Here is a 55,706-nt window from a genome sequence, read left to right as displayed (position 1 = left end):
CGGATTCTTAATTAAAGATCCGGCCATGATGTCTGCCCCGACTTCCAGCGGTTCTTTATTCTCGGTGAATTCCCCATAACAGTTGTCCACAAAAACAACCAGATCTGAACGGATGCTTTTTACAAATGAAACCATTTCTTTTATTTTCTCGATCGTAAAGGAGGGACGGTCCGCATAGCCGCGCGAACGCTGAATCCCGATAACTTTCGTGTTCGTATGTATAGACCGCCTGATTTCTTCCTTATCAATTTCGCCGCCTGCTGTAAGGGGCACTGCGTTATAGCCAATTCCGTACTCTTTTAAGGATCCTTTGCCGTGACCGCGTATGCCCACAATCTCCTCTAACGTATCGTACGGAGCGCCGGTAATGTAAAGCAGTTCGTCACCGGGCCGAAGCAGGCCGAATAAGCAGATCGCAATCGCATGGGTTCCGCTCAAAATATGCTGGCGCACGAGCGCGGCCTCGCCGCCAAAGACGCCGGCGTAAATGTTGGCGAGCGTTTCCCTTCCTACATCGTCATATCCGTATCCGGTGGATAAAGACAGATGAAAGTCGCTCACCTGGTGCTGTTGAAAGGATCGAAGCACCTTAAATTGGTTTAGATCCGCCATTCGTTCAATTTCGCGCAGACGCGGCTGGATCATTTCTTCCACTTCATGAACATAAGGGGCCAATTGGGCCCCGTGCGTTAAATATGAAAACACGTGATTCCTTCTCTCCTCTAAACAATGTATTCCTTTAACTCAGTTGAGATTTGGTCAAGGTTTCTCCCTTTTACCTCCATCTCATACTGTGTGCCGTCCTCGCTTATTTCTTCCCTTTGGATATGCATCTTCCGGTGGATAAGCGCATGCAAGTCCCCCCGGGCAGCCGGAATGCGCAGCACATAGCGCTGGTACTGGCGTCCGATATAGTCTTCAATCATGTATAGAAGCTTTTTCATATCCGCTTCATTGTAGGCGGACATATAGATTAAATCGCCCGAAACAGGAGCTACCGGCTTCTCCGGGGCTAAATCCATCTTATTAAAAGCAATCAGCCGGGGAATCGACAACGCTTCAAGCTCTTCAAGAACTTCATCCACGACTTCCATATGAATCTGATATTCCGGATGGGACGCATCGACCACCTGAAGAATTAAATCCGCTTCAGTTGCTTCCTCCAGCGTGGAGCGGAAGGCAGCAATGAGCTGATGGGGCAAATCCTGAATAAAGCCAACCGTGTCTGTAATAATAATCTCCTGCCCGCCCGGAAGTATGACCTGGCGTGACGTCGGATCGAGTGTAGCAAAAAGCTGATTCTCTTCCAGAATTCCAGCATTGGTAAGGCGGTTCAAAATCGTAGACTTCCCTGCATTCGTATAGCCGACAATGGCCACCTGGAATGCTTCGTTTTTCTTTCGCCGCTCCCGGTGAAGCTGGCGGTGCCGTTTCACTTCAGCCAGGTGCTCATTAATTTCCCCGATGCGGCGGCGAATGTGGCGGCGGTCGCTTTCCAGCTTCGTTTCCCCCGGCCCTCTTGTCCCGATGCCTGCCCCAAGGCGGGATAGTTCCGCTCCCTTTCCGGTCAGGCGGGGCAGCCTGTATTGCAGCTGGGCAAGCTCAACCTGCAGCTTCCCTTCCCTCGATTGTGCCCGCTGGGAAAAAATATCAAGAATAAGCTGGGTTCGGTCAATTACCTTGCATTCAATCGCGTGTTCCAGGTTCCGGACCTGCATTGGCGTCAATTCATCGTTAAAAACAACGACATCAGCGTCCAATTGCTGAACGAGCTGATTAATTTCTTCCACTTTCCCTTTTCCCACGTACAGGCGCGCATCCACCTGCTCCCGGCCCTGGGTAAGCACGGCCGCCACTTCAGCGCGGGCCGTTTCCGTTAATTCAGCCAGCTCTTCCATTGATAAATCAAAGTGGCGCTGGGCGCTGTTCTTTTTATAATACCCGACCAGAATGGCCCGTTCCGTTTTTTGTTCATCAATCGTATGAATAAGTAACGCCTCCTTTATCTTTTATTATCTTACCAAATCTATACCCCAAACACGAACGGAGAATACAAAGCGAAAACTCCCCGCAGACAAAAAACCATGGGGAGTTTTCCTTTGCAGCACAGTTTATTTCACGGTAGGGGGCGCTTGCAGCACGGCCTTTCCCCCGCGGTAGCCGCGGCTATTCAAGAAAAAGAACCGCGTGTGGAGCGGGGAGGAACGGATAAGCCGCTTCGCCACGTCCTGCACCATCGGCTGGCGGGTCACCTTCCCGTCCGAAAGATAAAGCCCGAGCAGCCCGTCAATGATCATCTCATGAAACTTCCAATCAGGCAGCACACTGATTTTCTCCTTCGCTTTCCGGGCGATGAAGGAAAGCCGTTCGTAAATTTCAGCTTTACTGGAATAGGAGGCGATAAAATTAAGGTCGCCACCGAGTTGATCCTCTTCTAAATCGATTAAATAGTCCAACAGAATATGTAAAGAACAAATCCAGGGAAAATAAACCTCCATAATGCTATTTATTCGTTCCTGTGAGATTTGCAGGTCAGAAGCCGCCTGAAACAAACAAAACACGCCTAGCGTCGAACCGGTTGCCGCCGCGAATTCGTTCCACGAAAGGCCCGGTGCCATTCCTTTATTATTTTCCCACCAGGCAAGGAGGCGTTCCTCCCTCTTCCCGTGCGGTAAATGTTTATACGTTTGCAACTCGCAATAGAGCGTGGCGAGACGATGCACCTCTTCCTTAACAGCTGGGTACCGGGCCAGCTTTCTTATTTCCTGCTGGCAGGTTAGAACAAGCTCTCTCAAGTACCCTCCGTCATCCTTCTCGTCATTGAAGGCATAATAATCAAGCATAGGCGGCGCCAGCGACACAGCGTCCTGCATCGCCTGGTGCAGCCTCTTGAAATTCTCCAGGCTGCATGATGTAGAACGATCACACAGGTTGTCCAGGTAGTCGCTTATGGTTTGATAAGCGACTATTAACCGGATTAATGCATCCTTGAAAACCATGTTTCCCGCCGCATACACAGAGCCGCCTTCACAGTGGAAGGTTTTATTCTCAATGCTGTCCAGTGCCTGCTTGCGCAGTTCCGGATCGGGAATGCTGAGAGCACGCTCTTTCCACCTGGTAAGCTCTTCCCTAACAGCAGGGAAAATGTGTCGATATATCCGGTACATCAAACGAAGGGGTCCCTTCGGATACATGGAGTTCACCACCTTTACGTACGTTATTCTCTCTCAAAGTCCTGGGCTCTAAGTTCCATCAGCATATTTTTGCTCACTTCGCGGACCGCAGGATCGGTAACAATACGAATGGCCTGCTGGCGGATGGCCTTTTCAATCATATTCCGCACATATCTTGCATTGCTAAAGTGGTCAGTTCCCTCTTCCTGCTCCTTATTTAGAAGCTTACGAATAAGAAAACGGGCTTCCTGTGACAGGTGGTAGGCCTGTTCGTTACACATTGAATCCGCAATTTCAATTAACTGGTTAATGGGGTAATCAGGGAAGTCCAGCTTAATTGGAAAGCGGGAAGGGAGCCCTGGATTACAGGAAAGAAAATAATCCATTTCTTCATTATAACCGGCAAGAATGACGATGAGCTGTTTCCGATCATCCTCAAGGCTTTTAATCAGCGTGTCAATGCATTCTTTACCAAAATCCTTTTCCCCGCCCCGTACAAGGGAATACGCTTCATCAATGAAAAGCACACCGCCGAGTGCCTTCTTTATAATATCCCTCGTTTTCGACGCTGTGTGACCAATATATTCGCCGACGAGATCCGCTCTTTCAACTTCTATAAGATGCCCTTTTTCCAAAATCCCCATATCTTTAAACAGCTTTCCTAAAATACGGGCCACTGTTGTTTTACCCGTTCCAGGATTTCCTTTAAACACCATATGAAACATATGAGGAGAGTTATATAACCCCTGTTCTTCCCTTAACTTACGAATCGTCAAAAAGGCGTAAATTTCATATACGAGTTTTTTGACTTCATCAAGGCCTACGAGACTTTCCAGTTCTTTAAGCGCGCCCGATTCATTGTCCAGTGCTTTCATGCGAGAACTAATGATCTTATCGCGATTAACGGGAGCCAGCTCCTCGTTTCGAAAGACGACTTTAATTTGATTGCCGGTTGTTTTTCCATTCGTCCCCATCTTCTCACCTCGAATCGTCTCAGCGTTTCGTACCTTTCCCATCGTGTCACCTCTCTCTTCTGAAGCAGTATATGACAAACGCCCAGAAGAAGTGAATCCCGATGAATGCTGCTTATACTACTGTATGATTCTGTCGGACGAATTAGGAGTAAACGGAACGTCTTTTCCCCGAGTCTATTGATTTGCAAACATTACCAACTAATTTACTATGAATTGTATGTTACTATGGTAGAGGTTGTCCAACAGCCAATCTACTATAAAGGAATGATTTGATGAAGAGAGTACTAGCTGCATCATTGATTTGTGCATCCATTTTTACCCTCAACACAACAGGAGTACAAGCAGCCAGCGAATGCCCGGCATCTGCAGGGTACAAAACCGTTTATCAAACACCTTCTACTTCATGGGGTGATTTTCAAAGCCTACTGGACAAATATAGTAAACAATATAGCATGATTCCAGTAGAAACGGTAGGAAATAATGCACCAGCCGCCCCTGCGAAGGTAACCCGGCCAGCCCAGCCTGCACCTCAACCGGTAAAGCAACCGGCAGCGCCAGCTGCTCCTGCACCAGCTGCTTCAGCTACTCAAGGCCTGACTGCTGATGAACAGAAAATGGTAAGCCTTGTGAACCAGGAACGTGCAAAACAAGGACTGGCACCACTGAAGGTAAATATGGAATTACAAAAGCTAGCTCGATTAAAAGCACAGGACATGATTAACAAAAACTATTTCAGCCACCAATCTCCAACCTACGGCTCACCGTTTGATATGATGAGAACCTACGGCGTAACATACCGCACAGCCGGTGAAAACATCGCTGGAAATGCAACCGTTCAGGCTGCGCATACGTCTCTGATGAATTCACCCGGTCACCGTGCGAACATCTTGAACAGCGCCTTTACGGAAGCTGGAATTGGGATTGTAAACGGCGGACCGTACGGCAAAATGTTTGTGCAAATGTTCAAAGGATAAATTTATTTGATGGAGGTATTTCTCTTAATGAGATTTACCTCTTTTTTTGCATATCAACAGGACAGCACGTGCTGTCGCTGGCTTTAGTGTAAACATCTGCATCTTCTTTTGTACAAAGGAGTTCCCATCCGTTTCCATTAATATCAAAAAATTGATTTATAGAGTAAAAAAATTTAATTTCCCTTACCGGACAGAAAAACGCAGCAAAGTTGGTTTGAAAGAAGACCACTCAACTCTTTTTCGCTCAATTGATAATAGCTCCAGGTTCCTATTGTCTCTTTCTCAATGAGGTTCGCATCAAGGAGAATTTTCAGATGATAAGACAACTTTGACTGCTGCATATCTACAATCTCTGTAAGATCGCAAACACATGTTTTTCCCCGCTGGCATAATTCATACATAATATGAAGACGTTTTTTGTCTGCCAGAGCTTTGAATTTTGCTTCGTACTGTTCAAACGTGTTATCAAGGGAATTATGTAGTAACGGCAATTCTTTCTTCATGTGTATTCTCCCTCATTTCTTCAAAAGCAGTAATAAAGTTACATCAATATTATTTGATTTAATTGTAGTATATGCAAGTTCGACCAATTATGCAATGCATTTATCAAAAAAAATTGATTTATTTTTTATAGGAAATAAAAAGGCGACTCCGGATTCGACTTGTTTCGTCGATCCGGAATCGCTCATAAACTGGTTTTTTATTTTACCGTTATTTCAAATTCGATTTTCGTCCCTGAATACGGTTTGTTGCTGTTTTGTGCCAGTTCAACCGCAAACCTATGAACCCCTGGAACAAGGGCCGGGATTTCTTTCTTACCCTCATATACGGAAGACTTCTTTCCATCAACCCAAACATTTATATGCCCTTCCCCCTGCCTGTTCGGCGCACGCACACCTTCCGGAGTATAGGAGAAGTTCCGGGTGAGAAAGGACAGATACACCGTATCCCCTTCAATGGAATGAGAGACGGCAAGACTCGGGGATTGGGCAATTACTTCTTTACTTTGCGTACCCTGATCCCCGGAAGATAACGACCGCTGAGAGGAGTCGCCCCTTTCCTGGCAGCCCGCCGCGCCAAATGCCATTAGCAATACCGTCACACACGCAAGCAGTTTCTTCATTCGTTGATCCCTCCTGTGTTAGGTTCTCCTTCACAGGATGTACAACAGGAGGTGAAACTAAACTATTTTTTTATTGATATTTTTACGTCCCCATTAAGGAGAGACTGCCCTTTGGTAATTACTTTCTGGCCTGCGCTAAGCCCGGTAACAATCGCCCGGTCGCTGTTTTCCTCAACAATCGTGATGGGTTTGCGGACCGGTTTATCTCCCTGAGCAATGAAGACATACGGTTTTCCATCCTCACTTAAGACGGCAGCTGTCGGAATGACAATGCCTCTCTTTGCACCCGGGGAAGCGACATTCACTTGAATGACCATGCCGGCTTTTAACTCTCCGCCCGCGTTAGGAACTTCGATCGTGATCGGATATCCTTTGGACTGCAGATTTAACGGGCTGATGCTCGCCACCGTTCCGTTTGTCGTCATCCCTGTAGAAGGCACCTGAACGTCTACGGTTTGACCCATCGCAAAAAGATGGACAAGGTTTTCCGGTGTGTTCACAATCACCTTCATCGGATTCAGATTTGCCAGGACCATAAACGGGCTCTGCGGCGAAGCAAAATCACCAATCTCACCGTTGATGGTCCCGATCATGCCTGAAATCGGCGCCACGACCGTCGCGTTCGCAAGGTTGTCGCGGGCGATTTTCAGCGCGACTTCCGCCTGCTTCACCTGCTGGCGCGAGACTTCGATCCCGTCCCCTTTACGCGCATTGCTCACTTGCTTTTGTGCCGTTTGCAGGGAGGCCGCCGCATTTTTCTTCGTCGCCTCCGCGCTGCCCTTCGCTGTCTCGGCATTCTTCAGGGCCGCTGCCGCATTTTTCTTTCCTACCTGCGCATCCCGTATCGCAATCTGGGCGTTCGTCAGCTGTGTTTGCGCTTGTTCCAGCTGCTGTTTGCTGGCCGCTCCCTGATCGAAGAGCATCTGCATGCGATCCGCGTTCGTTTTGGCATCATTATATGCCTGCTGTGCCCGGTCCAATCCATTGTTTGCCTGTTCAAGCCCATTCGCTGCTGTCGCAAGGCCATTCACGGCCTGATTCAAGGCCGTATTTGCCTGAATGAGACCGCTGTTTGCCTGGTTAATGCCACCCTGAGCGCTATCAACCCCGCTCTGCTGCTGCGATTGGGCTTGTGCCAGCGTCGCCCTGGAAAGGGCGAGGCTTTGCTGCGCCTGCTCAACAGCGTGGCGTAAATCCTGGCCGTCCAAACGGAAAAGCACGTCCCCTGCACTCACTTCCTGGCCGACCTTTACGTTAATGGAGGTCACCCGCGCGCTCGTTTTCGGCACAACATTGACAAGCTGCAGCGCCTGCGTCGTGCCTGCTAACGCCCGGCCCTTATCAAGCGAACCGGTTACGGCTGATGCTGTCTCAACAGAAATTGTCTTTATCGCTGCCGGGGCTGCAGCCTCCTTGCTCCCGCCTGCTCCGCATCCTGCGGCAAGCACGCTGCTCACCACAAGACCGGCAATCGTCATCCCCATTACTATTTTACGCATGGAATGGTTTCCCTCCTGTTTCCTGATCTCTCCGCTGTCTTTTTTTCTCCCGACGCTCCATCCGGCGACGCCTGCGTTTTTCAATCATATCGTCAAACAACGTGTAGACGACAGGAATAAGCACAAGCGTAATCATGGTGGAGAAGGTAAGCCCGAATACGACAACAACGGCGAGCGGGGCCATGCCCTCGCTTCCTTCCCCTCCGCCGAATGCCAGCGGCAGAATGGCAAGCACCGTTGCCAGTGTGGTCATGATAATAGGGCGCAAACGTATAGGACCTGCTTTTTTAATGGCTTCATCCCGTTCCATCCCCTCTTTCCGGAGGGTGTTTACATAGTCGATGAGCACGATGGCGTTATTCACAACAATCCCGATAAGCAGGATGTAGCCCATGAGCGCCGGTACCCCGAGTGACTGTCTCGTCACAAGCAAACCGATAACGACACCAATAAGTGTCGGTGGAATCGAGAACATAATAACGAACGGATAAAAAAGCGACTCAAACTGGCTGGCCATAACCATGTAGACGAGAACAATCGACAATACAATAGCGAGGCCGAGACTACTAAAGGAATCTGCCATATCCTTTGATTGGCCGCCCGTTTCGATGAAATACCCGTCAGGCAGCTTTAATCCTGCCAGCTTAGCATCAACGTCCTGTGTGACTGCATTTAATGGACGCCCGCTAATATCCCCGGTAATATTCACTTCACGCGTCTGGTTTTTACGCGTAATTTGCTGTGGAACGACTTCCTTTGTAATCGTTGCGACCTGGCCAACGGCTACCTTGGCGCCGCCTGGCGTTGAAATCATAACACCTTCAATATTGTTCATTTCAGACTTGAAATTTTCCGGGAATTTCAAACGAACATCAATTTCATCATCGCCCGTCCGGTACTGTGTTGCGACCTGGCCGTCAAAAGCGGTGCGTACAGCTGACAGAATTTGACTCGTGGTCACACCGTACTGCGCGGCGACATTGCTGTTTACTTTAAGCTGGAACTGTTCATTCTCGGCATCCAGTGAGGAGGCTACATTACGCGTGCCTTCTACCTCTTTCACCAAACCGGCAATCGACTTACTCAAATCAGCCAGCACTTTTAAATCGTCCCCGCGCACTGAAATATCAACAGCCGATCCCTGAGGGGCCCCGCCCGGAGAGGCAAGATCAACCGTAAATTCAGCACCGGCAATGGTGTTCATTTTCTTGCGCAGCTCTTCGACTACTTGTTCCGTTGAACGGCTGCGTTTGTCTTTTGGCACAAGCTTCAACTGAATCGAAGCAAGATTGGCTGTATCTACCTGGACGACACCCGGGATCCCGCCGCGCCCTATGGAAGTATATACCCTTTCCTTCTCAGGAACTTTGTTCACAATTTCTTCGGCCTGGCTAACAATCTTCTCTGTTTCCTCCAGCTTGGAGCCTGGCTGCAGCTTAACCTGTACCGCTACTTCGCCCTGGTCAAAAGCCGCCATGAACTCTTTTCCGATGAGCGGTGTAACAAAAATAACAACCGAAGCGATAAAGGCGCCAAGCGTAAAGAAGATAACCGTTTTCCGGTGGGTGAGCGCCCAGGCAATCAAGCTTGCATACCGCTCGCTCGTGCGGTGAAATCCTCTCTGAAATAACGCCATAGGGGTTTTGCTGCTGGAATGAATATATTCTTGCGGCTCACGCGGCGGTTTTTTTAGCAGCTTGGATGACATCATCGGTACGAGTGTAACCGACACGGCAAGGGCCGCAATATGAGAAAACACAACCGTCAGCGCGAGCGGCCCGAACAACTGTGAAGCAAGCCCCTCAACAAATACGATCGGGATAAACACAGAAATCTGAGCCAGGGCAGACGCCATGACTGCCGTTCCGACTTCCTTCGTACCAAGAATCGAAGCGGCCGTGATTTCCAGTCCCTGCTGGCGCTTGCGGTATATACTCTCCAGTACAACGACGGCAAAGTCGACAAGCGACCCAAGACCCAGCGTTAATCCCCCTAATGAAATAAGGTTAATCGTTTGCCCGGAGAAATACATAAGGCAAAACGTCGCGATTAAAGAAATCGGAATAACAACTGCAACGACAATCGTTGAACGGAAGCTGTTCAGGAAGAGGTACAGGATGATAACCGCGAAAATACCGCCTTCCAATGTATGGCTAATGACCGTGTTAATGGAGTCCTTAATAAAAGTAGATGTATCGAGAATAGTTACAAGCTGGACGCCCTTCGGCAGTTGTTTCTTTATTACCTCCAGCTCTTTCGCCACCGCGTCGGCCACGTTTACGGTGTTGGCACCCGATGCTTTCATTACATCAAGCCCCAGGCCGGTCTGGCCGTTTACCTTCGTTTTCTGGGCTACTTTTTTATAACCGTCTGTAACGGTCAGAAGATCCGCCAGCTGAATGGTGCCGCCGGAAGGTAAGGCTACCGGAGTTTCCCCGATATTCTGCACGCTGTCAAATTCACCTGTTACCTTGATACTGACGTTCCGGTCGCCTTCCGCTACGCTCCCTGCCGTCCCGGACAAGTTGCGTGCACCGAGGCTCTGGGTAATCTGTTCTACCGTTAACCCGTATGTATTTAAAGCATCCGGATTGATTGTCAATTGAATTTCCCGCTCTTTCCCTCCGGAAATAGAGACCGAGGCAACACCGTCTACCCGCTCCAGCCTTGGCTGGATTACATCTTTCGCGATTCTATTTAGTTCGGTCACATCCGTCTTCCCATACATCGCAAGCGATACAATCGCCGTGCTGTTCGGGTCGATTTTAATGACGCGCGGTGCGTTGGCGCCGTCAGGGAGCCTGTCACGCACAAGATCGATCTTCTCCCTCATATCGAGCGCAGCCTGATCCATGTCGGTTCCCCAGTTAAACTGGGCGATAACCTGGGAGGCACCGTTGATGGAGACAGAATTTATCGTTTTAATTTTACTTACGGTTCCGATTGCTTCTTCAAGCGGTTTGGAAACGAGATTTTCCACTTCGCCCGGCGCCGCACCCGGATAACTTGTAGCGACGACCGCTACGGGAACATTCAGTTCCGGGTATAAATCTACCTTTAGCAACGGCAAAGAGATCATTCCGAATAGCACGACCGCAATGCATAGCATGACGATCGTTACAGGACGCTTTACCGATAATTCAGCTATTTTCAACCTCTATCTCCCCTTTTTTACTCCCTGTAGAATGGTTTCTTTCTCAGCCTATCGATACTTACGCTATATATAGCCGAAAAGTTTCACTCCCCTATCCTTCCTTTCGGGCTCATTTCGTCTATGAATCAATGTTCATTGTAACTGATTCGTCCCAAAAAACAAAGTAGTAACTTTTCATTTTTAACGAGAAAATGCGGCGGATTGAAGTTGCGTTTTCCCGCATACACATATAGTACCGCTCGTCCTATAACAAAGGAGGCTTAAAGATACGTCTATGAACCGCTATATTTCGAAACGAAGGACCTTTTATAACATGCTGGCGTTATTTATCCTGTATATAAATATCACGCTTGCTTTTTCTGTTCTGTACTGTGCACTGGAGCTTACCGGTTTTGGAAACATCACCGATCATTACGCCGCCCCTTCCCATCAGAGTCAGCCATTCGATTTGGTTACGCGGTCCTTCTACTTCAGTTCCATTACGCTTCTTTCTGTGGGGTACGGAGATATCACGCCGTTTGGCTGGGCACGTGCCGCCGCTATTGTGGAAGCGATGATTGGCTACATTCTTCCTGCCGCTCTTGTCATTAAATATTTTCAGCTGCCCCAATACGACGCCATGCGGGCGTCCGATAAAAAGCGGACGCACTCTGATAATGCCTCCCTTTGAATACAAAAGAACCTCAAAAGGATTTACCTTTTGAGGTTTTTTGCTTTGCCGTGCATCTGTTTAATCCGGTTAAAAACCGTTTCAACATTCCGCATGAAGTTCTGGACATCCCGCATCGATTCAGCAATCTGGTGTGCCATCATCTTGTGCTCTTCAGGCAGCGGCTGCCTGCTTCTTTCCCACTCCTGCACAATTTCTTTGTACTTTCGCTGCTTTGCGTACGGTTTGAGTTTCGAGGCGTGCCGGTTAGCCCAATCCCCAAACTCCGGATGCTCTCTGGCAAACCTCTTTATATCACGCTTGTTCATTTTTCTCACCCTCTCCGCTTCGGCATCTACTATATACTACGCATGTGCCATGGGAGAAGGAAGAGGGACAAATACCCAATGAAGCGAACGCTGCCGAATTAGACGGTAAGGCTGCTGTGAGAGTCTTCCGCTCGGTCTTCCAGCGTTTTTATATCTCGCTCAATCTGTTGAATGTCGTCCTCAAGCAGCTCACAAAGCCGTTTCTTTTCCTTTAAGAGCTTCCTCATTTGATCCAGCCGCTCTTTCATATCAAATACACCCAGGTACATGAAAATCCCTCCAGTTCTTACATTCACACCTTTATATGTATATGCAGGAAGAGGAGAGATAGAACACGGCGCTGCTTAGCGTACCCAGTTTCCGACGAGCGGATAGTGGAACTCTTCCCCCTTCAGCGCCCGAATAAATCCTTTAATCGGGTACCACAAATAAATCAGGGCAAAGATGGGAAGCAGGACAAACCCGATTAACAAAATCATTAAAAATGCTGCTACTGCAAAACAAATTGACATCACAATGTGAAACAAAAGCGCTTCAACCGCCAGATTTCTCACATAGCGATCTTCGGCAAGAAAAACAAACAGCAAAGGCACAAGAATCGGAGCAAAAAACGTACTTCCGTGTATGATTAAACAGGCTGGTTTTCGGTCCATTTAGTTATCCTCCCATTATTTTCGTCACCTTACCATACGATAAACTTGTGAATTCGTTTCACTTTTTGTATAGTCATAGTAAAAGAGAAATAAACTAGTTATAAAACCCTCAGGAGGGATTATAATGATTACATGTGAAACCTGCGGAAAGCTAAGTCCGGGGAACGATATCGGAAACCATTGGGTGTGTGGAGATTGTAACATTGAAGTAAACACGGAACAAACGGAAAAAGAGCAGGATGAGAAAAAGCTCCACTAATTTGGAAATAAAAAAAGCAGCTATCCTTCACTGTCGGGATAGCTGCTTTTTTTTGCATTTTGATTCCCTTTAAAAATTAACCTTTAGATTCTTTTTAATGTATTGAACAATTTTGCGCAGGTCGATTACAGACGGACGGCCGAATGGACCCGTTTGCTTTTGTTGGTAGAGCAGGCGGCCATTTTCGTCAACGAGGAAATAGGCCGGTTCTCCGTGTGCACCATGGTCTTCATAGGGAGCATCATCGCCATGATAAAACACACCATAAGCCTCTACTGCCTCTACGTTTTCATCGCATAGCACCGGAAAAGACAACTTCTTATCATCAACCAGCTTTTTTAAATTATCACGGTTGTCAGTGGATATCGTCGTAATATAGACGTTTTTGTCTTCAAAAAACCCTTTGCCTTCCTCCAAACCTTGGAGGTCTTCGACACAGACAGGTCACCAGGCTCCCCTGAAAAAAACAAGCAAATGCCAGCCCTTATGATTCCTTTGGTAAGATTCAAATGAATACGGTTCACCAGACGCAGTTAAAAGCGAAAAGTCCGGTGCCTTATCTCCTAAAGCTAATGTAGCCAATGCCATCCCTCCTAAACGCTTCTCTCATTATTCTTTCCTAACGGTTAACATTTAATTAAAAAAGACCGAGGCGACCGATTCTTTCCGCCGCCTCTTCCAGGCGTTTTTTCGTCCACGAGCAAGCCTGTTCTTACATATCCTTCACCGTGCTCACCAAACCCAATGCCCGGCGCCACAACAACGTGTGCTTTTTCCAGCAGCAAATCAGAGAAGGAAGCAGACGTATAAGGCTGAGGGACAGGCAGCCAGGAAAAGAAGGAGCCTTTGATCGGTTCGGCCTTCCAGCCGATGCGGTGGATAGCGCCATAAAACGTGTTGCGGCGTGACTCATACACGCTAACAAGCTCTTTCACACAGTCCTGGGAAGCTGTTAAGGCTTCAACAGCCGCCATCTGCACGGCGCCAAACAGGCTGACAAAATAATGATCCTGGTACAGGTTAATCAACCGGACGACTTCCTGGTTGCCAATCGCAAAGCCTACCCTCCATCCGGCCATGTTGTATGTTTTCGAAAGGGTATAAATTTCCACCCCTGCCTCTTTCGCTTGCGGATGAGAAAGGAAGCTGGGCGGGGTCACACCGTCAAATCCGATGGCACCGTATGCATAGTCATGGATTAACAGAATTTTGTTATCCAGACAGAAGCGGACCGCCTCTTCGATAAAAGCAGGCGTTGCCACCGCCCCGGTCGGATTGTTCGGGTAGTTTAAAAACATCATTTTTGCCTTGCGTGCTGTTTCTTTGGGAATCGCAGAGAAGTCGGGCAAAAAATCATTTTCCGCGCGAAGCGGCATCATCACCATCTGGCCCCCGGCCATCGCTACACCGGACCAATAATCCGGATACCCCGGATCCGGCACAAGGCAAATATCGCCCGGGTTGAGGAAAATGTTGCTCATTTCGACGAGCCCTGCTTTTCCGCCAAACAGAATGGCCACCTCGGTTGCCGGGTCGACAGAAACCCCGCGTTCCTGCTTATACCAGTGGGCAATCGCTTCTTTTAGTTCGAGCCGCCCCTGAAAGGGCGGGTATTTGTGGTGGAGCGGGTTTTCCGCTTCCCGCTTTAATGCCTCTACAATGTGGGAGGGCGTTGGACGGTCGGGATTTCCCTGTCCAAGGTTGATGACATCATGCCCCTGCTCCACTACCCGGTTTACTTTGGCTACTAAGCTTGAAAAAAATTGCGAAGGCAGCCGCTTCATCCCTTCTGATGCTTCAAACTTCACGGGTGTTCTCCCCTTTATCTCTAGTCTTTACGCATTGCGCGCGCAATCCGATTTCCAAGCGTTTGGAAAATCTGAACAAGGATAATTAAAATGATAACCGTAAAAATCATAACAAGCGTTTCCCAGCGCTGGAATCCGTATCGGTAGGCAAGGTTCCCGAGCCCGCCGGCCCCGATAATGCCTGCCATCGCGGTCGCATCAATCAAGCCAATGAGTGCAATCGTAAGCGATAAAATGAGCGCAGGGCGCGCTTCCTTCAGCATGACATTGAAAATAATCTGGCGCCGCGTCGCCCCCATCGCTTGAAAGGCTTCAATCAGGCCTGCATCCACTTCCAGAAGGGCTGATTCCATCAGCCGTGCAATATACGGGGAAGCATAGACGACAAGAGGAACAATGGCACCCTCCACACCAATAAACGTTCCGGACACGAGCTTTGTAAACGGGATAAGCGCGAACAGCAAAATAATGAACGGCACAGAACGAATAATATTGATGATGGTGTTGGCAATCTGGTAAATAAACCGTTGTTCAAAAATGTGCCCCGGCCGCGTAATGACAAGAAGAACACCGAGCGGAATTCCAATCAGGGTAGCAATGACGATTGAAAACCCGACCATGTACAATGTTTCCTGCAACGCCGGGATGTATAAATCCCAGTGCGGATCCATTCCGTTAAACATGATGAATCACCTCCGCCTTTACTCCCTTTTCATCCACATACTGCAATGCCTCATCGAGTACGGCCGATTCCCCGCTGAGCGAGATGACAAGATACCCGAATGTTGTTTCCTTGACCTGTGTAATATGCCCGAAAAGAATGTTCGGTTTTAAATGATAACGCTCGGTTAATTCGGCCAGTACTGGATCCTCTGTGTTATCCCCGATAAACGTCAGGCGAACGATCCGGCTGCCGGGCGCATGCTGCACGCGCTCCAACAATCCTTCCGGCAGGGAGTCGTCAAAAATACTGCGGATAAAGTTCCGGGTCGTTGCTGTCTGGGGACGTGAGAAAATATCAAGCACGGTTCCCATTTCCACAATGTCCCCTTCCTCCATCACCGCAACCCGGTCACAGATTTTCTTAACAACGTGCATCTCATGTGTAATGAGCATAATCGTAAGGTTGTATTTCTTATTAATATCAAGCAGCAAATCGAGAATCGAGTCCGTTGTTTGCGGATCAAGAGCAGACGTTGCTTCATCGCAAAGCAGGATTTCAGGGTCATTGGCAAGCGCCCGGGCAATAGCTACCCTCTGCTTCTGGCCGCCGGAGAGCTGGGATGGATATGCACTCGCACGCCCGGCGAGACCTACGATTTCAAGGAGCTCGTTTACCTTTTTCTGAATAACGCTTTTAGGTGCATTGCTCAGTCGGAGCGGTGCCGCGACATTGTCAAACACCGTGCTGGAAGACAGCAGATTAAAGTGCTGGAAAATCATCCCGATTTTGCGGCGGGCCATCCTCAGTTCATTTGTGGATAGCTTCGTTAAATCCGTTCCGTTAATAACAACCGAACCTGAAGTAGGGCGTTCCAGCAGGTTGACACAGCGGATAAGCGAGCTTTTGCCGGCACCGCTGAAACCAATAACACCGAAAATCTCACCCTTTTGCACTTCAAGGTTTGCGCCCTTAATGGCATGGACCGCTGTACTGCCCGTCCCGTACGTTTTTACAACATTTTGAATGGAAATCAATCGGATCTCCCTCCTTACCTATATAATTGTATATGAGCGTTTGCACGGCAATTCTTTGTGCATATAAAGAAAACTTGGCTAGCACCTTAGTTGCCCTTATGTAGATAAGAAAGTTATACTTTCTTATCTACTAAAGAAACACAATACATAATGTACTGCATTTATATAAGTTTAGTCAATTTCTATCCGAATTTAAAACGAGAAAGACCGCCCTTTCCAAGGCGGTTCCCCATCATTTAACCTGCATATCGTTTTGCTTAACAAATTGCTCCGGATAGCCGGCATAGAAGTCAATCATTTCCTCTGTTATGTTCCACTTAAATACCTGCGCAAATGTTTCATTCGTAAAAAACGACTGTGCGAGTTCCTTATTTAGCCGGCGTTCATAATCGACAACGCGTTCCTGTATATTTTCCGCTGCACGGCAATGGACAGGCAGCGCCTTTGCCGTTTTCCCATCAGAAAAATCAAAATGCCGGAGTTGAATTTTCTTTCTTTCCTTTTCACGGTTTGTGAAGAAGTGAATTTCCAGGTTGGCAATATCATACACAATCGACCAAACCGTATCCTGCCGTTTAACAACTTGCAGTAGTTCAAAAGCTTCGTTTGCAGACACCGGGGTACCTGCTTTGCGTGATTGAATGAGCCTTGCTGCACCGGTAAAGCGCTCCAGGGAATTTTGTTTATATTCATCTAAACCATTTTCTGCAAGAATGGCAGGTTGGTCTGCATATTCCAGCGATTGTTTATATGTGCTGTTCGAAAGGACGGGGACGGGTAATTCTTCTCCCGTATAGACCGCCAGGTTTCCCTCCACAAACTCGATCACAGCAGTATCTCCCTGTCTATCGCATACAAGATAATGAAGAGGAGGCGTGCCCTGGCCGATTCTGATCCGAGATGCAGCTTCAATTACTTCACGAACCGTACGGCATGTGTCCAGCATGTATTGGATCCATTGAAGTTCACTGATGGCAGGCCGACCATCGTCCATACTATATTCAGTCTCCCACAGCGTCATCTGCTCAACGACAAGCCCTGTTTCATTCATTCCCCCCACCGGAAATTCCTTCCCACTCTGGTGAAAGGTAAGGCTGCCATATTGGGACACCCACACTGCCGGTTTCCCGGGCGGCAGAACAAACGCGGTCTTGGCGAGATTCCGCTGGTTGCTAAATAAATACCCGTCATCATAAAAAACGTCCATATTTTTTCCAACGATTCGCCCTGCGGCATCCCCGATTACAAAACTTGTGCACATTTCATTTCCCCCTCTTTTGTTCGCTAATGATATCGTTTAGCCTGGCTGTGTTTCCCGATTCAATCTGTTCCAGCACGGCGTCAATCATCGTATCGATTTCTTCATTTTCCTGATGGAGGATAGCAGCCAGCCGCCCGATTCTTATTTGTTTTGCTTTTTCTTTCTCCAGTTTTTCCAGTTTCTCTTTGTAGGGACTGATATCTTCCTCGCCTTTCTCCATGATCTTCTTAACTAACAGCATCTGGATGTCGATTTTCGTAACCTCTGTTAAATTTCTTGCAAAATTCTTTTCATCAACCAAACATCTCTCCCCAACCTGAAAATATTCACTTAATGCCAGGAGCCTTTCCTTAGGAATCGGTCTGCGTTTCTTAATCCAATCCGAAAATTGCTGCGGTGTGATATGTAGCTCTCTTCCAATTTGTGAATACGACTGCTCATTTACTAAAACTAAATACTCCAGCGTTGTTTTTGCATGTAACGCTTCTTTTCCATTCATGCTCATCACCTCCGACATAATTTACGTCAATTATAACCAATGACATATTTTATGTCAATGGTTTTGACGTAAAATATGTCGATATATTCTCTATACTTTTGGCTGGTGAGCGACACACAAAATCCCCACTGTTTTAATTAAATAGACTATAATGATTAGAGGATAGATAGTTCAGTATGAATCTATTTATCCTCTTCTTTTTTCATATTAAATTAATTTTTCTTGCAAAGGTATCCATAGCACCCTCTTTGACGCATTTATTCCTATTCAGACACAAAAAAACCATCGGGCATGAACAAACTCCCAATGGTTTAGGGCACCTAACGGTGCCTATTCTATTTAGTTTCTCAACATCCTGAAGAAAGACATGATAAACGTGTCTTTCTCCCTTAATCTGTTATATTAGCCTCACTCAACTTCAAAAATCTTCCCGGGATTCAATATGCCTTTCGGGTCCAGTGAATTCTTTATTATTTTCATCACATCTAACGCAGCTCCATGTTCCTTGCGTTGATACCCGGCCTTGCCAATGCCTACGCCATGCTCACCGGTGCAGGAACCGCCGCGGCTTAGTGCGTAACTTACCAGATGGTCATTTAACCTTTTGGCTCTCTCCACTTCTTCTGGATTATTTAGGTCCAGCATTAAAAGAACATGGTAGTTCCCGTCCCCGACATGGCCGAGTATAGCCCCATCTAAACCGGCCTCATTAACAGCCGTCCGCGCATCCCGGACCGCCCCTACCAATTCAGAAATAGGGACACACACATCTGTCACCATCATTTTCTTGCCCGGTGATTTATGAATAAAGGCGTAAGCCAGATTATGACGAACTTCCCATAGCTGGGCCCTTGCCTTTGAATCTGTTTCAAATACAAAGTCCTCGCAGCCGTTTTCCCTTACCAGTTTTTTTGCAAAATCAACATCATACTGAAGCCCAGCTTCATTTCCATGAAATTCAATAAACAAAGTCGGCTTGCCGGGGTAAGCTGTGTTATTATATAAATTTACTTGTTCAACGGAGCGTTCATCCACCAGTTCGATACGGGCTACCGGAATGCCCGCTGATAGAATATCAACAACCGACGTGACAGCATCTTCTACCGTCTGAAACACAGCACGCGCTGCAGTAATGGCTTCCGGGATGCCAAACACGCGCAAAGTCAGTTCCGTGAATACACCTAATGTTCCTTCTGAGCCGACAAACAGCCCCGTAATATGGTAACCAGATGACGACTTAGCTGTCATGCTGCCTGTATGAATAATCTGTCCATCGGCCAGGACTACTTCTAAATCACGTACCTGATCCCGCATAATTCCATACCGTACAGAGGTCGTACCGCTTGCATTCGTTGCTGCCATTCCCCCAAGTGTCGCATCCGCCCCTGGATCGACCGTGAAAAACAGTCCGTGTTTTTTCAATTCCTTATTTAGCTGGGTTCGGGTAATCCCTGGTTGTACCCGTACCAAAAAATCATCCGGGCGAACCTCGAGGATTTGATTCATCAATTGGAAATCTAACGAGATGCCTCCATGATACGGAATAGCGTGCCCCTCCAGGCTTGTCCCTAAGCCAAATGCGGTAACAGGAATTCCATTTTCACAGGCGAATTTCATAATTTTGCTTACTTCTTCCGTGTTCTGCGGAAATACAACAACATCCGGCAAATGCGGTGTATGATATGATTCATCCCTGCTATGCTGTTCTAATACGGTCGGATTCACTGTCACCTGGTTCTCAGAAATCATTTTTCTTAGTTCAACCAGCAATGTTTCTTTCACCATATTCATTATTACCCCTCCACAGATATAGAATAGAAACCGGAATATATAAAGTAAAAATTATACTAAATATAAAGAAAATATTAATGATTGAGAAATTTATTCGCTAAGATAATTATTCCATTCAATATCATTAATTCCTTCTGAACTTCTACAGATAATGAAAAGGGTGGGGATTTTAGTAGGCTCTGCAGCCGGGTCTTTATAATTAGAAATCTTTCTTTTCAACCGAATATCCTTCCTGTTTAAGAGCATAGCGAATTCCCTGCGGAAAAGAAGAAAATGTTTTTACCTTCGTCTCAATGCCGGAAAGAACAATATAGCGGGCCATAACCGGCGTCAGCCCAACATAAATCGTTTCTGTTCTTCTTTCTTCTGCGCCTCCTCCTTCGTTACATCCTGCCAGATTAAGATGTACCCTTTCACTTCTTTTTCTTTATTTCTATATTCGGTTACAATAATTCTAGCTGTATATTTCCCGAGTTTAATCTGAGCCCGGTGAGGAAAAGGGCCGTTCCGCAAAATGCGTGCCTGATGCTGTGGATCACGGTGAAAGCGGCCAATATTATGGCCTATTAAGTCCTGATGCCCGCCGATATGCAAATCAGCCGCAATATCATCAATCAAGTTTTGCGCGTATTGGTTCATCCATACGAGACGGTGTTCTTTATCCGCAATAAAAATATTTTCCCCGACACTGTCCAGGGCATAAACCGTTTCATCTTCTTCAAAAACACTGCGATATGTCAAGCAGCAAACCACCTTTCTAGAACACAACTTGTCCTCTATGTACATCATACCCACAAAAAAACCAGACAGCATACAAACTGTCTGGTACGGTGCCCCAAAAGCAAAGATTACTCGCTGTCAGGCATCAAGGAAACCGGTCGTTGTGGTAAGAAGGTAGAAATGGCATGCTTGTATACCAGCTGCTGCTTTCCTTCTGTATCAATTACAACGGTAAAGTTGTCGAATGCTTTAATCAAACCGCGAAGCTGGAACCCATTTACAAGGTAAATGGTTACAGGCACGTTCTCCTTTCTCAGGTGATTGAGAAACGTGTCCTGAATGTTGATGGTATTTGCCATGGGAATACCTCCTATTTATCTTTATTTATTTTTATATATTCGCCGCTTATCTAAACTTTCCTGCCACTTTCTCATAAATTCCTTGCCTGATTGAGGACTCAGTTCCCAGTCCGGGTGTTACATCGAACCAGACAATGTCTTTCATGGCACGGAACCAGGTAAGCTGGCGTTTGGCAAAATTACGTGTGCGCTTCTTTACAAGTTCAACGGCTGCTTCTTTCGTTGTTAATCCCTGTAAATAGGCGATGATTTCTTTATAACCGAGCGCCTGCATCGAGCGCAAAGAAGCGTCATATCCCTTCCGCAAAAGCCCCTCTACCTCTTCAATAAGGCCCGCCTCTATCATTTGGTCGACACGGGTGTTAATTCGCTCATAAAGCAAAGCGCGGTCCATCGTCAAACCAAGAAGCAATAGGTTGTAAGGCGACTCCTCACTTCTCTGCTGATACTCTGCCATCGTTTTGCCCGTCAGGTGATAAATTTCAAGGGCACGAATGACACGTTTGACATCATTGGGATGAAGGCGGGCCGCGGTGAGCGGATCAACAGCACTCAGCTTAGCATGCAGAGCTTCATTCCCGTCTGTTTCCGCAAGCGAGGAAAGGGAAGCGCGGTATGCTTCATCTTCGCCCGCTTGTGAAAAACGGTAGCCGTATAGCACAGATTGTATATAAAGGCCTGTACCACCAACGATGATGGGCAGGATTTGACGGCTGTTCATGTCAGAAATCAGCGCAGCCGTTCTGCGCTGAAAATCAGCGACCGTAAACTCCTCATCCGGGTCGCAAATGTCGATAAGATGGTGCGGAATGGCCGCCCGTTCTTCCGGGCTCGCTTTCGCCGTCCCTATATCCATACCCCGGTAAAACTGCATGGAATCGCCTGAAATGATTTCTCCGGAGAATCGTGCTGCCAGTTCAAGGCTTAACGCGGTCTTCCCGACAGAAGTAGGCCCGATGATAGCCAGGACGTTCTCTTTTTCTATGCTCATCGCTGCGCTCCCCCGGTTTCTATAATTCCATATGTAAATGCTCTTTCCGCTCTCTTAATGCGCTTGAATCCGAGGCGGTCAAAATCGGGACTCTGATCGTGGTTTTTCATGACGACCCGCTTCACAGCGACCCGCTTCGCTTCCTCGATCGCTTCCGTCGCAAGCGATTCATAGTTCGCAAACGGCCGAAGAATAGAAATGCTCTCCGAGGAGGGAACCGCTTCAAAAAACATCGGATCAAAATACACAACATCAAAACTATTATTTTCACATTGCCGCAAAAAAGTCAAATGATGGACGGCGATGACTTCAATGCGGGCCATGGCCTCCCGCATCTGGGGAAGGTCCGTTTCATAGCGCTGCAGTCCGTCCGCGACAATACAGGCGGGAATGGCCTGCGACTCCAAACCGACTACTTTTCCGCTCTGTCCGGCCACATAAGACGCGACAATCGCGTCCGCCGCCAGGCCGAGCGTACAGTCCAGGAAAGAATCTCCCGGAGTTAATCCGCATGCCCGGACCATTAGATCATTATCGCCGCTGAGCAGCCTTTTTATACGGAGCATGGCCATTCCCGGATGGAAAAAGAACGGCGCCTCCCGCCCGGCACTGTATGCCCGCAGCCCGTCCTTTGTGACGACAACGATTTCCGGGTCGAGTTTATGCAGCCGGGCAATGGAAGCCTTTCTTCTTTCCACATACGCTGCGCCGAGCTGACCGGAAAGCAGCCTGGCTGCAGCAATTAATTGTCCGTTCGGTTCATGGGGAGTGGTGATTATCATTGTTCTCTTCACTCGCTTTACTGGATTCAGGTTTCTATTGTAGCACAGCGGACACAAAGAAACACCTCTTCACAGCACGGCAAGTGCATGGAGGTGTTCCCTGCATCGTTATACGTTTAGTACTTCCTGGGCGATTTTAATGTTTTGCGAGCCTTCTCTTTTCTTTCCTTCCGCGAACGCTTTCGCTTCCGCCAGCGTTTTAAACGTCTCTACCTTCTTGTGCAGAAAGCCAAAGTCAGTCATTGCGTCATAAATGACAATATACATATTTCATCAACCCCTCCCCTTGTATAAGCAGCACGAATCGTTCTTTGTATGCTAATTCTATGCTTCTACAGCCGCTCTTTATATTCCTCTTTAAAAATTAGCTTTTGCCGCCAAAAAGCGCCGATGCGTGCCACCGGCGCTTCTAATATATAGCGGGACTTGCACAATCAAAGGTTACGGAATTCCCCGACAACCTCACCGTTCTCATAGCTTTTAAGGGTATTCCTGTAAAGAATCAAATTGTTGTCCTTTAAAAAGCCGTCAAACTCTTCTTCCGTCACTTCACCAACAAGGTGTTCCTGCTGGGCAGCAAACTGGGTGCGGCCGTCCCTCACCGCGTCAAAAAACAACTGATTTATATGGTTAGCAGATAGTTCCAGTTCAATCACAGTATCACCCCTGTACTTTTCCTGTATTTTCTCCACTTACCGGTTCCCTATACAGGCAGGGGTGCTTACCCCCCCAGCTTTTCGTTCACGGACTCCAATTTCTGCTTCATGGAAGCGGCTTTATCTCTGCGCTCATCGATTTTTATCGAGGTTGACACACGGAGCGCTCCCTTCTCAAACGGCCGCTCGTGCATGCGGCGGATAACAGCGAGGATGTCATCGAGGTCTCCTTCAATGATTGTGCTCATCGGTGTCATTTGGTATGAAACAGGCTCAGCTGCCTGTTCAAGTATTCGGTGCACGTCTGCGACATATTCACTTACCCCTGGTGAGCCTGTACCGATGGGAACGATGGTTACTTCAACAATAGCCATGTTTATCACTCCTATATTGAATGTTACTCTTCTATTGCTTGTTTTTTTCACATCTTACCATATTGAACATGTTTTTAGGTACCCGCGCATAAAAAAATCCTTCTGCTGTTATCATAGCAAAAGGATGAAAGATCTGTTCGTTTACCCAACCTGTTTCTTTTGTTCAGGAATGAGCGCAAGAATATTGCGCACGGAAAAATAACGGGTCGCCTTTCGTGTAAAGCAATACCCCCGCACGTATCCATCCGCTACAGAAATAAGACGGATTCTGCGCTGGGTCAGCTTCCCGTTTCGATCTATATAAATAATTTCAACAACACGGCCCAGATAGGAGAGAAAATTCAACACCAGTCCGCCTCCCGCCTTCAAAATCTGTTACCATCAAACGAAAATAAGCGATTTAACAAACGTTTGTTCTTATTTTTATTATACCAGAATGTGTGTTCGTATACAAACAGAAATAATATGCGGGAGAAAGCAAGCAACACGCTGGCCCCCTCCCGCTATTGGGTTATCTGTTCATTTTATCCCGCCGGCTTTTATTATTCCGAAGGGCGGTTTGGGCCTTCTAGCTTCTTATCGCCAAAGCCAGGGGCCGGCTCCATTTCTGGCTGCTTATCGCGTTCCTTCCGATTCTGTTCCAAATTGCTGATCTTCTTGTCTTCCTTCTTCACTTCTATCCCCCCTTTTCGGGACTAGTATTTGCAGAAAAAATCCATTACAAACAAGGGAATGATTACCGCTAAAGTTAAGCCCAGCAAACCGGGCATCGGAGAGGTATACTTGGTCGTAAAATCAACAACAAACGATAACAGAACTAATTTGAAAAAGAAAAAAGGCTGATTCACAGCCCTCTGTTTTTTATATTTTTATTATGGGAGTTTGTTTCCTCTCGAAGATACATAAAGGGAATACCATTCCTCTCGTGTCATTAATTCAGACTGACGGATAGCATCCTGACAGTTCTTTATACGTTCGGGGTTTGTCGTGCCAATCACTGGTTGAATCTTTGCTGGATGACGCATTAACCAGCCAAGAACAAGGGCTTCCTTCGTTGTGTCTTTTTCGGAAGCCATTTTCTCCACTAATTCCTTCGTTTTCATTTCAGCCTCCGAAGGACGTTCAATCTCTTTTCCTGAATATATCCCTTTAGCCAATGGAGACCATGCTTGAATCTGTATATCATTTACCATGCTATATTCAAGTAAGCCATCGGCAAAATGAGTGGAAGTTCCTGCTTCTTGATTGACTAATACACCTTGGTCAACCCAGTCAAGTTTGTTTAAACTCATTTCCATCTGATTCACAATGATTGGGTCTTCGCAATATGTTTGAAGAAGTTTTATTTGCCCCTTATTCATATTTGAGACACCAAAATGACGCACTTTCCCTGACATTTTTAGTTGTCGAAACACTTCTGCAACTTCTTCTGGTTCCATTAAAGGGTCAGGTCGGTGTAACAGTAAGACATCTAAGTATTCTACTGCCAGCCTTTGTAAAGTTCCATTTACAGAGTTTAAGATATGCTCTTTAGAAAAATCATATCTGCCAGGTCCAATCTCATCTGTAAAACGAATCCCGCACTTACTCTGAATAACTATATTCTTTCTCAAGCTTGGCTGAGCTTTTAAAACCCTGCCAAAGACTTCTTCTGCTTTTCCCATCTTGTATATATCAGCATGGTCAAACATTGTGATTCCTAAAGAAAGTGCTGTATCTATCGCTTGTTCAGTCTTTAAAATTTCTTCATTTGATATTGGATTATAATCCCAATTGCCTCCGAACCCCATACATCCTAATACTAAACGACTTGTGGTAACACTTCGCTTTTCCAAAGGCATCATACGCATGAAATAAACCTCTTTCTTAATTTAGTTAGACATTTAAGCTAAATCCAATTGTAAGGAAGGCTTATATATCATGCAACTTTTCCCTTTTTTTAAGAGACAGGATAACGATCGTAGCGATAATGCAGGCGGCGCCGAGCCACTCGATAACCCCAAATGGCACGTGCAGCCAGATAACCGAAAGAAAAGCCGCCGATAGCGGCTCAGCGCAGGCAAGTAAACTCGCTTCTGCAGCCTGGATGTACTTTAAGCTTTCCAAATAGCAGTAAAACGCGATAAGGGTCCCAAACAATACGACAAACAGGACCGCCAATATAGAAGGGTATGACCACTGCCCGCGAAAATTCCAGGGCGGATAGAGAAAGCTAAATCCTATCCCCCCTACCAGCATTCCCCATCCCACGATGAGGGTCGAACCCCACCTGTCCAGCAGCTTATAGGGCTGCAGTGTATAGAAGGCTAGAGCAACAGCGGAAGCAATGCCCCAGAAGAGCGCCCATTTTGAAATGGACAAGGTCTGGACATCCCCATTTGTTACGAGAAAGAAAGTACCGGCCAGCGCCAGTATAATGGCGATAAATTCGTATAGAGTAGGAAGGCGTTTGGATCGAAAGGCAATATAGCACGTAATAAATACGGGACCAAGGTATTGCAGCAAGGTCGCGGTTGCGGCGTTCCCTGATTTAATCGCAGCGAAATATGTATACTGGACACCGAGCATACCGATAATTCCAAACAAAAGGAGGCTCCAGCGGTAAGTGTTGGACTTCCAAACCTCCCACATCTGTTTGTCTCCTTTGGCAAAAGAGAACAACAACAAAATAAACCCTGAGAGCAATAAGCGCACCGATACAAGCCACTCCGGGCTGAAGTCTTTCTTTTGAAATAAATACTGGGCAACAGTGCCTGAGATTCCCCATAGCGTAGCGCCTATGAGTACAAGCACAATCCCTTTAGCTCTGGATTGGACCGTCATTACACTTTCAGAAGCCATCTATCTATCCCCACTCCTCTAAATAAATATTCTATTAAAATCAAAACTTTCAGAAGTGCCTCGACATCTATCATACGCTTCCCATCGCAAATGCAATCAACCTTAAAAAGCAGCTACCCTGGCTTGAGCCAGAGTAGCTGCTTTCGTTTACAAAATCAATGTTCCCAATGTTCCCGGCGCTCTTCCTTTATTCCTTTATAACCGCAAAGTACTCAAGCGCCTGACTTAGCTGAGTGAAGAACCTACTATCTGCAAAATACTCCTCCATATCAGCCATAGCTGATGCCACATTGGGCCGTACACCTGTGAACACGGCTTCGACTCCTACCAATCGGAGACAATTTGTCAGGCGTTGTAAAAAAGCAATAAACATTTCATTCGCATCAACAACCGCCGTTAAGTCAACCGCCAGGTATTCTATTTTTATTTCCAGGCAGCTCGTTAATGCTTTTTCGAGAAAAACGGTATACTCATCATTATAAGCCATTCCAGAGAGAGGCTGTAAGGGGAGAACTCCCAGTTTAGACATGACCGGGACAATATTGGCGGCCATGTCCCGGATAGCCTGGCTTAATTTACGCTGCTCCAGGACGTATTCCGTTACATCGGTAGTTTCGCCTATTGCTCCAATCATTTCACCGTTTCTAATTAACGGTTTCATCACAACATCATAATATTTGCCTCCGAAAGGAACCGCGCTTCTACTAATCTCTTTTTTGGTTGACAAAACAGTAAGCAAATCGGGTTTATGATTAAGTTTAGCCTGAAAATAATCCCCCATATTTTCATGTAACGCTTCTTCTCTTTTGATACCGAGATATTTTTCGCTCAATGTATTAACAAAAACGATCGTGCCATTCGTATCAATGACGAGAACACCTACGTCAAGCTGATCCAACGTCGCATCAAGCATCTTTCTACTCCCCTTAATCGCATAATCAATCCGCCTCTATCATAGCATGGTTTTACTTTTCTGCAAAAAAATAAGGAAATAAAAAACCACCTGACATCGGAGGGGCCGCACATGCGGCGGACCCTTCTAATTCAGGTGGTTTGTTTTCTTTCTCAAAGCCGGTTTATTGCGGCATGTTCTGGCCGCCGTACATCGAAGAGGAGCCTGTCTGATTCTGGCCAGCAGAACCACTGCGTCCAGTCATTCCAGCCTGCCCGGAAGCCGACGCGTATGGGGAACGTCCATACCCCTGCCCCTGCATGCCGCCATACAAGGCGCTTTCCGGGGAACCAGCAGACAAGTTGGCCATCGTTTGTCCGGCGTACCCCGTGTTTTGCCCGGAGTACTGGGCCTCCAGGGACGGGCCTGCCGGCTGGTAGCTATGAAGCAGCGTTTTAGCCGTATGGCTTTTCAATGTAGGGACCTGGTACATACCCTGCTGATTCATGAACAGGAACACCTCGTACGCCTGATTCGCGCAGTTGGCAGCAGAGTTCAGCAGCAACTGGCGCAGGTTCGGATCGGCGCATTCGAGGGTGGCCCATGTGGAGTTCCGAGCCGCGTTTTTATGGCAAAGCAGCATAGCGGTTGCGACTTCCCAATCGCTCAGCACGGCGTCGGATTGCGGCACGAACTGGGGCGGTTTGTTGAGGCCATATTGAATCTGCTCAGGGTTAATCCCTCTTATATTCGTATTAGGGGGAACCGGAGTAAAACGATTGTAGTCATGCGTATACGCTACGATTTCATTGTACGCCCGGATTTCCTCCTGCTGGTGGCGTGCGATCATATCCAGCAGCTGCGGGTTCTTCGCTTCTCTCGCGTAAAGGTTAAAGTGGGTAATCATGTTGATTTTTTCTAATAAGATTTCATGCACTTCCATCGTTTCGTGAGCGCCGTATGGCATAGGGATCACTCCTTTGACTTTTTTTACTGCCCAAGAGTACTATCTCCCACTGCCTGCTGATTATGCACCGGATTCTGTTCATCAGCGCGATTCCATTTTTCAGTTCGCTGCTTTACACAGAAAGTTAGTTTCCGGTTGTGGATAAGCACCTAAAAGTTTAACAAACTAACCCTTGAGGGGGTGAATATGTTGGCGGATGTATTGGGAGATATGTTAAAGGCTGCTATAAATACGCTAAAAACACTTGTTGATGACAAGCCAAAACCACTGTCCCATGACGAGCCAAAATCACCGTTGCATGTTGGAGAGGTAATGGATTGCTGGACCTACCTCATCATACTCCAGGAAGCTATTGATTTTGCAAAAATTGGAATAAATACAACAATGGACGATGAAGTACGAAATATGCTCCGGGAAGCGATAGACATGTGTGAATCACAAGTTGCAAGACTGAAAGATTTTATGCGAAATGAGGGAATTCCACTCCCGTCTCTGTCTCCACCAAAGCCAAAATCTGAACCAGACGCCGTTCCACTGGGGGTAAAGATGGCCGATGGTGAGCTTGCAAACAATATAGCCTTAAAAGTATCCGGTGCAGTACTATCGGCTACGGCGGCAGCGACAAAATCCATTCGCAGAGACGTGGCTATGATGTGGGTTCAATTTCAATCGGAGCAAATGACATTTGGGGGAACGTTAAAAGCAATGATGCGCAGGAGAGGCTGGATTAAGATCCCACCCTATTATTATCCCCCCGGTTTGCCTAACTAATAATGGAAAGACCGAGCCAAAACACCAGCTCGGTCTTTTATGCGAATGAGCGCAAGAATGCTTCTTATTTCAATGAGGGGATAAATCGCGTCTGTTTTTTCTTTCCAGATGGTATATAATAGCAATACATGTTCGTATTGCTATTCTGCGAAAGAAGGTCTTCTATGGGCGTATAGCCCTTGATGATAAATAAGAAAACCGAGGGTGTGTCTTGAACCGGGCGCACAGGACGTCAATCACTTTAGCGGAAGCGTTGTCCATGAAAGTCACCGGGAGCCGTGCCAACGCCCGCTTGTTGTATCCACCACGAACGCAGGCGGCGAGAGAGCGGGAAATGCACATGTACCGAAGAACCTACCTACTTTAGTGGGGAGAGGTTCAGGAGAAGAACCGATACAATGTCAACTACCCACCACTTAGAGCCAAACGGCTCTTGAAGCGGGGGGCTTGTGTGAATGCATAGGTTCGGTTGATTAGACCTCTTCCCTCGCGGGAAGGAAACGTTGGGTGGGAATCCATAGGCACGCCGGGGTGCTTCCCAAGCTCCGGCCCCTGCGGGGTATGATTAAACATCGCTGTTGGGTAAGCGAAGTGTCATATCCGGTAAACCCCACCCAACCGGTCGATGGGAACCTACGGAGACGGTTTCGCAAGAAACTGATTCTCCGCTTTATCTTCGCAAAGGAGATGGTTTAGATGGTGTATGTACTGAATCACAATGGAGAACCCTTGATGCCAACCAAGCGGTTTGGCAAGGTGCGCCGGATGCTGAAAAACAAGCAGGCGAAAGTGGTACGGCGCAGGCCGTTCACGATTCAATTGACGTATGAAACGACGAACTACGTTCAACCGGTGACACTCGGGGTGGATGCCGGCTATCAAACCGTCGGTTTTTCGGCGGTATCGGAAAACGAAGAACTTCTCTCAGGAGAGTGTCACCTTCTCATTGGCATGAGGGAGCGGTTAAAAGAACGTGCCATGTACCGTAAGCAGCGGAGAAGCCGGCTTCGCTACCGCGCTCCCCGGTTTGACAATCGGAGACGGTCCGAAGGGTGGCTGGCTCCCAGCATTCAGCACAAGCTGGACAGCCATGTGCGGCTGGTGGAACTTGTAAAGAACCTCCTTCCCGTACAAAAAATCATCGTGGAAGTCGCCAATTTTGACATTCAAGCCATCCAAAACCCTGAGGTGGCAGGCACTCTGTACCAGCAGGGAGAACAGCTCGGCTTCTGGAATCTGCGGGAGTACATCCTGCACCGGGACCATCATCAATGCCAGAATCCTCACTGCAAAAACAAGTCCGTGCATCCCATTCTGCAGGTGCATCACATCGGCTACTGGAAGGGCGACCGTTCGGATCGACCCGGCAACCTGGTTACACTATGCGACAAGTGCCACATCCCGGCGAGCCACCAGCTAAATGGTTTCCTGTATGGATGGGAGCCGAAGGTAAAATCGTTCCGTCCCGAGACGTTTATGAGTATCGTCCGGTGGCGGCTGACCCAGCTTTTAGGCGGGGCGGCGACCTACGGGTATGTAACGAAGCACGTTCGCATCCAGCATGGGATTGAGAAAAGCCACGCCAATGACGCCTTCATCATTGCGGGTGGGCACTACCCAACCCCGCACCGCTCCCTTTGTCCTCCAGCAGGTGCGCCGGAACAACCGGAGCCTTGAAAAATTCTACGATACCAGATACATCGACGTTCGCACCGGAGCCAAAGCAAGTGGGCAGGAGCTTTTCTGCGGCCGGCGCACACGAAACCGGGAGGTTTCAGGGGAAAGCCTGCGGCAGTACCGGGGAGAGAAGCTGTCCAAGGGCAGGCGAAGCATCCGACGGAGGCGCTATTCCCTTCAACCGATGGATACGGTGCAGTATCAGCACCGCAAGTATCTGGTGAAGGGCGTGCAGAACAAAGGAGCGTATGTGAAACTAGAGGGCCTTGCCAAACCGGTGAAAGTCGAACAGGTGACCCTGGTGAAGTACGGCAAAGGGTTTCACATGACCGCACCGATTTATCCCCTCCCTGCCCCCGTTGGGGCTTGAGGAAGGGGTCTTCTCGGCACTAATGATAAACTGTATAAAACAGGAACAATACCCATCTTTACTCATTACTGAAAGGTGGGCAATAGCAATACATAAACGAATGGAGGACGATGAAATGGCGAACGCTCTTACGGACAGCACTACTTTAAAAAATAATGTAAAGATGCCGTGGCTTGGGCTTGGGGTATGGAAAGTGACGGAAGAAGGACAGGCAGAACAGGCTGTATTATCGGCAATCAAGGCCGGATATCGCAGCATAGATACGGCGGCTGTTTACCAGAACGAAGAAGGAGTGGGAAATGCGATTCGCACATGCGGCGTCCCACGCGAAGAGCTTTTTATTACAACAAAGGTTTGGAATGCAGATCAGGGCTATGAATCTACCCTGGCGGCATTTGAGGAAAGCCGCAAAAAACTCGGTCTCGAATACTTCGACCTGTATTTGATCCACTGGCCGGTTGCGGGAAAATACAAGGAAACATGGAAGGCACTCGAGAAATTATACAAGGACGGGCGTGTCCGGGCCATCGGGGTGAGCAATTTCCACATCCACCATTTAGAGGATTTGATGGCGGACTGTGAGATAGCGCCAATGGTAGACCAGGTAGAATACCACCCGCTGTTAACGCAAAAGGAGCTGCTTGGCTTCTGTAAAGACCACGGGATTCAGCTGGAAGCCTGGAGTCCATTAATGCAGGGCAACCTCGACAATCCAACGCTGATGGAGCTGGGTGAAAAATATCAGAAATCACCTGCACAAATTATACTCCGCTGGGATTTGCAAAATGGAGTGGTGACCATCCCTAAATCGGTAACCGAGAGCCGAATTATAGAAAATGCAAACATTTTTGATTTTGAGCTTACTGCCGAAGATATAGAGAAAATCGACAGCCTAAACAGCAACAAGCGCTTTGGTCCTGACCCGGACAACTTCGATTTTTAATCGAGTTTCAGATTCAGAATTCCCCGCTCGTGGGTGATGACAAACGAAAGAAGCCGCTCCAGTGTGGAACGGCTTCTTTTATACTTCCTTTTCATTGCCTGAGGAATTGTCACTTCCATAGGTCGTCCAGCAGCGATTCATTTCTATTTCATGTTTTTTCGCGTATGTATCTCCCCATTTGCACATCTCAACCAATGTTGCCTGCAGTTTTTTCCCTTCCTCTGTCGTCTCGTATTCTACTTTCGGCGGAACTTCCGGATAGATTGTCCGATTAATAAGCCCATGTTCTTCAAGTTCCCGCAGCTGCTGTGTGAGCATTTTCTGTGTGATGCCCGGTAAACTCCGTTTTAACTCACTAAAACGCTTTACCCCTTCATTTAAATTCCAAAGAATTAACACTTTCCACTTTCCGCCAATGACATCCATCGTCAATTCAATTGAACATTGATATTGATTGTTAAGGGTTTTCACTTTCATCCTCCGTTCACTTCTAGTAGGTTTCCTTTTGGTAACTAGGTCACAAAAGAGTGCCTACTTGTTTATTATAAACTAAGTATATATTATAAACCATGAAAGTAGAAGGAAAATGATTTGAGGAGGAATATTCCATGCATAAGAAAGCATTGTTTATTATACCGCCGGACCGGTTTAACGAGGACGAGTTATTCGCTCCAAAAGAAGAACTGGAACAAGCTGGATATGAAGTTACGGTTGCGAGCACAACAGCAGGTGAGGTTACAGGCGATAATGCAGGCAAAGCTACCGCCGAGCTTATTTTTTCTGCTGCGAATGCGGCAGACTATGATGTAATAACTGTTATTGGCGGAAGTGGTACAATCGATCATTTATGGGGGAAACAGGAAGTTATTGACTACCTAAAAAGCGCATACAACAGCGATATTCTTGTATCAGGCATTTGTGCCGGAGCGGTCGTCGTAGCAAAAACCGGCCTGCTTTCCGGCCGCCAGGGAACTTGTTATCCGGTAGATGTAATGATTAATGAAGTTAAAGCAAATAATGTTGAATATGTGGAGCAACATGTTGTCGCATATGATGACATCATCACAGCGGACGGTCCGATGGGAGCAAAAGAATTCGGGCAGGCGCTGGTGAAAAGACTAAGCCAAACGGTGTAACATACTAAGGAGCGAAAAAACTTATGAATCCCAAATACCAGCCTTTATTCGAACTCTTTTCTTTGCGCAGTGACATTCAACTAAAAAACCGAGTCATTATGGCACCGATGACAAACTTCTCCTCCAACCCGGACGGCACCGTTACCGATGCTGAAGTGGCCTATTATGCCCGCAGATCGAAGGGTGTAAGCATGGTTATTACCGCTTGTACATATGTGACTCCGAACGGAAAAGGGTTTGCCGGCGAATTTGCCGCTGACAGCGACGAAATGATTCCAAGCTTGCGCCGTTTGGCTACAGCGATTAAAGAACAGGGTGCTAAAGCCGTGCTGCAAATTTTCCATGGCGGAAGAATGTGCCCGCCTGACCTCGTACCCGGCGGAGAAGTCGTTAGTGCAAGCGCTGTTCCCGCAGAACAGGAAGGTTCCCCAGTTCCCCGTGCGCTGACCGATCAAGAAATTGAAGAAATCATCCATGCATTCGGCGAAACGACACGCCGGGCAATTGAAGCCGGTTATGACGGCGTAGAGATACATGGTGCCAACGGGTACTTACTTCAGCAGTTCTTCTCACCGCACTCCAACCGACGCGATGACCGTTGGGGCGGCAGCCTGGAGAAGCGGTTAACCTTCCCTTTAAGAATCGTCGATGAAGTGAAAAAGGTCGTTGCTGAACATGCCCGCCAGCCGTTTGTTGTTGGCTACCGCTTCTCGCCGGAAGAGCCGGAGACGCCGGGAATTACAATGGCTGACACACTCGTGCTCGTTGATGCGCTAGCAAAGAAAGAACTGGACTATCTTCACGTATCACTTATGGACTTCTGGTCCGAACCGCGCCGCGGTGTGGAAGATACACGCCCGCGCATTGAAATCATCCAGGAACGCGTTGGAAATCAGGTGCCTGTGATGGGTGTCGGCTCCATTCATACCGCAGATGAAGCTTTAAAAGCGATAGAAACCGGTATTCCCCTGCTTGCACTCGGCCGCGAGCTCATTATGGAACCGGATTGGGTTGAAAAAGTGGAACAGGGAAGAGAATCCGAAATCCGGACGACGCTAACGAAAGACGATCAAGAGCGGCTCGTTGTCCCTGATCCACTCTGGCAGGCGATTATGAATACACCAGGCTGGTTCCCTGTTGTTGAGCGCCGTTAAGAAGTAAAAAAAGAGAACCGCTAAAAGGCAGCCCTCGATTTATGGGGGCTGCCTTAATTTGCGGGACGGCTCCTCATTAACTGGATGGCAGATTTGATTGTATGTTTGGCTCTATTTTCAATACTTTTGTCGTATAAGTAAAATCCCCGTAACAATACGGATAGCGGAAGTTGTTCTGATCCCCGCCGCAATTGTAAACATTCGGCTGTTTTTTTACCTGGACGGAGGAATAGTGTTTAGCCAGGCTTTCGGAATGTTTTTTTCCGTGCTCAGCTACAAAATCAATGTAGCCTTCCCCCATATTATATGCCTGTATAACCGCAGGGAAATCCACCTTTCTCTCCTGCCCATAAGCAAGCACTTCTTTAAAATGACGCACACCCTGCCGGATGCTGCGCTCAGGGTTTTGGATGGCATTCGGCGAAAGTCCGGCTGACTCCGACGCCTGCATCGGGTCACCGCCTTCCCCTCTGCTTTCCTGGTACATGACAGCCAGCAAAACATCCCTATATTGTTCCAGCCTGTATTTATGCAGTTCGGATTGCAGTGCAGGCTCGTATTGTTTGACCTTCTCATACGTATCGGTTTGCGGCTGCTTTCGATTATAGTTTAGTATAGTAATAAGCGCCACTGCCAGGATGAAAATCCCGAGCAATACCGTGAGCGCTCCTATCCACTTCCTGATTTTCCTCATTCTTCTCCTCCACCTGCTCTATGTCTGTTCAATCTATCATACAGCAAAACCGTCACCTTCACATTTCTTGCGCACATTCATCCGCCATATATAATAATAAACTTTATTGTAAAAATCAAAGGCCGGGGGACGGAGCAGCATCTCCGCCCCTCGCTCCATTGACAGGTTGCCGTTTTACAATAACAATACAATTAATAATAACGAAAGGGTGGCTCCCGATGAAATTGATCTGGCATTGGATTGTTTCAGCTCTTGCCCTTCTCATTGTGGCGTGGTTATTTAACGGAATATGGTTTGACACTATTGGCGCGGCTTTCGTAACCGCTCTTGTTTTAGGTCTTCTTAACACATTCATCCGGCCTGTTGTGAAACTTCTTGCCCTCCCCCTTACCATTCTCACCCTTGGAATCTTTGCTCTTGTCATCAATGCGGCAATGTTATTAATTACAAGCCACTTTGTAAGCGGGTTTCATGTTGAAGGGTTTTTCACGGCTTTCTTTGGATCAATTGTCCTGTCTATCGTTAGTGGAATTATGTATGCCGTTCTTGAAGATTAATTTTATTTCATACTTTTTTCATCGTATTTTCATATAAGGGGTTTATTATTAATGTGCAGGGGATTTCAGTGGAAGAGGTAAAGCGTGAAGTGTGAAAGAAGGAAGATTTATGGTGAAAAGACAGAAATTAGATAAATATATAGAAAAACTATTAGAAATGGGCATTTTTAAAATTAAAGGCCGTCAGCTTTATGAATGCTCGGAGAAAGAAATAAAACACGTTTTGTTTACTATCTTAACAAAAAGCAGAAAAGCAAATGTATAGCACTATGTTTGTCAAACAAACGGTAAATAAATGTCCAAGAATTCGCCTTGTTTCGCCGCCTTTACCAAAAGTGCCCTATTGCCTTATACGGCAGCAGGGCATTTTCTATACTAACTTGGCTTCACATAAATAATCAATTCCTGGCACAATTCCCCGCTTTTATGGTAGTGTTTTAACGTCATGGACTCATATTTATAACAGTTGTTTTCAAACGCAATATTGTCTGCTTCTTTTGCAGCCGCTATTATCCCGGAAATATCACTACACTTAAATTGATCCAGCTGAGTATTATTATGAAAGAATTTTACTAACATTTTCATCCCTCCCACCAGATACTTCGACAGGGGAGGATATTTTCCTTTAAATGAAAAGAACCGTCTTGTAAACATGATTACTTAGCATTTCATCGACGTAAAATTATAAAGGATGATGGTAGACAACGCTACTTATTACAAATAAAATAAAATGTAGCTATTTATTACCATCTATCTTAAAATTCAGGAACCACGATAATGGCAAACCCATTGAAAAACGGGGACGCAAAACTGCGGGTCTACGGTTTAATTAAACTATGGCAGCCGGGTTACCGAAAGGAGCATACGCATGCGTAAAACTTATGAGCAAGAATTTAAATGCCACATAGCGAAAGAAGCTTTAGAAACAAAAGATGTTGGAGCACTCGCCAGAAAACATACACTAAACAGTGCAACCATATACCGCTGGGTAAAAGAATATAAAAAAGGAAAATATGGTTCCCTGCAAGGTGGATGTCTACACTCTGCAAGTCATGCTGCGGATCTAGCAAAAGTAATTACCATTCCTTATCCTGATTATGTAACAATAAGAGAAAACCGGGCCTATATCCAGACGGAAAACATGCATTTTGAAACTGAATTCATTCACCATGTTTCCAGTGAATATGATCCCTCTATCCCAGCTTACATTCTAATAATTGAAACAGCAAATGGGATTTATAAGTTAGTTGGAATTTCAAAGCTGGTTGGAGTGTTCGACAATAGTGGAATACAAGGGAGATGAAATATGGATACCCAAAACCAAAAGGTGAATTGTTCATCTCATGATATCATTACCATTCCTGCCGGAGGAGATATTTTTTTATCTTTTTGACCTTTAATACTTTAAAAAGACAAAAGCCGTGATTATGCAAGCGACATAATCACGGACAATGTAAATGTAACGCGGATTAAATTATTCAATAATATAGGCTTTCGCTATGCTGACACTGGACGCAAATTTTCATTAAGGGTTTGATTTCATATTCATGATGGCAGCCAGACTGAATGTTAGATAACTCTTTTTCTAAAAGCTGGATTTTTTCTCTCCACCTTCTAATCTCCTCTTTAATTTCTATGGCTCTGTTCATGAAAATCCTCCTTAAAAGAAGTCTGAAAGCTTACTTATATATTTTACTTCCGCCTTCCTTAAACTCCTTCGCCTTTTCGTTTAGTCCCTCTTCCATTGCAGAATCAAGCGGCATCCCTTTATCCTTTGCATACTCGCGAATATCCTGAGTAATTCTCATGCTGCAAAATTTAGGGCCGCACATCGAACAGAAATGGGAGGTTTTGGCGCCTTCTGCTGGCAGGGTTTCATCATGGTATTCTAACGCTCTTTCCGGATCGAGCGACAAGTTAAATTGATCGCGCCAGCGGAACTCAAAACGCGCTTTCGATAAGGCATCGTCTCTCGTTTGTGCACCCGGATGGCCTTTAGCAAGATCGGCTGCATGGGCCGCAATTTTATAAGTAATGACACCTTCCCGAACATCGTTCTTGTTAGGTAACCCCAGGTGTTCTTTTGGCGTAACATAGCACAGCATGGCTGTTCCAAACCATCCGATCATCGCCGCGCCAATGGCCGAAGTAATATGGTCATAGCCGGGCGCAATATCCGTAGTCAGGGGACCGAGTGTATAAAAGGGAGCTTCCTGGCATACCTCAAGCTGGCGATCCATATTTTCTTTAATTTTGTGCATTGGAACATGGCCTGGTCCTTCAATCATCACCTGCACGTCATGCTTCCAGGCAATTTTCGTCAGTTCACCAAGTGTTTCTAATTCTGCAAATTGTGCCTCATCATTCGCATCGGCAATCGAACCGGGCCGAAGGCCATCTCCCAGGGAAAAGGCGACATCGTATGTTTTCATAATTTCGCAAATGTCTTCGAAGTGTGTGTATAAGAAATTTTCCTGATGGTGGGCTAAGCACCAGGCGGCCATAATCGAACCTCCGCGTGAAACGATGCCTGTTACGCGCTTTGCCGTTAAAGGGACATACCGCAAGAGCACGCCAGCATGTATGGTAAAATAGTCGACGCCCTGCTCAGCCTGCTCGATGAGTGTATCCCGGTAGACTTCCCACGTTAAATCTTCCGCTTTCCCATTCACCTTTTCTAATGCCTGGTATATCGGTACGGTCCCAATAGGGACAGGTGAATTCCGGATGATCCACTCTCGTGTCGTATGGATGTTTTTGCCGGTGGAAAGATCCATGATGGTATCTGCCCCCCAGCGTGTTGCCCACGTCATTTTTTCCACTTCTTCTTCAATCGTAGATGAAACCGCGGAGTTCCCAATGTTCGCATTGATTTTCACATGGAAGCTGCGTCCGATAATCATCGGTTCACTCTCCGGATGGTTTATATTCGATGGAATAATGGCGCGGCCTTTCGCTACTTCGTCGCGCACAAATTCAGGGGATACCTGCTCACGTATCGCAATGAATTCCATCTCAGGGGTGATGATTCCCTGGCGGGCGTAATGTAATTGGGTCACGTTTTTTCCTGCTTTAGCTCGTAAAGGGTTACGATTTAATCCGGGGAAGACTTCATCATTGGTTCGAACACCGGTCGAATGCAGACCATCGTCTTCCGGTTTTACCTTCCGGCCCTCATATTCTTCTACATCTGCCCGCTCTAAAATCCACTGTCTGCGTAAGGGAGAGAGTCCTTTTTGAATGCTAATGTTACAGGAAGGATCCGTATAAGGCCCGCTTGTATCATATACACGAACCGGCGCATTCTCTTCTTCCCCATACGCGCTTGAAGAAGGGCTTAGCTTAATTTCACGCACAGGAACGCGAAGATCTTCGCGCGAGCCTTCTACATACACTTTTTGACTTCCAGGGAAATTGGGTACTGCAGGAAAATCGTGTCCTACTTCTGTTGTTTTTGACATGGTATTACCTCCTAGATATTAGATAAAATTTTGTTACCTACTGAACCTTTCTTAGGAGGCGGAGGGTACACTAAACAAAAAAACCGCCACAGGAAACAGGCGGTTTTTTACATACAAGTAGTGTACAAAGTATTGAAGTATGTAGGTTAATTCCTCCGCTGGCATTATCCAGTTCAGGTTCAACGGTCGACAGCAGAATAGCTATCCTCTCAGCCTGGTTCCCCAAGCTCCCGCATATTTAATTGTAAGTATAGCTTATGCAATATTCTTTCATTTGTCAAATCTACTCGGGAGAATATATATCCGGGTTCAGATTTTTATTTAGATTATCCAGTTTAAATACGCAGTATTTTATTACTAACCTAACAAATCTATAGTTGAATAAGACAAGATTGTTTGCCTTATAAAAACGCTAAACAGTCTGCCCCAAGTCTGATAGATGTTGATACTGCCAAGTTCGTTCATTGGCAATAGGGATAGCATCAAAATTAGTGGCATATGCGACTGACTTGACCGCATATGTGGATGCGTGAATCGCATGTTCAAACACATGAGCTGTGGCGACAGATTGTCCCGCTGAACGAGCTGCTTCAATAGCTTTTCTTGGCCCTTTGTCTTGCGGATACTTTTGTTCGAAATAATGAATTACATGTTCAGCACAGTCCGTAGCCCAAAGTACAGCTGTTTGATGATTTACTACTTTAAGGTACTCTTCAATTGTTTCTTTCGTGTCTGTATCTACAAATTTTTGCTTAGGCATAATATTAATCTTGGAATGGCTCTAACAAGACGAATGAGCAAATAATAGAACGCATTTCTTTCTTCCCTTGGATAAAGTAATATCCATTATAATAAGTCACATGCTGGCTGCCACATAGTTATCGTCCACTTGTTTACATATCCAAGGATAACGGACCTAGAAGCTTAATTTATATTTTATTGAACTAACGATTCCCATCCCTCGCTTTAGTTAATCTCGTTTTTCGATTAAAGAAAAAAAGGAGACTACCGTCTCCTTTTTTAATGAAAAAATTTATTGATTTTGTCCGTTTTGATCATCCTGTGTTTCGCCATCCTGATCCACTTGCTTATTGCCCGTATTAGGTTGTGCAATGGGTTGACCTGTTGCTGGGTCTAAGAATAATTTCCTGTTTTGCTGTTCACCTTCGTGTGAAAAGTCAAACATGTTGTTTAAGCTTCCTGCAACGGCATCAAAGGAGTTGTCACCAATTCTACCCAGCTTCCAGTTATCTTCAATGAATCGCAAGATGGATGTCTGATCCGTTAACGTATGATCCACGAAATTCTTTTTCGCATATGGAGATACGATTAAGAGAGGTAAGCGTGGTCCATATCCCGCACGGTCCTTATAATTGCCGAGTCTGATTTTGTCTGAACCTGGTCCTGCGAAAGCGACATCCGATTGCGGGTCATTCGATCCGTTTACCAGAGGGGATTTCACATGATCATACCATCCGTCGGAATCATCATAAGCTAAAATAACAGCCGTATCTTTCCATTCTGGCAGTTTTTGCAGACGATTAATCGTATCGACAACGAAGTGTTGTTCATCAATCGGATCGGAATATCCAGCATGGCCGTCTTGATAGTTGGCCGCTTTAAGGTAGCTTACCGCTGGCAGGTTGCCGTTACCGGCAGCTGTCCAAAAGTCCTTCAGATCATACTGGTGGTTGGCTTGATCTGTTTTGCCGATCATGGCTGGGGAAGAAGGGGAAGGTGGTCTTTATTCGCTGTTTGTGGGTAATACTGGAATGGCTCGTGGTGCGGATTGTAGTCTGTTTGCATTTTTCCAGCAATATTTGCGTGTTGAGCTTTTGGATCAGCGAATCCGCCCTGGAACCATCCCCAAGTGATATCCTTCTTGTTTAATAAATCCCCTACGTTCTTCCCGCTCATTGTCACTGTTGTTTTAGGGTGATTGGAAGCTTTGTCTAATTGAGGGTCTGGATCGCCAATGACGGTTCCGTTCATCACTTCACGCGGAACGTTAAGCTCACCGTCATTCTTATCATTCTCATAAACAGTGGCACCGTGGGTTTGTCCAGAAATCAGGTTGAGTGCGCCTGGAGTAGAAGGACCAAATGTAGTGTTGAAAGAATTATCACTCATGGCAAAGTTTTGCGCATAATTCCAAAACCCTGTTACTGTATTTCCATCAAAATAGTTCATAACGACAGGATTATTACGTCCGCCATTCGGAACATACTGGTCCATTTTTCCGCCATTTTGCGCTTTCTGTTCCGAAGTATAATTATGATCCATGCTATCGGTCATTGCTTGAGAAGGCGACATCCGTTGCGGGTTCACGGTATTTCCGTTTAAATCCTTGTTCGGATTGTTTGTGAGCAGCTCTTGTGTTAATCCATTTACTTTCGGCGTATTTTTGGCTGCTTTAAAAACAGGTTCCCCAGGTAGGTTTTTTGCATTCGGGTAAGTTCCGAAATAATGGTCAAAGGATACATTTTCTCCAAAAATAACGACCACGTGCTTGATTGGGGTGGTTGTTTGAGTGGAAGCCTTTCCTTTAAACGTAGAAAATTCATGATTGGAATGATTTTCTGCTGCTAAAATGGAAGAGACTGGAGTAGCAAAAAAAGAACTTAACGCAACGATGCCAGCGGCAGCCAGGGTTAATGCTTTCTTCCTTGTTTTTGACTGTTTCATGTTTTCACTCCTATTCTTCTGAACTTTATCGTGCAAGTACAGGATATATCCAAAATACTTTTGTTCTATTAACCCCATGTATATTATCTGTAAAGAAACGGATAGAAAAATTAGAAAAAGATGAGAAGAAGATGAGAAATATCAGAATAAATAAATCCAATGAGCGAAACTATTATGTAAAATTGACATCCCCGATATTGATATTTAAAAATGTACGAATGCCTGGCAAGAATCCTGCCGACTTTCAAGATGCTTTTTTAGCCATACTTTGCATTGTTAACCCCTTCCCATGCACAATCACCGAACAGTTTTCCCAGTTGATATCCTCGATATTTCAATTTCTGAACTTCCCCAACACGACAACAAATAATCAGTATATTATCCGAATAATAAATTTTATTCGGATAAACACCGACAGCCGGGTTTCATTTATTCATCATACTGTAATTTGAAGCCCCATTTGTGCCAGGTACCCTTCGGCGCAGTTGCCTCTGCGGTGAATGATTTCCCCATCCGTTTCCCACACCTCTGCACCTTCTTGAATATCATCTCCGCATCCAGAGCAGCACTCAACAACGTTCACTTCCTGTTGGTTCAAAGACCCAATTGTGAATCCATGAGCCATCTCTGCAATCGTCACTACCTTACGTCCAATGGGCCGATCCCCATCACAAACCACTTCGACTATACCTGCGAATTCCGTTAAGTCCTTCATCGAAAAACACCCTCCCTTTCAATAAAATGAAAGTATTTACCTGCCCCGCTGCTTGTTCATAGGTTCTATTAAATGTTTATGATCGTAAGCAATAGATTCATACCAGCATACTTTCTCTATAAAACAGCTAAAGATGCTATGCATTTCCGTTAAATATATTGATAATTTCTTATTGTTCCATTATTCTTATTTTAAGTAATTAATATCCAATTATAGGCACTCTATTTTTTATAACTTACGACGCAGGAGGATGGATGAGAATGGTACAGGATAAAGTTCGCGTAGCTGTTGTTCAAGCCGCATCAATTATCATGGATCGTGAAGCAACGACTGAGAAAGCAGTATCTTTAATTCATGAAGCGGCAGAAAAGGGAGCCAATTTAATTATCTTCCCCGAAGCTTTTATTCCCGGTTATCCTCGTGGCTTATCATTCGGCATGAAAGTAGGAAGCCGAACAGAAGCCGGCCGTAAAGATTGGCTTCGCTATTGGGAAAACTCAGTGCCCGTTCCCAGCGAAACAACAGACATTTTAGGTGAAGCAGCGCGGAAGGCAAATGCGTATCTAGTGATTGGAGTCATTGAGAGGGATCAGGAGTTCAGTGCAGGAACTGTATACTGCACAATGCTATATTTCGGACCAGACGGAAAAATTCTCGGAAAACACCGGAAGTTAAAACCGACGGGTTCCGAACGGTTGATTTGGGGTGAAGGGGACGGAAGTACGCTTCCCGTTATTGAGACGCCTTTTGGAAAGATGGGCGGCCTTATTTGCTGGGAAAACTATATGCCTCTAGCCCGAACCGCGATGTATGCAAAAGGCGTAGAGTTATATATTGCCCCGACAGCTGATGCACGGGATACGTGGCAGTCAACGATCCGTCATATCGCTTTAGAAGGCCGATGTTTTGTGTTGTCCTGCAATCAGTTCGTCACAAAGGATATGTACCCGACGGATTTAGCCTGTTACAATGATTTAGCGTCATCCCCGGAAGAGATGTCTTCCGGTGGCAGCGCCATAGTTGGACCGCTTGGAGAATATATCGCCGAGCCTGTATTTGGGAGAGAGGATATGCTGGTGGCGGATTTAGATTTGCGCCTCATTCCTTATAGCAGACTAGATTTTGATGTCGTGGGCCATTACGCAAGGCCGGATGTTTTCCAGCTGCTTGTGAACGAGCAAGAAAAACGCAGTGTGGAATTGAGTAATGGAAAAGAAAAATAATCAATACTGTGTATGCAGCTGAAATAGAAGAAGCGGGCAATTCGCCCGCTTTTCTTGATATTATCGAAAAAACCTCGACAGCCTATCGTTCTCTAGGATTTAACAAATTCCTTGCTTTTTTCTTTGTCATCGCTTCCACTTCTAGTCCTCTTGCCCCGATAAAGACAACGATTGAATACATAGGAATGAATAGACTGTAGAGAAACTTAAATCAATTGAGCAGGTCAGCTCTAGAGAGTGTACTAAAGGGGGACTTATAATGAAAACACGTTTTGAAGAAATTGTTGACGTAGAAGCCGTTGGCGGCGAGAACACGAAAAAGATGAATGATTTATTAGCTCTGGCAGGTTTAGAAGACATACCTCCTTCCTATGCAGACACCGAAAAGATATTGTTCATCGGAATTGATTTTCAAAATGATTTTATGGAAAATGGGGCACTGGGAGTTCCTCATTCACATAAAGACATAGCGAATGTAACGCGGTTTATTTACAATCATTTAGAGAAAATTACAGCGATCGCAGTTTCTCTCGACACCCATCACCTGCAGCAAATCTTCCATCCAAGCTGGTGGGTCGATGAAAATGGGGAAAACCCAAAACCCTACACCATTATAACCGCAAAAGATGTAGAGGATGGGAAGTGGACTGCGGTTGAGAAGCAGGAAGAAAGTCTGGAATACGTACAAAACCTTGAAAAATTAGGTAAAAAACAATTGTGTATCTGGACGTATCACTGCATCGAGGGAACCGTTGGGGCTGCACTGGAAGGCCAATTCTCGAATATCATTCATTTTCACTCGCTTGTGAGAAAGTCAAAAATAGATAAAATAATAAAGGGCCGGGATCCCTTAAGTGAAATGTATGGCATTATAAAACCGGAATATGACAAATTGAACTACTGTAACAATCAATTTTTAGAGACAATAAGGCTGTATGACAAGATTATTTTTGCAGGGGAAGCTAAATCCCATTGTGTGTTGGAATCCGTCAAACAAATTGTAGAATATTATGCAGATGAGAAGAATATCACTTCCAGAATTTATCTGTTAGAAGACTGCATGAGTTCAATCCCGGGATTTGAATTAACAACTGAAGAAACGTTCCTAAGCTTTGAAGAGCAATACCAAGTAAACATCGTTAAATCAACCGATTTATCATTACGCTAGGCAGACTATTTCGCAAAGGCTTGTCCATTCAACTCCTTCACCTCCGCAGCAAAGGAAAAAGCCGCTCCGGGTGAGCGGCTTGAGGATTTATCATTTTGTTTCTCCGACTTTTAGCAATGTGACTACTGAAGCCACAGCTGAAGCAGCGAGGAATTTTTTATTTCTCATAAAGCACTGCGCAACCTCCTCCATTCATCCAGCATCTTCTGCATACCGGTTTGTATTTGTCATTTCCGCCAATCTGTATTTGTTCCCCTTCATAGACCGGCTCTCCGTCTTGAAAGCGAAGGACCATTGTTGCTTTTCTGTCGCAATACCAACATATCGTCTTCATCTCTTCCAATTTGTCAGCATATAAAAGTAATGCTTCGCTTCCTTCAAAAAGGTGATTGGAAAAGTCATTCTTCAGTCCGAATGCAATAACGGGAATATTGAAATCATCCACAATCAAGGCAAGCTGCCTCACCTGAACCCTTGTGAGGAATTGTGCCTCATCTACCAAAACACAGTGTGGCGTGTAGTCGAGCCGCCCTACATAATTACAAAGATTAAAACTCCTATCCACTGGCACAGCCTCTCTTTTTATTCCAATTCTTGAAACCACCTGCCCTACACCATCACGGGAATCAAGAGAGGAAGTAAAGATGGTAACCCTTTTTCCTTGCTCCTCATAGTTATGAGCAACCTTTAAAAGCTCAATCGATTTTCCACTATTCATAGTCCCGTATCGATAATATAGTTTTGCCATTCACTCACCGCCGTTTCATAGCCATGTGTCTACATAACCCTCTTAAACATCTTCTCGATATCATATGTCGAGAAATGAATAATAATCGGGCGTCCGTGTGGGCACGTAAACGGGCTCGTCGTCCGGCGCAGCCGCTCAATCAGTGCTTCCATCTCCGCATGGTTCAAATGGCGGTTCGCCTTAATTGCCGCTTTACACGACATCGTAATCGCTGCCGCTTCCCGCAGCTTCACCACATCGATCCCTTTCTTACTCTCCAGCACCATACTAACCATCTCATGCAAAATGGCTTCTTCTTCGCCTTTCAGCAGCCAGCGCGGGTGTGAACGGATAATGTAGCTGTTCGTCCCAAACGGCTCCATATAAACGCCAATTTGCGCAAACCAATCCCTGTGCTCTTCCACCGCCACCGCTTCTGCTACGGTTAACTCAAGCGTAATCGGCAGCAGCAAATCCTGGCTTTCAATCGCTTCCGACCGCAGTTTATTCAAGAAGTACTCGTAAAAAATCCGCTCCTGGGCCGCGTGCTGGTCAATCATGTACATGCCGTCCTGGCTTTGCGCGAGAATGTACGTACCGTGGAGCTGGGCCATCGGGTACATTTCCGGCACCCGCATGCCGCCACTTTCACCTGCTTCCTTGCGTTCCCCTGCTCGTTCCGTCTGCTTGCTCTCTATTGCAGGCGCAGGATCTTGTTCCCCAGAGCGTTCCACATAAGGTGTCCGTTCTTCCACATACGGGGTCCGATTACGCGTATAGGATTCATCCACCACGGTCTTTTCCAGGTACGCTTCCATATCCGCTTCATACACCGCTTCTTGCTGCGGAACATAAGCCGCCTCCGTTTCCAGATCGGGCAGCGGCCTGGACCTTTCTTCTTTCCATTCCTCTACCCGGTCTTCGATAACGGGAACAGCAGCCTCTTCCTTTGACGGTACAAACAGTGTCCAATCCATTGATGCCTGGTAGTCTTTGTTTTTCGGTCTCGAATTGTTCGTCTGTTGCCGGCCCGGTTCCGGGATGAGGCGCTCTTTGCCCCATACCTGCTTGATTTCCTGTTCCACAAACTCATACAATTCCTGCTCTTTACTGAAGCGCACTTCGAGCTTGGCCGGGTGTACGTTCACGTCAACCAGGCTTGGTTCCATTCCAACCGAAAGCACGGTAATCGGATAGCGATTAATGGGCAGCAGCGTGTGGTAGCCGCGAAGAATGGCGTGATTTAATCCTATGTTTCGAATATAGCGCCCATTAATGAGCGTAGAAATGTACGAACGGTTCGCCCGGGTGAATTCCGGTTTCACTACATATCCGGATAGCGCAAAATCGAGTGATTCCGCTTCTACCTTAACCATACTGCGGGCGATGCTCATGCCATACACTGCCGCTATAACGTGCAGAAGCTGGCCGTCACCCGATGTTTTCAGCATTTGCTTCCCGTTATGGGTTAGCAGAAAGGAAATCTCAGGGTGGGACAGGGCAAGCCGGTTAATCATGTCGGATACGTGCCCGACTTCCGTATGAATCGTTTTCATGTATTTTAAGCGGGCGGGCGTATTGTAAAACAAATCTGGACACGCACTTCTGTTCCCCGGGGAAAAGCAACCGGTTCAAATTCCTTTTGCTCTCCGCCGACCATCAGAATACGGGTGCCCATCGGCTCCCCTTTAAGAGCGCTTTTGATTTCCATGCGGGAAACAGCCGCGATGCTTGGAATGGCCTCTCCACGGAACCCGAGCGTCCGAATATGGGGCAATTCCCGTTCTTTTTTCAGCTTGCTGGTCGCATGCCTTTCAAAGGCAAGGCGGCAGTCTTCTTTGTCCATTCCAGCTCCATTATCGACAATGCGGATTAATTGGAGGCCGCCTTCTTCCAGGTGGATTTCAATGCGTGTGCTGCCTGCATCAATCGCGTTCTCCACAAGCTCCTTCACAACAGAGGAAGGACGCTCCACCACTTCTCCCGCCGCAATTAAATTGGCAAGGTGAGCGTCCATAATTTGTATGTTCGCCATGCGTCTCCTCATCCTCCCACTTCTATGTTATACGTGCTGCTTTAACTCAAATAAGAAGTTCATCGCCTGCAGAGGCGTCATATTGATCAAATCCGCCTCGCGCAGTTTTTTCGCGAGTTTTTCTTCTGCCTTGCTCAGCGTAGCGACCGATTTCCCTGTCTTTGCCGGCTCGATGAACTCACCGAACAAATCAAGCTGGGCAGGCGGCTCCGTAACCTTTTCCGCTTCTATTTTGCGCGGCCGCTCCTGTTTTACCTCTTTCACAGGATTGGCAGCCGGTCCATCGTATTCATCGAGCAGTTCATTCGCCCGGTCAATGATCCGCTCCGGCAAACCGGCAATTTGCGCACAGTAAATCCCATAGCTCTTGTCCGCCGGGCCGTTTACCAGTTTGCGTAAAAAAATGACGGTATCGTCCGATTCGTTGACAGCCATATGGAAATTTTTCAGGCGCGGCAGCGTTGTTTCCAGATGGAAAAGCTCGTGATAGTGCGTGGAAACGAGCGTTTTACAGCCAATATCATGGTGAAGGTACTCAATGACAGCCTGGGCGATAGACATCCCTTCCGATGTCGACGTCCCCCGCCCGAGTTCATCAATAATAACAAGGCTGCGGGAGTTTGCATTCCTAAGGGTGACCTCGATCTCCTTCATCTCGACCATAAACGTGCTCTGCCCACCGACAAGATCGTCGGCTGCGCCGATGCGGGTAAAAATCCGGTCAACCGGGGTAATCCTCGCAGCTTCCGCCGGCACAAAGCTTCCCATCTGTGCCATAATGACAATGAGGGCTACCTGCCGCATGTACGTGCTTTTTCCCGCCATATTCGGTCCTGTAATCAGGAGGATTTCCTGATCGCTTCCCATTTGTGTATCGTTCGGGACAAACGGGTCTTCCGTTAGAACAGATTCAACGACCGGGTGCCTTCCATCCGAGATTTCCAGCTGCCCGGAAGAGATAATTTCAGGCCTCACATACCCGTGCTCCTGGGCGACAACCGCCAGAGACTGAAGCACATCGATTGTGGCAACTTGCAGGGCAAGAGCCTGGAGACGCTGCACCTGCGAAGATACAGCTTCGCGCACTTCGGTAAACAACTGGTATTCCAGTTCTGACCGTTTTTCTTCTGCTTCAAGAATGAGCGCCTCTTTTTCCTTCAACTCCGGTGTAATAAAACGTTCCGCATTGGCAAGCGTCTGCTTTCTCTCATACCGGCCTTCCGGCAGGGCCGGAAGATTCGCTTTCGTCACTTCGATATAGTAGCCGAATACTTTGTTATACCCGATCTTTAGGGAACGGATGCCTGTCACCTGGCGCTCCTGCTGCTCAAGCCCGGCAATCCACTGTTTTCCTTCCCGGCTTGCTGTCCGGAGCTTGTCCAAATACTCGTGGTACCCTTCCTTAATCAGACCGCCTTCCTTCATCGCCAGCGGCGGGTCATCCACAATGCTGTGTTCAATGATTTCTACAACGTCCGAACATTCGTCGAGCCTGCCGGCTACTTCTTTAATGGCCTGCGATGCATCAGCCAGGGTCAACAGCGCCTGTTTTAATGCCGGTATGGCAACAAGGGATGATTTAAGCTGAATGAGATCTCTGGCACTCGCTGTCCCGTACGCCACCCGCCCGGCGAGCCGCTCCAGATCGTACACATCCTTCAGCTGTGTCCGTATTTCATCACGTACGAGCCAGCTGTCCAACATCGTTTGGACGGCCTGCTGGCGCTCCTCGACTTCTGATTTGGCGAGCAGAGGCTTGTCGAGCCAGCGGCGAAGCTGACGTCCCCCCATCGCGGTAACCGTTTGATCAAGCAGCCATAGGAGCGAGCCTTTTTTCGTTTTATCACGAATTGTTTCCACAAGCTCAAGATTGCGGCGCGTAAACTGATCCAGCACCATATACGATGCCGCTTCATACAACTGGACACGGTGCAAATGGCCGAGCGAACGCTTTTGCGTCTCCTCCAGGTAGGACAGCAGCCCTCCTGTTGCTGCGAGCATTTGTCCGGTACATTCTTTCTCTCCGTTCACTTCACTAAACCACTGCTGCAATGCCGCAAGCGGCGCGCCTGCAGCGGCGCTGCCCTCCGGTAGCGGCCGCTTCGTGACAACAATGTTGTGGGGGTGCAGGTGCTCCATCACAACCGTATCGCCCTGGCCTTCGACGATAACGACTTCGGAAGGCTGGTACTGGATAATCTCATCCAGCAAAGGCTGAAGCCCCGCCACTTCCGTTACATAAAATTCTCCGGTAGAAATATCACAGGCGGCCAGTGCCGCCGCATTTTTGCCCATATATACAGAAAGCAGGTAGTTGTTTTCCTTATCCGTCAGGAATTTCCCTTCCATCACAGTACCCGGTGTAATTACACGGGTTACTTCCCTGCGTACGACCCCTTTTGCCTGCTTTGGATCCTCTACTTGCTCACAAATAGCAACCTTGTAACCTTTATCAATTAACTGCGAGATGTATGTATCAACAGAATGATACGGCACACCGCACATCGGAATTTTTTCGCTTGCTCCTCCGTCCCGTCCTGTCAATGTGATTTCAAGTTCTCTCGCAGCGCGTACCGCGTCATCGAAAAAAAGCTCGTAAAAGTCGCCCAGCCGAAAAAATAAAAAAGCATCCTGGTGCTGTGCTTTCACGCTTAAATACTGCTGCATCATGGGGGTGTAGTTTGCCATTTTTCTCTCTCCTGTGTCTGCAATTTCTTTCATTATTATATCATATTTTGTTTATATACTCGCTGATTAACTGCACTGTCGTTAAACGGGGGAAGCTTCCATACCTCACGAATATCCGTAAATTCATCCCACTCTCTCTGTTCAAGCACCAGGCTTTTGAACGGGAGAAGGTAAGCGTGGTGTTCCGCAAATTCCTCCAGGCCCTCCAGTTCTTCCCACAAGCCCGGGAGGTACGCTGCAATCACATTTTTGTCTCCGGCGTAAAACGCTTTTTGGACGGCCGGATCGAGCAGCGGGAGACTGCGAAGCTGCCGATAAGAAGAAGCGATGATACTGCTCAAAGCAAACACTCCCCTTGTAATGGTTGGGGAAATGAGCCAGCTTGGCAAGGTCCGGTATTCAAAACCGCCATGAAATTGTGTGCGGAAATCACCCAGATACCCGTACCTTGGCCTGCGCAGAAGGGAGCGGGGACTCTCAAGCATCAAGATTTGCAAAGCCAGATAGTTATCAAGCGCACGAAGCAGCTGGGAGTTTAAGGAAAGGTTGCTGAAATGTACATGGCCCCCGATAGGGTAGTCCGTTAGCGGCATTCCCCCGGCCGCCCACTGGATGTTTCGCGAGTTCACCTTTCTAATCCCTGTGAGCATCGCCCGATATACATTGCGAAAAAGAGTTCTCGGGTCCGATGCGGGCTCGGGCCGCAGTTCGGCAAGCGGCATAGGCCTGTGTGACGCATCCCCCCTCATCCGTATTTGATCACACCCGACGATACCGTCTTTAGAAAAAAAGGCAGATGCCATCAGCACTTTTCCCTGGGCATCGCGCAGCACAAATTCCGGGTCCGCTCCCAGTACAATATCGTGGGACTGAGGGTTGAAATAGCCGTCCATGAAGCGTGCGAACAAGGCGGAAAATTTTTCGGCAATCGCGGCGTTTATTGGAAATGTTTCCTGAACATCAATCACCTGAATTTTCCCGCGCGAATCCACCCCAAGGAGCACACCGCCAAAATCAAGCCCAAGGCAGTATACGCTGCGAACCGCCAGCTCCATCACTTTCTTTACTTCCTTCGTCTTCTCTTCCCCTTTGACTATTTTAAAGGTTTCGTCCGGAGCCGCTGCCCTGTTGTGCAGCCAAATTTGCCTTCCGGCTGATCGGTACAGCACAACGACCTCTTGCTGAAATACGGCCGCAAAGTAGCGTTTATGTGTTACAACTCCTTGCTGCGACGGTGACTTTTTCTGGGCGACGGGAATTCCGCTTACGGCAAGGAGACGTTTTTTCACAGCCGCCGACCGGGTGTTCGCTATCGCTTCGCTGCCATTTAGCACGACTGTACCTGGCGTAAAGGAAGAAAGCCCCCCGTTTCCCCATTGTATAATAGCGGAAAACGGAGCATCGAGCACCCTGTCCCCCGCCTCACATCCAATGTGCTCCGCCAATACATTCACTTGTCGCTGAGCGGTATGGAGCAGGAAACCTGTCATTGCCACGATTCCTTTCTTTTGAAGAATAACGTAATAATTCCGCATGAAAAGAAAAAGGGAGGACGCTCCTCCCACGCTTCAGATGATTCCCTTTTTAGTCCTTTAATCAAGGAATGTGTCAGGATCTAAATCGGCAAAATCATCCAGTTCCTCATAGTCATCCGTATAGGAGTCATCTTTCGCTTCGTCATCCAAGGCATCGGTTACAAGGACACATAATTTCGTTTCACCTACGACTTCGACGGAGTACTCGCGTTCTACCGTTACGACAACAGAGCCGGAAGCCGTTATTTTTGCTTCCACACAATTCGGCTCCTGTGTGACCCTTGCTGTTACCTCCATATCCCCGCGGCAATTGCTATCGTAATAAGAAAGCGGGACAATCTCAACGAACTTAACGGTTTCCTTTAATACGGTTGTTTCACTGTGGCTACGCTAATTGTATAAATCAAACTTAAACTTTACACGGGTAATTGTTGTCTTATCATAAATATCGATTCGTTCAATCAGCTTATGGAATAAAGCCCGAAGTTTGTGTATTTCGTCCGGGTTCATCGCGAGGCGCTCGCCGAGCACTTCCTTTACCGTGTGGACTTTGTTCTCGGCTTTCTCATTTTCTTCTATTTGCCTGCGAACGGTTTCGATTTGCTGTTCCGTCGTCTGCATCCTGCCTTTAAGCCCTGCCATGATTTCACGAAAAGCTTCGGCATCAAACAGATCACCGCTTGCCGCAATGTTGACCTGTTTTTTCTGCAGCTTTTTTCTCTGTTCTTCCAACGCTTGCAGCCTTGCTCCCAACGAGCCGCTCCCGGCCTTTTTTCGCGAGAGCAGCGACTGTTTTGCCGCCTTGTTTAGCTCGTTTAGAACGAGCTGGAAAACATCGATTTCCAGCTCCCGTGCCGGCACAGGCTCATGCACACACGCACGCTTCCCGAATTTGTGGTTTTGCCCGCATTTATAGTAGCGGTAGTTGTAGCTCTCATTTCCTGGCTTTGTTGAACGGATCGAAACCATACCTGCCCCGCAGCGGTCGCAGTATAAAATTCCTGAGAGTGGATATTTGGCGCGATTTGAGGTACGCCCTACTTTTCCCTGCCTCTCTTTTCTAATCTCCTGTGCCATCAAAAAAGCAGCGCGCTCAACAATGGCAGGGTGCGCGTCACGGCAGATGACAGGATTGCCGGTCGCTACGTATTTCCGGTTCTTTCTTACGAGGTTCTGGTTTGCATCGTATACCCGCTCAAGCTTCGCGCGGCTGATTCCATATACGATATCTCCTGTGTATACTTCGTTGACCAGGATTTTGCGGATGGCAGCCTGTTGGAAGCGGTTTTTGTTTGCCGTTACGTATCCCATGTCATTCAGCCGATTGGCGATGCTAAGTGTCCCTATCCGTTCGTACACATACCAGTTGAAAATCATCCGGACAACTTCCGCCTGCTCTTCCACAATCTCAAGGCGGTGTGTTTCAGCACTGCGCCTGTAGCCAAAGGGGACTCTCGATGAAGGCCATTTTCCGGAACGGGCTTTTTCACGGAATCCCGCTGAAACGCGGCTGCTGATGCGCTCTGATTCAACTTCCGCCATAAAATTGCTGATCTTAAACAGCAGCTTCGACTCCGGCCTTTCAGAATCATAGCCGTCATTGGATTTAATGCGGACACCCGACGCTTCAAGAATGCGCACAATTTTGAGGTTTTCCTCCTCATCACGCCCCATCCTCGTGATCTCTTTAAATAGTACGACTTTAAATTTTCCGCTTTTTGCATCTTCAAGCAATTGGCTCATGGCCGGACGTTCCAGAATCGTGGTATAATACCCGCTGTATCCCTCATCCACATAAATCAATCTGTCAGCGGTTTCGTAATCCTGCGTGAAATGGCGGCCCATATAATCCTTCATTAACGAAATTTGGTGGTGAACGGACTCTCCCTGCTGGTCGGTGGAAACCCTGGCGTAAATGGCAACAGGTATCATGTCATCACCCTTTTTAACTAGATGTCATTTCGTTCGTGCCCCCGTCAAAAAAGGCCATCATTCCAACGGCTCAAAAATTTCAACTTCCACATCCTCTCCATACTTTTCTTTGTAAAAAAGAACAATTTGTTCGATGAAGTAGTTTGAAATCGGTTCTGTTCCATATTCAATGTCTGCAATATAAATCATGTGCATCACCTATTAGTAACCCTATTTCGCTTCGCCTGTCAAAATATCTTGTACTCGTTTTTACAGCTTGTATTTATTTTCTGTATGTTCGCAAACTGGCATTATCCATATTTTTCTTGTATTCTATTGAGAAAACATGTTTTAACCTAAAAGTAGAGGGAGATAACTTTTTTATATGTATCGTTTTTTATCTGGCAATTACGGTTTTAATGGAGGAAACTAATGAAAATACGCTGGCTGTTTGCCGTTATTCTTGTTCTTTTGCTTTTAAAAGGCTTCCCCGCAGCGTCCGCTGCTGTAGGAAATACGATACCCCTTTCCGACTTGTGGCCGTCCATAGAGAATAGCACCATGATTTCAAATATAAGAAATGAAATAAAAGCAGGGTTGCTCTTTCTTTCCGATTTAATGGACCCAAAAAGCAAGGCCACCCAGCTGCTTCATGAAAAGGTAATGGACAATGTGGATCAACTGGGTGGGCTGTTAGAGGATGTAAAAAGAGGAAATAGCGATGCTATTTTATCAAACTTGCTTATTAAGCACCTGCCTGAAGATGTAGGCAACGGAGAGTATGCCGTTGGAAAAAAGAAAGTGGAGAATGTGTTTATTAAACCAGGGGACAAAAATGTAACACAGAGGACAGTTGACAGGGTAGCTTCAGCGCTTACTGACGTATCCCTGCCGCTTCTTAAAACAGGTGTTGGGGGAAAACCGCAGAAGGATGTATCCATTACTTTGTTTTCATCAAAACAAAGTTACGGAAATGCCCTTATCAAGGCAGGAATCCCTGCGGAATCCATCCAGAATTATATTGAACACACCGGTGGAATGGCGGCTGGAAATCAGATATGGATTCCCCTCTACGCTTCTCACACAAGGGAAAATCTGATTAATACCCTTACACATGAATTAAGCCATACGGCGCTGAATGAAAAAAATATCGCTTATAAACTTCCCACATGGCTGAATGAGGGAATTGCCATGCATAACGGAATGCTGGCAATGAAAAAGCTGGATCCTCAAACGACGGATGATGTTATTAAGTCAATGAACAAACAAATCGAGGAAATCGCGCATAGCAACGCACTGCTTCCCCTTTCAGCGGATGAAAATGACATCGTAACCGCTTCTTATAATGTGGAGTGGGTAGATTATATGGCGGTGGAAAATCTTATAAAGAAAGAAGGGGAAAAGAAATTCGCCAATTTCTTAGATGATGTGTCCAGAAGTGGAGTGAATGCAAGTTTCGAATCCCACTATCCTTTTTCGATGAAAGCATACGAAAAGACTTTTTATGAGTCCCTGCATTGAAAAAAGGTGCGAAAAAAGGGAGTTCATTCCACTCGCCTTTCCCTTCCGCGAGGAAGCAAAAACTGTCCGCTCCACCTCCCTGCGAGCAGAGCCCGCAAAACATCTGGGTAGCTCGAGGATGGAGACAATTGCGGGCTTGTTCTGCTCTCCGGCAGGTTCCGCTGGGTCAGGAAGGCCGGCCTGTGTGGACTGGCCTCCCTTTTTTCTAACACTGTTGACCTTGCGGTCTTTTTTTGTTTAACGAACCTTACGGTTCTTTTTTTTATCGACACAAAAAGGCCCCTACCCATGCCGGATAGAGGCCCTTTC

The 55,706-nt window shown here is 46.8% G+C and carries 62 protein-coding genes, 3 pseudogenes and 2 riboswitches (1 of these 67 running past the window's edge); of the genes and pseudogenes, 16 read left to right on the top strand and 49 right to left on the bottom strand.

The genetic code is table 11. The annotated features are described in order from the left end of the window. The 4 genes from MBEAL2_RS20615 to MBEAL2_RS20600 form a co-directional block, all read right to left on the bottom strand. A protein-coding gene (locus MBEAL2_RS20615) for a methionine gamma-lyase family protein (RefSeq protein ID WP_047154131.1) crosses the window boundary here: on the bottom strand, positions 1-705 show its 5' portion. The gene continues 564 nt to the left of window position 1, outside the view; the window shows 705 of its 1,269 coding nt (coding positions 1-705); the start codon lies at positions 703-705; its stop codon lies off the left edge, out of view. Positions 706-722: 17 nt separating this feature from the next. Continuing rightward, entirely contained in the window at positions 723-1,949 is a 1,227-nt protein-coding gene (gene hflX / locus MBEAL2_RS20610) for a GTPase HflX (RefSeq protein WP_439644894.1), read from the bottom strand. 162 nt (positions 1,950-2,111) lie between these two features. Then, entirely contained in the window at positions 2,112-3,194 is a 1,083-nt protein-coding gene (locus MBEAL2_RS20605) for a tetraprenyl-beta-curcumene synthase family protein (protein WP_047154129.1), read from the bottom strand. 23 nt (positions 3,195-3,217) lie between these two features. Continuing rightward, positions 3,218-4,147, bottom strand: a complete 930-nt coding sequence (locus MBEAL2_RS20600) for an AAA family ATPase (protein ID WP_047154143.1) — start codon at positions 4,145-4,147, stop codon at positions 3,218-3,220. 272 nt (positions 4,148-4,419) lie between these two features. Here MBEAL2_RS20600 and MBEAL2_RS20595 point away from each other — a divergent pair, with 272 nt between their 5' ends. Further along, positions 4,420-5,121 carry a CAP domain-containing protein gene (locus MBEAL2_RS20595; RefSeq protein WP_047154128.1) on the top strand — a complete coding sequence of 234 codons (702 nt, stop codon included), beginning with the start codon at positions 4,420-4,422 and terminating at the stop codon, positions 5,119-5,121. A 173-nt stretch (positions 5,122-5,294) separates the two neighbouring features. On the opposite strand, the gene MBEAL2_RS20590 is transcribed toward MBEAL2_RS20595, so the two are convergent. The 4 genes from MBEAL2_RS20590 to MBEAL2_RS20575 form a co-directional block, all read right to left on the bottom strand. Next, on the bottom strand, positions 5,295-5,624 hold the full coding sequence (locus MBEAL2_RS20590; protein WP_047154127.1) for an ArsR/SmtB family transcription factor: 330 nt from the start codon (positions 5,622-5,624) through the stop codon (positions 5,295-5,297). Positions 5,625-5,821: 197 nt separating this feature from the next. After that, positions 5,822-6,244, bottom strand: a complete 423-nt coding sequence (locus MBEAL2_RS20585) for a hypothetical protein (RefSeq protein WP_052947869.1) — start codon at positions 6,242-6,244, stop codon at positions 5,822-5,824. A 62-nt stretch (positions 6,245-6,306) separates the two neighbouring features. Further along, a complete protein-coding gene (locus MBEAL2_RS20580; protein WP_047154126.1) occupies positions 6,307-7,743 on the bottom strand; it encodes an efflux RND transporter periplasmic adaptor subunit in 1,437 nt (478 codons plus the stop codon). Beyond that, on the bottom strand, positions 7,736-10,897 hold the full coding sequence (locus tag MBEAL2_RS20575; RefSeq protein WP_047154125.1) for an efflux RND transporter permease subunit: 3,162 nt from the start codon (positions 10,895-10,897) through the stop codon (positions 7,736-7,738). Before MBEAL2_RS20575 ends, MBEAL2_RS20580 begins: the two co-directional genes overlap by 8 nt. Positions 10,898-11,210: 313 nt before the next feature. On the opposite strand from MBEAL2_RS20575, the gene MBEAL2_RS20570 reads away from it, so the two are divergent. Next, positions 11,211-11,567 (top strand): potassium channel family protein, encoded by a 357-nt coding sequence (locus MBEAL2_RS20570; protein ID WP_236692964.1) that lies wholly within the window; start codon positions 11,211-11,213, stop codon positions 11,565-11,567. 23 nt (positions 11,568-11,590) lie between these two features. Here MBEAL2_RS20570 and MBEAL2_RS20565 read toward each other — a convergent pair whose 3' ends face one another. The 3 genes from MBEAL2_RS20565 to MBEAL2_RS20560 all read right to left on the bottom strand — a co-directional run bounded on the left by MBEAL2_RS20565 (position 11,591) and on the right by MBEAL2_RS20560 (position 12,528). Continuing rightward, the gene (locus MBEAL2_RS20565) at positions 11,591-11,875 is read right to left on the bottom strand and encodes a hypothetical protein (protein WP_047154123.1); all 285 of its coding nucleotides are present in this window, start codon (positions 11,873-11,875) and stop codon (positions 11,591-11,593) included. Between the two features lie 98 nt (positions 11,876-11,973). Continuing rightward, entirely contained in the window at positions 11,974-12,144 is a 171-nt protein-coding gene (locus tag MBEAL2_RS32305; protein WP_173427730.1) for a hypothetical protein, read from the bottom strand. A gap of 75 nt (positions 12,145-12,219) precedes the next feature. After that, on the bottom strand, positions 12,220-12,528 hold the full coding sequence (locus MBEAL2_RS20560; RefSeq protein ID WP_047154122.1) for a DUF4870 domain-containing protein: 309 nt from the start codon (positions 12,526-12,528) through the stop codon (positions 12,220-12,222). A 124-nt stretch (positions 12,529-12,652) separates the two neighbouring features. On the opposite strand from MBEAL2_RS20560, the gene MBEAL2_RS33715 reads away from it, so the two are divergent. Next, entirely contained in the window at positions 12,653-12,787 is a 135-nt protein-coding gene (locus MBEAL2_RS33715) for a hypothetical protein (RefSeq protein ID WP_269082502.1), read from the top strand. Positions 12,788-12,856: 69 nt separating this feature from the next. Here MBEAL2_RS33715 and MBEAL2_RS20555 read toward each other — a convergent pair whose 3' ends face one another. The 21 genes and pseudogenes from MBEAL2_RS20555 to MBEAL2_RS20470 form a co-directional block, all read right to left on the bottom strand. Next, positions 12,857-13,369, bottom strand: a complete 513-nt coding sequence (locus tag MBEAL2_RS20555; protein ID WP_082130067.1) for a peroxiredoxin family protein — start codon at positions 13,367-13,369, stop codon at positions 12,857-12,859. Positions 13,370-13,424: 55 nt separating this feature from the next. After that, a pseudogene (locus MBEAL2_RS20550) lies at positions 13,425-14,595 on the bottom strand (pyridoxal phosphate-dependent aminotransferase). A 20-nt stretch (positions 14,596-14,615) separates the two neighbouring features. Further along, a complete protein-coding gene (locus tag MBEAL2_RS20545; RefSeq protein WP_236692966.1) occupies positions 14,616-15,215 on the bottom strand; it encodes a methionine ABC transporter permease in 600 nt (199 codons plus the stop codon). A 55-nt stretch (positions 15,216-15,270) separates the two neighbouring features. Then, positions 15,271-16,293 carry a methionine ABC transporter ATP-binding protein gene (locus MBEAL2_RS20540; protein WP_047154121.1) on the bottom strand — a complete coding sequence of 341 codons (1,023 nt, stop codon included), beginning with the start codon at positions 16,291-16,293 and terminating at the stop codon, positions 15,271-15,273. A 232-nt stretch (positions 16,294-16,525) separates the two neighbouring features. Continuing rightward, the gene (locus MBEAL2_RS20535; RefSeq protein ID WP_047154120.1) at positions 16,526-17,554 is read right to left on the bottom strand and encodes a linear amide C-N hydrolase; all 1,029 of its coding nucleotides are present in this window, start codon (positions 17,552-17,554) and stop codon (positions 16,526-16,528) included. A gap of 1 nt (position 17,555) precedes the next feature. After that, a complete protein-coding gene (locus MBEAL2_RS20530; RefSeq protein ID WP_047154119.1) occupies positions 17,556-18,053 on the bottom strand; it encodes a helix-turn-helix domain-containing protein in 498 nt (165 codons plus the stop codon). A gap of 408 nt (positions 18,054-18,461) precedes the next feature. Continuing rightward, on the bottom strand, positions 18,462-19,844 hold the full coding sequence (locus tag MBEAL2_RS20525) for an FAD-binding oxidoreductase (protein ID WP_236692963.1): 1,383 nt from the start codon (positions 19,842-19,844) through the stop codon (positions 18,462-18,464). A gap of 199 nt (positions 19,845-20,043) precedes the next feature. Beyond that, on the bottom strand, positions 20,044-20,166 hold the full coding sequence (locus tag MBEAL2_RS33710; protein WP_269082501.1) for a hypothetical protein: 123 nt from the start codon (positions 20,164-20,166) through the stop codon (positions 20,044-20,046). An 8-nt stretch (positions 20,167-20,174) separates the two neighbouring features. After that, entirely contained in the window at positions 20,175-20,585 is a 411-nt protein-coding gene (locus MBEAL2_RS20520) for a nitrogen regulation protein NR(II) (protein WP_047154118.1), read from the bottom strand. A gap of 107 nt (positions 20,586-20,692) precedes the next feature. Beyond that, complete coding sequence (hfq, locus tag MBEAL2_RS20515) at positions 20,693-20,923, bottom strand: RNA chaperone Hfq (RefSeq protein WP_047154117.1); 231 nt, start codon at positions 20,921-20,923, stop codon at positions 20,693-20,695. 46 nt (positions 20,924-20,969) lie between these two features. After that, entirely contained in the window at positions 20,970-21,914 is a 945-nt protein-coding gene (miaA, locus tag MBEAL2_RS20510) for a tRNA (adenosine(37)-N6)-dimethylallyltransferase MiaA (protein WP_047154116.1), read from the bottom strand. Beyond that, entirely contained in the window at positions 21,911-22,696 is a 786-nt protein-coding gene (locus tag MBEAL2_RS20505) for a class I SAM-dependent methyltransferase (RefSeq protein WP_047154115.1), read from the bottom strand. Before MBEAL2_RS20505 ends, miaA begins: the two co-directional genes overlap by 4 nt. 108 nt (positions 22,697-22,804) lie before the next feature. Then, positions 22,805-22,963 carry a hypothetical protein gene (locus MBEAL2_RS31955; RefSeq protein ID WP_161798260.1) on the bottom strand — a complete coding sequence of 53 codons (159 nt, stop codon included), beginning with the start codon at positions 22,961-22,963 and terminating at the stop codon, positions 22,805-22,807. A gap of 167 nt (positions 22,964-23,130) precedes the next feature. Next, positions 23,131-23,388 (bottom strand): hypothetical protein, encoded by a 258-nt coding sequence (locus MBEAL2_RS20500; RefSeq protein WP_047154114.1) that lies wholly within the window; start codon positions 23,386-23,388, stop codon positions 23,131-23,133. Between the two features lie 29 nt (positions 23,389-23,417). Further along, on the bottom strand, positions 23,418-23,726 hold the full coding sequence (locus tag MBEAL2_RS20495) for an MTH1187 family thiamine-binding protein (RefSeq protein WP_047154113.1): 309 nt from the start codon (positions 23,724-23,726) through the stop codon (positions 23,418-23,420). Positions 23,727-23,867: 141 nt separating this feature from the next. Then, on the bottom strand, positions 23,868-24,074 hold the full coding sequence (locus MBEAL2_RS20490) for a hypothetical protein (protein ID WP_047154112.1): 207 nt from the start codon (positions 24,072-24,074) through the stop codon (positions 23,868-23,870). Between the two features lie 194 nt (positions 24,075-24,268). Beyond that, positions 24,269-24,400, bottom strand: coding sequence for a hypothetical protein (locus MBEAL2_RS33705; protein WP_269082500.1), 132 nt, complete (start codon positions 24,398-24,400; stop codon positions 24,269-24,271). Positions 24,401-24,598: 198 nt separating this feature from the next. Next, a complete protein-coding gene (locus MBEAL2_RS20485) occupies positions 24,599-25,576 on the bottom strand; it encodes an aldo/keto reductase (protein ID WP_047154111.1) in 978 nt (325 codons plus the stop codon). Positions 25,577-25,637: 61 nt separating this feature from the next. After that, on the bottom strand, positions 25,638-26,567 hold the full coding sequence (locus tag MBEAL2_RS20480; RefSeq protein ID WP_201780834.1) for a DMT family transporter: 930 nt from the start codon (positions 26,565-26,567) through the stop codon (positions 25,638-25,640). Positions 26,568-26,754: 187 nt separating this feature from the next. Next, complete coding sequence (locus tag MBEAL2_RS20475; protein ID WP_047154110.1) at positions 26,755-27,480, bottom strand: PAS domain-containing protein; 726 nt, start codon at positions 27,478-27,480, stop codon at positions 26,755-26,757. A gap of 163 nt (positions 27,481-27,643) precedes the next feature. Then, complete coding sequence (locus MBEAL2_RS20470; protein WP_082130066.1) at positions 27,644-28,426, bottom strand: spore coat protein; 783 nt, start codon at positions 28,424-28,426, stop codon at positions 27,644-27,646. 186 nt (positions 28,427-28,612) lie between these two features. Here MBEAL2_RS20470 and MBEAL2_RS20465 point away from each other — a divergent pair, with 186 nt between their 5' ends. From MBEAL2_RS20465 to MBEAL2_RS20455, 4 genes are all read left to right on the top strand, one after another. After that, complete coding sequence (locus MBEAL2_RS20465) at positions 28,613-29,197, top strand: DUF3231 family protein (protein ID WP_236692962.1); 585 nt, start codon at positions 28,613-28,615, stop codon at positions 29,195-29,197. A gap of 696 nt (positions 29,198-29,893) precedes the next feature. Beyond that, positions 29,894-30,874: an RNA-guided endonuclease IscB gene (iscB, locus tag MBEAL2_RS20460; RefSeq protein ID WP_201780833.1), complete on the top strand. Its 981-nt coding sequence runs from the start codon at positions 29,894-29,896 to the stop codon at positions 30,872-30,874. A 229-nt stretch (positions 30,875-31,103) separates the two neighbouring features. Further along, the gene (locus tag MBEAL2_RS32455; RefSeq protein WP_201780832.1) at positions 31,104-31,244 is read left to right on the top strand and encodes a hypothetical protein; all 141 of its coding nucleotides are present in this window, start codon (positions 31,104-31,106) and stop codon (positions 31,242-31,244) included. Between the two features lie 115 nt (positions 31,245-31,359). Beyond that, a complete protein-coding gene (locus MBEAL2_RS20455) occupies positions 31,360-32,187 on the top strand; it encodes an aldo/keto reductase (RefSeq protein ID WP_047154109.1) in 828 nt (275 codons plus the stop codon). A 78-nt stretch (positions 32,188-32,265) separates the two neighbouring features. Here the strand turns inward: MBEAL2_RS20455 and MBEAL2_RS20450 are convergent, their stop codons facing one another. Next, positions 32,266-32,664 carry a winged helix-turn-helix transcriptional regulator gene (locus tag MBEAL2_RS20450; RefSeq protein ID WP_047154108.1) on the bottom strand — a complete coding sequence of 133 codons (399 nt, stop codon included), beginning with the start codon at positions 32,662-32,664 and terminating at the stop codon, positions 32,266-32,268. Positions 32,665-32,795: 131 nt separating this feature from the next. On the opposite strand from MBEAL2_RS20450, the gene MBEAL2_RS20445 reads away from it, so the two are divergent. Beyond that, positions 32,796-33,323: a DJ-1/PfpI family protein gene (locus MBEAL2_RS20445; protein WP_047154107.1), complete on the top strand. Its 528-nt coding sequence runs from the start codon at positions 32,796-32,798 to the stop codon at positions 33,321-33,323. Between the two features lie 23 nt (positions 33,324-33,346). Then, the gene (locus MBEAL2_RS20440; protein WP_047154106.1) at positions 33,347-34,477 is read left to right on the top strand and encodes an NADH-dependent flavin oxidoreductase; all 1,131 of its coding nucleotides are present in this window, start codon (positions 33,347-33,349) and stop codon (positions 34,475-34,477) included. 76 nt (positions 34,478-34,553) lie between these two features. Here MBEAL2_RS20440 and MBEAL2_RS20435 read toward each other — a convergent pair whose 3' ends face one another. Continuing rightward, the gene (locus tag MBEAL2_RS20435; RefSeq protein ID WP_047154105.1) at positions 34,554-35,171 is read right to left on the bottom strand and encodes a lysozyme family protein; all 618 of its coding nucleotides are present in this window, start codon (positions 35,169-35,171) and stop codon (positions 34,554-34,556) included. A gap of 218 nt (positions 35,172-35,389) precedes the next feature. Here MBEAL2_RS20435 and MBEAL2_RS20430 point away from each other — a divergent pair, with 218 nt between their 5' ends. Together MBEAL2_RS20430 and MBEAL2_RS30475 are read left to right on the top strand one after the other, a co-directional pair. Continuing rightward, positions 35,390-35,728 (top strand): phage holin family protein, encoded by a 339-nt coding sequence (locus MBEAL2_RS20430; protein ID WP_047154104.1) that lies wholly within the window; start codon positions 35,390-35,392, stop codon positions 35,726-35,728. A gap of 109 nt (positions 35,729-35,837) precedes the next feature. Then, positions 35,838-35,993, top strand: coding sequence for a Fur-regulated basic protein FbpA (locus tag MBEAL2_RS30475; RefSeq protein WP_082130065.1), 156 nt, complete (start codon positions 35,838-35,840; stop codon positions 35,991-35,993). 110 nt (positions 35,994-36,103) lie between these two features. On the opposite strand, the gene MBEAL2_RS20425 is transcribed toward MBEAL2_RS30475, so the two are convergent. Then, positions 36,104-36,307 (bottom strand): hypothetical protein, encoded by a 204-nt coding sequence (locus MBEAL2_RS20425; protein ID WP_047154103.1) that lies wholly within the window; start codon positions 36,305-36,307, stop codon positions 36,104-36,106. A 190-nt stretch (positions 36,308-36,497) separates the two neighbouring features. Beyond that, positions 36,498-36,584: riboswitch (cyclic di-GMP riboswitch) on the top strand. Between the two features lie 12 nt (positions 36,585-36,596). Here MBEAL2_RS20425 and MBEAL2_RS20420 point away from each other — a divergent pair. Then, positions 36,597-37,031, top strand: a complete 435-nt coding sequence (locus MBEAL2_RS20420; RefSeq protein ID WP_047154102.1) for a transposase — start codon at positions 36,597-36,599, stop codon at positions 37,029-37,031. 175 nt (positions 37,032-37,206) lie between these two features. On the opposite strand, the gene MBEAL2_RS31950 is transcribed toward MBEAL2_RS20420, so the two are convergent. From MBEAL2_RS31950 to MBEAL2_RS20400, 6 genes are all read right to left on the bottom strand, one after another. Next, positions 37,207-37,377, bottom strand: a complete 171-nt coding sequence (locus MBEAL2_RS31950) for a hypothetical protein (protein ID WP_161798259.1) — start codon at positions 37,375-37,377, stop codon at positions 37,207-37,209. Between the two features lie 30 nt (positions 37,378-37,407). After that, positions 37,408-39,189, bottom strand: a complete 1,782-nt coding sequence (thiC, locus tag MBEAL2_RS20415) for a phosphomethylpyrimidine synthase ThiC (protein WP_047154101.1) — start codon at positions 39,187-39,189, stop codon at positions 37,408-37,410. Positions 39,190-39,322: 133 nt separating this feature from the next. Next, a riboswitch (TPP riboswitch) is annotated at positions 39,323-39,433 on the bottom strand. A 168-nt stretch (positions 39,434-39,601) separates the two neighbouring features. Beyond that, a complete protein-coding gene (locus MBEAL2_RS20410; protein ID WP_047154100.1) occupies positions 39,602-39,949 on the bottom strand; it encodes a putative immunity protein in 348 nt (115 codons plus the stop codon). A 273-nt stretch (positions 39,950-40,222) separates the two neighbouring features. Then, entirely contained in the window at positions 40,223-40,906 is a 684-nt protein-coding gene (locus MBEAL2_RS33700; RefSeq protein WP_269082499.1) for a phospholipase C, read from the bottom strand. Continuing rightward, entirely contained in the window at positions 40,903-41,874 is a 972-nt protein-coding gene (locus MBEAL2_RS33695) for an alkaline phosphatase family protein (RefSeq protein WP_269082498.1), read from the bottom strand. Before MBEAL2_RS33695 ends, MBEAL2_RS33700 begins: the two co-directional genes overlap by 4 nt. A gap of 436 nt (positions 41,875-42,310) precedes the next feature. Continuing rightward, positions 42,311-42,589, bottom strand: a complete 279-nt coding sequence (locus MBEAL2_RS20400; RefSeq protein ID WP_047154099.1) for a hypothetical protein — start codon at positions 42,587-42,589, stop codon at positions 42,311-42,313. Between the two features lie 260 nt (positions 42,590-42,849). Here MBEAL2_RS20400 and MBEAL2_RS20395 point away from each other — a divergent pair, with 260 nt between their 5' ends. The 3 genes from MBEAL2_RS20395 to MBEAL2_RS20390 are packed head-to-tail and all read left to right on the top strand — an operon-like array spanning position 42,850 to position 44,980. Next, positions 42,850-43,812, top strand: a complete 963-nt coding sequence (locus MBEAL2_RS20395; RefSeq protein ID WP_236692961.1) for a carbon-nitrogen hydrolase family protein — start codon at positions 42,850-42,852, stop codon at positions 43,810-43,812. A gap of 8 nt (positions 43,813-43,820) precedes the next feature. Beyond that, on the top strand, positions 43,821-44,012 hold the full coding sequence (locus tag MBEAL2_RS31235; RefSeq protein WP_152667868.1) for a hypothetical protein: 192 nt from the start codon (positions 43,821-43,823) through the stop codon (positions 44,010-44,012). 59 nt (positions 44,013-44,071) lie between these two features. Next, positions 44,072-44,980: a cysteine hydrolase family protein gene (locus MBEAL2_RS20390; protein WP_047154097.1), complete on the top strand. Its 909-nt coding sequence runs from the start codon at positions 44,072-44,074 to the stop codon at positions 44,978-44,980. A gap of 157 nt (positions 44,981-45,137) precedes the next feature. On the opposite strand, the gene MBEAL2_RS20385 is transcribed toward MBEAL2_RS20390, so the two are convergent. From MBEAL2_RS20385 to MBEAL2_RS33690, 7 genes and pseudogenes are all read right to left on the bottom strand, one after another. After that, positions 45,138-45,728: a thymidine kinase gene (locus MBEAL2_RS20385; protein ID WP_047154096.1), complete on the bottom strand. Its 591-nt coding sequence runs from the start codon at positions 45,726-45,728 to the stop codon at positions 45,138-45,140. Positions 45,729-45,757: 29 nt separating this feature from the next. After that, positions 45,758-47,742: pseudogene (gene mutL, locus MBEAL2_RS20380) on the bottom strand (DNA mismatch repair endonuclease MutL). Between the two features lie 27 nt (positions 47,743-47,769). After that, complete coding sequence (gene mutS / locus MBEAL2_RS20375) at positions 47,770-50,430, bottom strand: DNA mismatch repair protein MutS (protein WP_047154095.1); 2,661 nt, start codon at positions 50,428-50,430, stop codon at positions 47,770-47,772. 35 nt (positions 50,431-50,465) lie between these two features. Further along, positions 50,466-51,920 (bottom strand): putative amidoligase domain-containing protein, encoded by a 1,455-nt coding sequence (locus MBEAL2_RS29545; protein ID WP_161798258.1) that lies wholly within the window; start codon positions 51,918-51,920, stop codon positions 50,466-50,468. Positions 51,921-52,022: 102 nt separating this feature from the next. After that, positions 52,023-52,337 (bottom strand): annotated as a pseudogene (cotE, locus tag MBEAL2_RS29540) (outer spore coat protein CotE); the annotation flags it as partial. 18 nt (positions 52,338-52,355) lie between these two features. Next, the gene (locus tag MBEAL2_RS20360; RefSeq protein ID WP_047154094.1) at positions 52,356-53,897 is read right to left on the bottom strand and encodes a recombinase family protein; all 1,542 of its coding nucleotides are present in this window, start codon (positions 53,895-53,897) and stop codon (positions 52,356-52,358) included. A gap of 57 nt (positions 53,898-53,954) precedes the next feature. Next, positions 53,955-54,086, bottom strand: coding sequence for a hypothetical protein (locus tag MBEAL2_RS33690; protein ID WP_269082497.1), 132 nt, complete (start codon positions 54,084-54,086; stop codon positions 53,955-53,957). A 222-nt stretch (positions 54,087-54,308) separates the two neighbouring features. Here MBEAL2_RS33690 and MBEAL2_RS20355 point away from each other — a divergent pair, with 222 nt between their 5' ends. Then, on the top strand, positions 54,309-55,397 hold the full coding sequence (locus tag MBEAL2_RS20355) for a gluzincin family metallopeptidase (RefSeq protein ID WP_047154093.1): 1,089 nt from the start codon (positions 54,309-54,311) through the stop codon (positions 55,395-55,397). A gap of 23 nt (positions 55,398-55,420) precedes the next feature. Here the strand turns inward: MBEAL2_RS20355 and MBEAL2_RS33065 are convergent. Beyond that, positions 55,421-55,706: hypothetical protein (locus MBEAL2_RS33065; protein WP_047154092.1), on the bottom strand; the 286-nt coding region annotated here is incomplete at its 5' end.

This window comes from Aneurinibacillus tyrosinisolvens (genome assembly GCF_001015055.1).
Lineage (GTDB): Bacteria > Bacillota > Bacilli > Aneurinibacillales > Aneurinibacillaceae > Aneurinibacillus_A > Aneurinibacillus_A tyrosinisolvens.
Note: the sequence above shows the minus strand (reverse complement) of the source record. Positions and strands in the feature narration are given on the sequence as shown.

What these genes read in the sequence shown, in the direction of transcription:
- MBEAL2_RS20605 (WP_047154129.1), bottom strand. Translation starts at nt 3,194, where the DNA reads ATGTATCCGAAGGGACCCCTTCGTTTGATGTACCGGATATATCGACAC.
- MBEAL2_RS20600 (WP_047154143.1), bottom strand. Translation starts at nt 4,147, where the DNA reads ATGGGGACGAATGGAAAAACAACCGGCAATCAAATTAAAGTCGTCTTT.
- MBEAL2_RS20595 (WP_047154128.1), top strand. Translation starts at nt 4,420, where the DNA reads ATGAAGAGAGTACTAGCTGCATCATTGATTTGTGCATCCATTTTTACC.
- MBEAL2_RS20590 (WP_047154127.1), bottom strand. Translation starts at nt 5,624, where the DNA reads ATGAAGAAAGAATTGCCGTTACTACATAATTCCCTTGATAACACGTTT.
- MBEAL2_RS20585 (WP_052947869.1), bottom strand. Translation starts at nt 6,244, where the DNA reads ATGAAGAAACTGCTTGCGTGTGTGACGGTATTGCTAATGGCATTTGGC.
- MBEAL2_RS20580 (WP_047154126.1), bottom strand. Translation starts at nt 7,743, where the DNA reads ATGCGTAAAATAGTAATGGGGATGACGATTGCCGGTCTTGTGGTGAGC.
- MBEAL2_RS20570 (WP_236692964.1), top strand. Translation starts at nt 11,211, where the DNA reads ATGCTGGCGTTATTTATCCTGTATATAAATATCACGCTTGCTTTTTCT.
- MBEAL2_RS20565 (WP_047154123.1), bottom strand. Translation starts at nt 11,875, where the DNA reads ATGAACAAGCGTGATATAAAGAGGTTTGCCAGAGAGCATCCGGAGTTT.
- MBEAL2_RS32305 (WP_173427730.1), bottom strand. Translation starts at nt 12,144, where the DNA reads ATGTACCTGGGTGTATTTGATATGAAAGAGCGGCTGGATCAAATGAGG.
- MBEAL2_RS20560 (WP_047154122.1), bottom strand. Translation starts at nt 12,528, where the DNA reads ATGGACCGAAAACCAGCCTGTTTAATCATACACGGAAGTACGTTTTTT.
- MBEAL2_RS33715 (WP_269082502.1), top strand. Translation starts at nt 12,653, where the DNA reads ATGATTACATGTGAAACCTGCGGAAAGCTAAGTCCGGGGAACGATATC.
- MBEAL2_RS20545 (WP_236692966.1), bottom strand. Translation starts at nt 15,215, where the DNA reads ATGGTCGGGTTTTCAATCGTCATTGCTACCCTGATTGGAATTCCGCTC.
- MBEAL2_RS20535 (WP_047154120.1), bottom strand. Translation starts at nt 17,554, where the DNA reads ATGTGCACAAGTTTTGTAATCGGGGATGCCGCAGGGCGAATCGTTGGA.
- MBEAL2_RS20530 (WP_047154119.1), bottom strand. Translation starts at nt 18,053, where the DNA reads ATGAATGGAAAAGAAGCGTTACATGCAAAAACAACGCTGGAGTATTTA.
- MBEAL2_RS20525 (WP_236692963.1), bottom strand. Translation starts at nt 19,844, where the DNA reads ATGAATATGGTGAAAGAAACATTGCTGGTTGAACTAAGAAAAATGATT.
- MBEAL2_RS33710 (WP_269082501.1), bottom strand. Translation starts at nt 20,166, where the DNA reads ATGGCCCGCTATATTGTTCTTTCCGGCATTGAGACGAAGGTAAAAACA.
- hfq (WP_047154117.1), bottom strand. Translation starts at nt 20,923, where the DNA reads ATGGCAAATACCATCAACATTCAGGACACGTTTCTCAATCACCTGAGA.
- miaA (WP_047154116.1), bottom strand. Translation starts at nt 21,914, where the DNA reads ATGAGCATAGAAAAAGAGAACGTCCTGGCTATCATCGGGCCTACTTCT.
- MBEAL2_RS20505 (WP_047154115.1), bottom strand. Translation starts at nt 22,696, where the DNA reads ATGATAATCACCACTCCCCATGAACCGAACGGACAATTAATTGCTGCA.
- MBEAL2_RS31955 (WP_161798260.1), bottom strand. Translation starts at nt 22,963, where the DNA reads ATGTATATTGTCATTTATGACGCAATGACTGACTTTGGCTTTCTGCAC.
- MBEAL2_RS20495 (WP_047154113.1), bottom strand. Translation starts at nt 23,726, where the DNA reads ATGGCTATTGTTGAAGTAACCATCGTTCCCATCGGTACAGGCTCACCA.
- MBEAL2_RS20485 (WP_047154111.1), bottom strand. Translation starts at nt 25,576, where the DNA reads ATGCGTATGATGCCTTTGGAAAAGCGAAGTGTTACCACAAGTCGTTTA.
- MBEAL2_RS20480 (WP_201780834.1), bottom strand. Translation starts at nt 26,567, where the DNA reads ATGGCTTCTGAAAGTGTAATGACGGTCCAATCCAGAGCTAAAGGGATT.
- MBEAL2_RS20475 (WP_047154110.1), bottom strand. Translation starts at nt 27,480, where the DNA reads ATGCTTGATGCGACGTTGGATCAGCTTGACGTAGGTGTTCTCGTCATT.
- MBEAL2_RS20470 (WP_082130066.1), bottom strand. Translation starts at nt 28,426, where the DNA reads ATGCCATACGGCGCTCACGAAACGATGGAAGTGCATGAAATCTTATTA.
- MBEAL2_RS20465 (WP_236692962.1), top strand. Translation starts at nt 28,613, where the DNA reads ATGTTGGCGGATGTATTGGGAGATATGTTAAAGGCTGCTATAAATACG.
- iscB (WP_201780833.1), top strand. Translation starts at nt 29,894, where the DNA reads ATGGTGTATGTACTGAATCACAATGGAGAACCCTTGATGCCAACCAAG.
- MBEAL2_RS20455 (WP_047154109.1), top strand. Translation starts at nt 31,360, where the DNA reads ATGGCGAACGCTCTTACGGACAGCACTACTTTAAAAAATAATGTAAAG.
- MBEAL2_RS20450 (WP_047154108.1), bottom strand. Translation starts at nt 32,664, where the DNA reads ATGAAAGTGAAAACCCTTAACAATCAATATCAATGTTCAATTGAATTG.
- MBEAL2_RS20445 (WP_047154107.1), top strand. Translation starts at nt 32,796, where the DNA reads ATGCATAAGAAAGCATTGTTTATTATACCGCCGGACCGGTTTAACGAG.
- MBEAL2_RS20440 (WP_047154106.1), top strand. Translation starts at nt 33,347, where the DNA reads ATGAATCCCAAATACCAGCCTTTATTCGAACTCTTTTCTTTGCGCAGT.
- MBEAL2_RS20435 (WP_047154105.1), bottom strand. Translation starts at nt 35,171, where the DNA reads ATGAGGAAAATCAGGAAGTGGATAGGAGCGCTCACGGTATTGCTCGGG.
- MBEAL2_RS20430 (WP_047154104.1), top strand. Translation starts at nt 35,390, where the DNA reads ATGAAATTGATCTGGCATTGGATTGTTTCAGCTCTTGCCCTTCTCATT.
- MBEAL2_RS30475 (WP_082130065.1), top strand. Translation starts at nt 35,838, where the DNA reads ATGGTGAAAAGACAGAAATTAGATAAATATATAGAAAAACTATTAGAA.
- MBEAL2_RS20425 (WP_047154103.1), bottom strand. Translation starts at nt 36,307, where the DNA reads ATGTTAGTAAAATTCTTTCATAATAATACTCAGCTGGATCAATTTAAG.
- MBEAL2_RS20420 (WP_047154102.1), top strand. Translation starts at nt 36,597, where the DNA reads ATGCGTAAAACTTATGAGCAAGAATTTAAATGCCACATAGCGAAAGAA.
- MBEAL2_RS31950 (WP_161798259.1), bottom strand. Translation starts at nt 37,377, where the DNA reads ATGAACAGAGCCATAGAAATTAAAGAGGAGATTAGAAGGTGGAGAGAA.
- thiC (WP_047154101.1), bottom strand. Translation starts at nt 39,189, where the DNA reads ATGTCAAAAACAACAGAAGTAGGACACGATTTTCCTGCAGTACCCAAT.
- MBEAL2_RS20410 (WP_047154100.1), bottom strand. Translation starts at nt 39,949, where the DNA reads ATGCCTAAGCAAAAATTTGTAGATACAGACACGAAAGAAACAATTGAA.
- MBEAL2_RS33700 (WP_269082499.1), bottom strand. Translation starts at nt 40,906, where the DNA reads ATGATCGGCAAAACAGATCAAGCCAACCACCAGTATGATCTGAAGGAC.
- MBEAL2_RS33695 (WP_269082498.1), bottom strand. Translation starts at nt 41,874, where the DNA reads ATGAAACAGTCAAAAACAAGGAAGAAAGCATTAACCCTGGCTGCCGCT.
- MBEAL2_RS20400 (WP_047154099.1), bottom strand. Translation starts at nt 42,589, where the DNA reads ATGAAGGACTTAACGGAATTCGCAGGTATAGTCGAAGTGGTTTGTGAT.
- MBEAL2_RS20395 (WP_236692961.1), top strand. Translation starts at nt 42,850, where the DNA reads ATGGTACAGGATAAAGTTCGCGTAGCTGTTGTTCAAGCCGCATCAATT.
- MBEAL2_RS20390 (WP_047154097.1), top strand. Translation starts at nt 44,072, where the DNA reads ATGAAAACACGTTTTGAAGAAATTGTTGACGTAGAAGCCGTTGGCGGC.
- MBEAL2_RS20385 (WP_047154096.1), bottom strand. Translation starts at nt 45,728, where the DNA reads ATGGCAAAACTATATTATCGATACGGGACTATGAATAGTGGAAAATCG.
- mutS (WP_047154095.1), bottom strand. Translation starts at nt 50,430, where the DNA reads ATGGCAAACTACACCCCCATGATGCAGCAGTATTTAAGCGTGAAAGCA.
- MBEAL2_RS29545 (WP_161798258.1), bottom strand. Translation starts at nt 51,920, where the DNA reads ATGACAGGTTTCCTGCTCCATACCGCTCAGCGACAAGTGAATGTATTG.
- MBEAL2_RS20360 (WP_047154094.1), bottom strand. Translation starts at nt 53,897, where the DNA reads ATGATACCTGTTGCCATTTACGCCAGGGTTTCCACCGACCAGCAGGGA.
- MBEAL2_RS33690 (WP_269082497.1), bottom strand. Translation starts at nt 54,086, where the DNA reads ATGATTTATATTGCAGACATTGAATATGGAACAGAACCGATTTCAAAC.
- MBEAL2_RS20355 (WP_047154093.1), top strand. Translation starts at nt 54,309, where the DNA reads ATGAAAATACGCTGGCTGTTTGCCGTTATTCTTGTTCTTTTGCTTTTA.